The sequence below is a fragment of the Sphingopyxis terrae subsp. terrae NBRC 15098 genome (assembly GCF_001598815.1).
GTDB lineage: Bacteria > Pseudomonadota > Alphaproteobacteria > Sphingomonadales > Sphingomonadaceae > Sphingopyxis > Sphingopyxis terrae.
On sequence record NZ_BCZQ01000036.1, the window covers coordinates 1 to 47,494 of the forward strand.

Annotated in this window: 57 protein-coding genes and 1 tRNA gene; 35 read left to right on the forward strand and 23 right to left on the reverse strand. The window is 63.8% G+C overall.

The window, feature by feature from the left end; all coding sequences use genetic code 11:
* Positions 1 to 437: transposase (locus STE01S_RS17575; RefSeq protein WP_174531851.1), on the reverse strand; the 437-nt coding region annotated here is incomplete at its 3' end.
* Between the two features lie 306 nt (positions 438 to 743).
* Between STE01S_RS17575 and STE01S_RS17580 the strand changes: the two genes are divergently transcribed.
* Positions 744 to 1,409 carry an MBL fold metallo-hydrolase gene (locus tag STE01S_RS17580; RefSeq protein WP_062770135.1) on the forward strand — a complete coding sequence of 222 codons (666 nt, stop codon included), beginning with the start codon at positions 744 to 746 and terminating at the stop codon, positions 1,407 to 1,409.
* Between the two features lie 24 nt (positions 1,410 to 1,433).
* Here the strand turns inward: STE01S_RS17580 and STE01S_RS17585 are convergent, their stop codons facing one another.
* Positions 1,434 to 1,874 carry an MAPEG family protein gene (locus tag STE01S_RS17585; protein WP_062770138.1) on the reverse strand — a complete coding sequence of 147 codons (441 nt, stop codon included), beginning with the start codon at positions 1,872 to 1,874 and terminating at the stop codon, positions 1,434 to 1,436.
* Positions 1,875 to 2,218: 344 nt separating this feature from the next.
* Between STE01S_RS17585 and rpmF the strand changes: the two genes are divergently transcribed.
* The 5 genes from rpmF (at position 2,219) to STE01S_RS17610 (ending at position 5,286) form a co-directional block, all read left to right on the forward strand.
* Positions 2,219 to 2,398 carry a 50S ribosomal protein L32 gene (gene rpmF, locus STE01S_RS17590; protein WP_003047695.1) on the forward strand — a complete coding sequence of 60 codons (180 nt, stop codon included), beginning with the start codon at positions 2,219 to 2,221 and terminating at the stop codon, positions 2,396 to 2,398.
* A gap of 22 nt (positions 2,399 to 2,420) precedes the next feature.
* Entirely contained in the window at positions 2,421 to 3,455 is a 1,035-nt protein-coding gene (plsX, locus tag STE01S_RS17595; RefSeq protein ID WP_003047692.1) for a phosphate acyltransferase PlsX, read from the forward strand.
* Complete coding sequence (locus tag STE01S_RS17600) at positions 3,452 to 4,417, forward strand: beta-ketoacyl-ACP synthase III (protein WP_003047689.1); 966 nt, start codon at positions 3,452 to 3,454, stop codon at positions 4,415 to 4,417. The genes plsX and STE01S_RS17600 overlap by 4 nt, the downstream gene beginning before the upstream one ends.
* A 171-nt stretch (positions 4,418 to 4,588) precedes the next feature.
* Complete coding sequence (locus tag STE01S_RS17605; protein ID WP_003047685.1) at positions 4,589 to 4,882, forward strand: integration host factor subunit alpha; 294 nt, start codon at positions 4,589 to 4,591, stop codon at positions 4,880 to 4,882.
* A gap of 14 nt (positions 4,883 to 4,896) precedes the next feature.
* Entirely contained in the window at positions 4,897 to 5,286 is a 390-nt protein-coding gene (locus STE01S_RS17610; protein ID WP_003047681.1) for a MerR family transcriptional regulator, read from the forward strand.
* 36 nt (positions 5,287 to 5,322) lie between these two features.
* Here the strand turns inward: STE01S_RS17610 and STE01S_RS17615 are convergent, their stop codons facing one another.
* Entirely contained in the window at positions 5,323 to 6,855 is a 1,533-nt protein-coding gene (locus STE01S_RS17615; RefSeq protein ID WP_062770141.1) for a class I adenylate-forming enzyme family protein, read from the reverse strand.
* Between the two features lie 101 nt (positions 6,856 to 6,956).
* Between STE01S_RS17615 and STE01S_RS19850 the strand changes: the two genes are divergently transcribed.
* The gene (locus STE01S_RS19850) at positions 6,957 to 7,682 is read left to right on the forward strand and encodes a response regulator transcription factor (protein ID WP_082813409.1); all 726 of its coding nucleotides are present in this window, start codon (positions 6,957 to 6,959) and stop codon (positions 7,680 to 7,682) included.
* 95 nt (positions 7,683 to 7,777) lie between these two features.
* Positions 7,778 to 8,272: a hypothetical protein gene (locus STE01S_RS17625; protein WP_062770144.1), complete on the forward strand. Its 495-nt coding sequence runs from the start codon at positions 7,778 to 7,780 to the stop codon at positions 8,270 to 8,272.
* A 64-nt stretch (positions 8,273 to 8,336) separates the two neighbouring features.
* Here the strand turns inward: STE01S_RS17625 and STE01S_RS17630 are convergent, their stop codons facing one another.
* Both STE01S_RS17630 and STE01S_RS17635 read right to left on the reverse strand, forming a co-directional pair.
* Positions 8,337 to 8,888 (reverse strand): SixA phosphatase family protein, encoded by a 552-nt coding sequence (locus STE01S_RS17630; protein WP_062770147.1) that lies wholly within the window; start codon positions 8,886 to 8,888, stop codon positions 8,337 to 8,339.
* A 70-nt stretch (positions 8,889 to 8,958) separates the two neighbouring features.
* Positions 8,959 to 11,706 (reverse strand): ATP-dependent DNA helicase, encoded by a 2,748-nt coding sequence (locus tag STE01S_RS17635; protein WP_062770150.1) that lies wholly within the window; start codon positions 11,704 to 11,706, stop codon positions 8,959 to 8,961.
* 124 nt (positions 11,707 to 11,830) lie between these two features.
* Here STE01S_RS17635 and STE01S_RS17640 point away from each other — a divergent pair, with 124 nt between their 5' ends.
* Complete coding sequence (locus STE01S_RS17640) at positions 11,831 to 12,265, forward strand: hypothetical protein (RefSeq protein WP_062770153.1); 435 nt, start codon at positions 11,831 to 11,833, stop codon at positions 12,263 to 12,265.
* Between the two features lie 4 nt (positions 12,266 to 12,269).
* Here the strand turns inward: STE01S_RS17640 and STE01S_RS17645 are convergent, their stop codons facing one another.
* The gene (locus STE01S_RS17645) at positions 12,270 to 12,638 is read right to left on the reverse strand and encodes a PilZ domain-containing protein (protein ID WP_082813410.1); all 369 of its coding nucleotides are present in this window, start codon (positions 12,636 to 12,638) and stop codon (positions 12,270 to 12,272) included.
* A 118-nt stretch (positions 12,639 to 12,756) separates the two neighbouring features.
* On the opposite strand from STE01S_RS17645, the gene STE01S_RS17650 reads away from it, so the two are divergent.
* The 5 genes from STE01S_RS17650 to STE01S_RS17670 all read left to right on the forward strand — a co-directional run bounded on the left by STE01S_RS17650 (position 12,757) and on the right by STE01S_RS17670 (position 16,904).
* Positions 12,757 to 14,358 (forward strand): lysine--tRNA ligase, encoded by a 1,602-nt coding sequence (locus STE01S_RS17650; RefSeq protein WP_062770156.1) that lies wholly within the window; start codon positions 12,757 to 12,759, stop codon positions 14,356 to 14,358.
* Complete coding sequence (locus STE01S_RS17655) at positions 14,355 to 14,840, forward strand: asparaginase domain-containing protein (protein ID WP_062770159.1); 486 nt, start codon at positions 14,355 to 14,357, stop codon at positions 14,838 to 14,840. The genes STE01S_RS17650 and STE01S_RS17655 overlap by 4 nt, the downstream gene beginning before the upstream one ends.
* Before the next feature lie 86 nt (positions 14,841 to 14,926).
* Positions 14,927 to 15,211, forward strand: coding sequence for a BufA2 family periplasmic bufferin-type metallophore (gene bufA2 / locus STE01S_RS17660; RefSeq protein WP_003047653.1), 285 nt, complete (start codon positions 14,927 to 14,929; stop codon positions 15,209 to 15,211).
* A gap of 60 nt (positions 15,212 to 15,271) precedes the next feature.
* Positions 15,272 to 16,123 carry an MNIO family bufferin maturase gene (bufB, locus tag STE01S_RS17665; RefSeq protein WP_062770162.1) on the forward strand — a complete coding sequence of 284 codons (852 nt, stop codon included), beginning with the start codon at positions 15,272 to 15,274 and terminating at the stop codon, positions 16,121 to 16,123.
* Positions 16,116 to 16,904 carry an HvfC/BufC N-terminal domain-containing protein gene (locus STE01S_RS17670; RefSeq protein WP_003047649.1) on the forward strand — a complete coding sequence of 263 codons (789 nt, stop codon included), beginning with the start codon at positions 16,116 to 16,118 and terminating at the stop codon, positions 16,902 to 16,904. The genes bufB and STE01S_RS17670 overlap by 8 nt, the downstream gene beginning before the upstream one ends.
* Here STE01S_RS17670 and STE01S_RS17675 read toward each other — a convergent pair.
* On the reverse strand, positions 16,883 to 17,575 hold the full coding sequence (locus STE01S_RS17675) for a fatty acid desaturase (protein WP_255266014.1): 693 nt from the start codon (positions 17,573 to 17,575) through the stop codon (positions 16,883 to 16,885). The two genes, STE01S_RS17670 and STE01S_RS17675, sit on opposite strands and share 22 nt — an antisense overlap.
* On the opposite strand from STE01S_RS17675, the gene STE01S_RS17680 reads away from it, so the two are divergent.
* Positions 17,523 to 17,837 carry an RcnB family protein gene (locus STE01S_RS17680; RefSeq protein ID WP_062770168.1) on the forward strand — a complete coding sequence of 105 codons (315 nt, stop codon included), beginning with the start codon at positions 17,523 to 17,525 and terminating at the stop codon, positions 17,835 to 17,837. The genes STE01S_RS17675 and STE01S_RS17680 overlap by 53 nt on opposite strands.
* A gap of 124 nt (positions 17,838 to 17,961) precedes the next feature.
* Positions 17,962 to 19,239 carry a metal-dependent hydrolase family protein gene (locus tag STE01S_RS17685; protein WP_082813411.1) on the forward strand — a complete coding sequence of 426 codons (1,278 nt, stop codon included), beginning with the start codon at positions 17,962 to 17,964 and terminating at the stop codon, positions 19,237 to 19,239.
* 10 nt (positions 19,240 to 19,249) lie between these two features.
* Here STE01S_RS17685 and STE01S_RS17690 read toward each other — a convergent pair whose 3' ends face one another.
* Positions 19,250 to 21,907, reverse strand: a complete 2,658-nt coding sequence (locus STE01S_RS17690) for an EAL domain-containing protein (protein WP_255266012.1) — start codon at positions 21,905 to 21,907, stop codon at positions 19,250 to 19,252.
* 136 nt (positions 21,908 to 22,043) lie between these two features.
* Here STE01S_RS17690 and STE01S_RS17695 point away from each other — a divergent pair, with 136 nt between their 5' ends.
* Positions 22,044 to 22,397, forward strand: a complete 354-nt coding sequence (locus tag STE01S_RS17695) for a fatty acid desaturase (protein ID WP_255266013.1) — start codon at positions 22,044 to 22,046, stop codon at positions 22,395 to 22,397.
* Here STE01S_RS17695 and STE01S_RS17700 read toward each other — a convergent pair.
* The 3 genes from STE01S_RS17700 to STE01S_RS17710 form a co-directional block, all read right to left on the reverse strand.
* Positions 22,376 to 22,984 carry a hypothetical protein gene (locus STE01S_RS17700; protein WP_162928318.1) on the reverse strand — a complete coding sequence of 203 codons (609 nt, stop codon included), beginning with the start codon at positions 22,982 to 22,984 and terminating at the stop codon, positions 22,376 to 22,378. The genes STE01S_RS17695 and STE01S_RS17700 overlap by 22 nt on opposite strands.
* A gap of 112 nt (positions 22,985 to 23,096) precedes the next feature.
* Positions 23,097 to 23,642, reverse strand: a complete 546-nt coding sequence (locus STE01S_RS17705; protein ID WP_062770177.1) for a (2Fe-2S)-binding protein — start codon at positions 23,640 to 23,642, stop codon at positions 23,097 to 23,099.
* A 27-nt stretch (positions 23,643 to 23,669) separates the two neighbouring features.
* Positions 23,670 to 24,434, reverse strand: a complete 765-nt coding sequence (locus STE01S_RS17710; RefSeq protein ID WP_003047636.1) for a class II aldolase/adducin family protein — start codon at positions 24,432 to 24,434, stop codon at positions 23,670 to 23,672.
* 271 nt (positions 24,435 to 24,705) lie between these two features.
* Between STE01S_RS17710 and rpsU the strand changes: the two genes are divergently transcribed.
* Positions 24,706 to 24,912 carry a 30S ribosomal protein S21 gene (gene rpsU / locus STE01S_RS17715; protein ID WP_003047635.1) on the forward strand — a complete coding sequence of 69 codons (207 nt, stop codon included), beginning with the start codon at positions 24,706 to 24,708 and terminating at the stop codon, positions 24,910 to 24,912.
* 83 nt (positions 24,913 to 24,995) lie between these two features.
* Here rpsU and STE01S_RS17720 read toward each other — a convergent pair whose 3' ends face one another.
* Entirely contained in the window at positions 24,996 to 26,777 is a 1,782-nt protein-coding gene (locus STE01S_RS17720; protein ID WP_040590299.1) for an ABC-F family ATP-binding cassette domain-containing protein, read from the reverse strand.
* Between the two features lie 135 nt (positions 26,778 to 26,912).
* Between STE01S_RS17720 and STE01S_RS17725 the strand changes: the two genes are divergently transcribed.
* Positions 26,913 to 27,653 (forward strand): SIMPL domain-containing protein, encoded by a 741-nt coding sequence (locus tag STE01S_RS17725; protein WP_003047630.1) that lies wholly within the window; start codon positions 26,913 to 26,915, stop codon positions 27,651 to 27,653.
* Positions 27,654 to 27,699: 46 nt separating this feature from the next.
* Here STE01S_RS17725 and STE01S_RS17730 read toward each other — a convergent pair whose 3' ends face one another.
* A complete protein-coding gene (locus STE01S_RS17730) occupies positions 27,700 to 28,380 on the reverse strand; it encodes a prolyl hydroxylase family protein (protein WP_003047628.1) in 681 nt (226 codons plus the stop codon).
* Between the two features lie 101 nt (positions 28,381 to 28,481).
* Between STE01S_RS17730 and STE01S_RS17735 the strand changes: the two genes are divergently transcribed.
* The 3 genes from STE01S_RS17735 (at position 28,482) to STE01S_RS17745 (ending at position 30,130) form a co-directional block, all read left to right on the forward strand.
* Positions 28,482 to 28,558: transfer RNA gene (locus STE01S_RS17735), tRNA-His, on the forward strand.
* Positions 28,559 to 28,668: 110 nt separating this feature from the next.
* Complete coding sequence (locus STE01S_RS17740) at positions 28,669 to 29,718, forward strand: Glu/Leu/Phe/Val family dehydrogenase (protein WP_062770180.1); 1,050 nt, start codon at positions 28,669 to 28,671, stop codon at positions 29,716 to 29,718.
* 58 nt (positions 29,719 to 29,776) lie between these two features.
* Positions 29,777 to 30,130: a YbaN family protein gene (locus STE01S_RS17745; protein ID WP_058812693.1), complete on the forward strand. Its 354-nt coding sequence runs from the start codon at positions 29,777 to 29,779 to the stop codon at positions 30,128 to 30,130.
* A 37-nt stretch (positions 30,131 to 30,167) separates the two neighbouring features.
* Here the strand turns inward: STE01S_RS17745 and STE01S_RS17750 are convergent, their stop codons facing one another.
* Positions 30,168 to 32,801, reverse strand: a complete 2,634-nt coding sequence (locus STE01S_RS17750) for a TonB-dependent receptor plug domain-containing protein (protein WP_082813413.1) — start codon at positions 32,799 to 32,801, stop codon at positions 30,168 to 30,170.
* A gap of 261 nt (positions 32,802 to 33,062) precedes the next feature.
* Between STE01S_RS17750 and ccmC the strand changes: the two genes are divergently transcribed.
* The 11 genes from ccmC to STE01S_RS17800 all read left to right on the forward strand — a co-directional run bounded on the left by ccmC (position 33,063) and on the right by STE01S_RS17800 (position 41,310).
* A complete protein-coding gene (ccmC, locus tag STE01S_RS17755; protein WP_062770186.1) occupies positions 33,063 to 33,803 on the forward strand; it encodes a heme ABC transporter permease CcmC in 741 nt (246 codons plus the stop codon).
* A complete protein-coding gene (locus tag STE01S_RS20510) occupies positions 33,800 to 33,955 on the forward strand; it encodes a hypothetical protein (protein WP_162928317.1) in 156 nt (51 codons plus the stop codon). The genes ccmC and STE01S_RS20510 overlap by 4 nt, the downstream gene beginning before the upstream one ends.
* Positions 33,952 to 34,389, forward strand: coding sequence for a cytochrome c maturation protein CcmE (gene ccmE / locus STE01S_RS17760; protein WP_003047606.1), 438 nt, complete (start codon positions 33,952 to 33,954; stop codon positions 34,387 to 34,389). The genes STE01S_RS20510 and ccmE overlap by 4 nt, the downstream gene beginning before the upstream one ends.
* Positions 34,386 to 36,353, forward strand: coding sequence for a heme lyase CcmF/NrfE family subunit (locus tag STE01S_RS17765; RefSeq protein ID WP_062770189.1), 1,968 nt, complete (start codon positions 34,386 to 34,388; stop codon positions 36,351 to 36,353). The genes ccmE and STE01S_RS17765 overlap by 4 nt, the downstream gene beginning before the upstream one ends.
* A complete protein-coding gene (locus STE01S_RS17770; protein ID WP_003047600.1) occupies positions 36,350 to 36,880 on the forward strand; it encodes a DsbE family thiol:disulfide interchange protein in 531 nt (176 codons plus the stop codon). Before STE01S_RS17765 ends, STE01S_RS17770 begins: the two co-directional genes overlap by 4 nt.
* Entirely contained in the window at positions 36,877 to 37,308 is a 432-nt protein-coding gene (locus tag STE01S_RS17775) for a cytochrome c-type biogenesis protein (RefSeq protein WP_058812688.1), read from the forward strand. The genes STE01S_RS17770 and STE01S_RS17775 overlap by 4 nt, the downstream gene beginning before the upstream one ends.
* Positions 37,305 to 37,955, forward strand: a complete 651-nt coding sequence (locus tag STE01S_RS17780) for a tetratricopeptide repeat protein (protein ID WP_062770192.1) — start codon at positions 37,305 to 37,307, stop codon at positions 37,953 to 37,955. The genes STE01S_RS17775 and STE01S_RS17780 overlap by 4 nt, the downstream gene beginning before the upstream one ends.
* Positions 37,956 to 37,998: 43 nt before the next feature.
* The gene (locus STE01S_RS17785; RefSeq protein WP_003047592.1) at positions 37,999 to 39,960 is read left to right on the forward strand and encodes a potassium transporter Kup; all 1,962 of its coding nucleotides are present in this window, start codon (positions 37,999 to 38,001) and stop codon (positions 39,958 to 39,960) included.
* 80 nt (positions 39,961 to 40,040) lie between these two features.
* Positions 40,041 to 40,838, forward strand: a complete 798-nt coding sequence (locus STE01S_RS20515; protein WP_062770195.1) for a hypothetical protein — start codon at positions 40,041 to 40,043, stop codon at positions 40,836 to 40,838.
* Between the two features lie 92 nt (positions 40,839 to 40,930).
* Positions 40,931 to 41,080 (forward strand): hypothetical protein, encoded by a 150-nt coding sequence (locus STE01S_RS21055; RefSeq protein WP_409371999.1) that lies wholly within the window; start codon positions 40,931 to 40,933, stop codon positions 41,078 to 41,080.
* A complete protein-coding gene (locus STE01S_RS17800; RefSeq protein WP_162928320.1) occupies positions 41,077 to 41,310 on the forward strand; it encodes a hypothetical protein in 234 nt (77 codons plus the stop codon). The genes STE01S_RS21055 and STE01S_RS17800 overlap by 4 nt, the downstream gene beginning before the upstream one ends.
* Here STE01S_RS17800 and STE01S_RS17805 read toward each other — a convergent pair.
* Together STE01S_RS17805 and STE01S_RS17810 are read right to left on the reverse strand one after the other, a co-directional pair.
* Positions 41,307 to 42,284 carry an NAD(P)H-dependent flavin oxidoreductase gene (locus STE01S_RS17805; protein ID WP_062770204.1) on the reverse strand — a complete coding sequence of 326 codons (978 nt, stop codon included), beginning with the start codon at positions 42,282 to 42,284 and terminating at the stop codon, positions 41,307 to 41,309. The genes STE01S_RS17800 and STE01S_RS17805 overlap by 4 nt on opposite strands.
* Before the next feature lie 103 nt (positions 42,285 to 42,387).
* Complete coding sequence (locus STE01S_RS17810; protein ID WP_082813412.1) at positions 42,388 to 42,840, reverse strand: MarR family winged helix-turn-helix transcriptional regulator; 453 nt, start codon at positions 42,838 to 42,840, stop codon at positions 42,388 to 42,390.
* Positions 42,841 to 42,944: 104 nt separating this feature from the next.
* Between STE01S_RS17810 and STE01S_RS17815 the strand changes: the two genes are divergently transcribed.
* Entirely contained in the window at positions 42,945 to 43,376 is a 432-nt protein-coding gene (locus tag STE01S_RS17815; protein ID WP_062770207.1) for a nuclear transport factor 2 family protein, read from the forward strand.
* 38 nt (positions 43,377 to 43,414) lie between these two features.
* Here STE01S_RS17815 and STE01S_RS17820 read toward each other — a convergent pair whose 3' ends face one another.
* The 5 genes from STE01S_RS17820 to STE01S_RS20530 form a co-directional block, all read right to left on the reverse strand.
* Positions 43,415 to 43,636: a hypothetical protein gene (locus tag STE01S_RS17820; RefSeq protein WP_003047576.1), complete on the reverse strand. Its 222-nt coding sequence runs from the start codon at positions 43,634 to 43,636 to the stop codon at positions 43,415 to 43,417.
* Positions 43,637 to 43,673: 37 nt separating this feature from the next.
* Complete coding sequence (locus STE01S_RS20525; RefSeq protein ID WP_162928321.1) at positions 43,674 to 43,838, reverse strand: hypothetical protein; 165 nt, start codon at positions 43,836 to 43,838, stop codon at positions 43,674 to 43,676.
* Positions 43,839 to 43,921: 83 nt separating this feature from the next.
* The gene (gene infA, locus STE01S_RS17825) at positions 43,922 to 44,185 is read right to left on the reverse strand and encodes a translation initiation factor IF-1 (protein WP_040590296.1); all 264 of its coding nucleotides are present in this window, start codon (positions 44,183 to 44,185) and stop codon (positions 43,922 to 43,924) included.
* A 2-nt stretch (positions 44,186 to 44,187) separates the two neighbouring features.
* On the reverse strand, positions 44,188 to 44,394 hold the full coding sequence (locus tag STE01S_RS17830; protein WP_003047572.1) for a cold-shock protein: 207 nt from the start codon (positions 44,392 to 44,394) through the stop codon (positions 44,188 to 44,190).
* A gap of 304 nt (positions 44,395 to 44,698) precedes the next feature.
* The gene (locus STE01S_RS20530) at positions 44,699 to 45,694 is read right to left on the reverse strand and encodes a hypothetical protein (RefSeq protein WP_062770210.1); all 996 of its coding nucleotides are present in this window, start codon (positions 45,692 to 45,694) and stop codon (positions 44,699 to 44,701) included.
* A 170-nt stretch (positions 45,695 to 45,864) separates the two neighbouring features.
* Between STE01S_RS20530 and tcmP the strand changes: the two genes are divergently transcribed.
* Positions 45,865 to 46,818 carry a three-Cys-motif partner protein TcmP gene (gene tcmP / locus STE01S_RS17840; RefSeq protein ID WP_162928322.1) on the forward strand — a complete coding sequence of 318 codons (954 nt, stop codon included), beginning with the start codon at positions 45,865 to 45,867 and terminating at the stop codon, positions 46,816 to 46,818.
* Here tcmP and STE01S_RS19855 read toward each other — a convergent pair.
* Positions 46,745 to 47,182, reverse strand: coding sequence for a DUF5131 family protein (locus tag STE01S_RS19855; RefSeq protein WP_082813414.1), 438 nt, complete (start codon positions 47,180 to 47,182; stop codon positions 46,745 to 46,747). The two genes, tcmP and STE01S_RS19855, sit on opposite strands and share 74 nt — an antisense overlap.
* Positions 47,183 to 47,278: 96 nt before the next feature.
* A partial coding sequence (locus STE01S_RS17845) for a transposase (protein ID WP_174531814.1) occupies positions 47,279 to 47,494 on the reverse strand: 216 nt, incomplete at its 5' end.

Here is a 47,494-nt window from a genome sequence, read left to right on the forward strand (position 1 = left end):
AAGGCATGGACGCGCTCGTCAATGTCCTTGCAAAGCTTGGAGACGGTGGACTTGGAGATGCCGGTCATGCCCATGGCCTGGACGAGTTCATCGACCCGCCGGGTGCTGACCCCGCCGATCCACGCTTCCTGGATCACCGCAACCAGCGCTTTCTCGACCATCTTGCGGGGCTCAAGGAAGCCCGGAAAGTAGGACCCAGCACGCAGCTTGGGGATTTTCAGGTTCAGCGTGCCTACCCGGGTATCCAGCGAACGGTCGCGATAGCCGTTGCGCCAGGTCGCGCGCTCGCTGCTGCGTTCGTGGCGACCCGCGCCGATCAGGCCATCAACGTCGGCCTCCATGATCAGCTGCAGCACGTTCTCGGCGATGGTGCGCAAAAAATCCGGTTGGCCGCCCTTCGCAGCAAGCTCTTCGATCAGTAATCTGTCCTCGGTCATCGGGAACTCCTCTTCGTCACGGTTGAAGTGTGCAAACTCCACCATAACGATGAACCCGGTGGCCACCAGCGACGCCGCATTCCGGGGTGGGGCATGCCCCACCCCGGAATACACCATCGCCTACACCGGAAATTACACCACGAGCGCGGACGCTAACAACCTAAAACGTCGAGCTACGGCAGATTGTAGAGCTGCCAGCAGCCGAGAGAAATAGCATTTCTCGGTCGCAACCAGACGTTTCTTCATCCTTCGCTCCCCTCGCACCCCTGCTTGCCATATGCGCGGCATTTCCCCACATCTGCGAGCATGAACGCTCCCAACCCGCCGCTCAAGGCCGCCATCGTCCCGGTCACCGCCTTTCAGCAGAATTGCACCCTCCTTTGGTGCACCGAAACCAACAAGGCGGCGCTCGTCGATCCCGGCGGCGACCTGCCCAAGCTGCGCGAGGCGATCCGGCAGACGGGGGTGGAGGTCGAAAAGATCCTCGTCACCCACGGCCATATGGATCATTGCGGGCAGGCGGGGGTGCTCGCCCGGGAGTTGGGCGTGCCGGTCGAAGGGCCGCACGAGGACGATCGTTTCTGGATCGAGCGGCTGGGCGAGGATGGCGCGCGCTTCGGCATGACGGGCGAGGTGTTCGAGCCCGACCGCTGGCTGGTCGATGGCGACACGGTGACGGTCGGCAATCTGACGATCGACGTCATCCATTGCCCCGGTCACACGCCCGGCCACGTCGTCTTCTATCATGGCCCCTCGAAGCTCGCGATCGTCGGCGACGTGCTGTTCCAGGGGTCGATCGGCCGCACCGACTTCCCGCGCGGCAATCACCAGCAACTGATCGATTCGATCACCGGCAAGCTGTGGCCGCTCGGCGACGATACCATCTTCCTGCCCGGCCATGGTCCGCACAGCAGCTTTGCACAGGAACGGCGCACCAACCCCTATGTCGCCGACGGCGTTGTGGGCGGCTGAGGCGGCCGCCCCGCTTGCGCCATTCTATTGCGGCTGGATGGCGACGGTTTCGGTGACTTCGGTGCTGACGAATTTCGTCGGGGTCAGGTAGACCGAGAGCAGCGCGGTGATCGCAAGCCCGAGCAGGGTCAGCATGGTGATAACGGTGCCGACCATGCGGCCCCACATCATGCCGTCCATGCCGATCGCGTGCAGGATGCGCCCGACGAGATAGAGCGCGCCCACCGCCCACAGCCAGATCGACGAGCCGATCCCCAGTTCGACCAGCGCAAGCAGGATCAGGACGAAGGGCGTATTCTCGACATAATTGGCCTGCGCGCGCATGCGGCGAATCAGCCGGTCGTTGCCGCCGTCGCCGATCGAGACTTTTTCCTGTCCGCGCACGCGCCCGACGCGGGTCGCGAGCCAGAGGTTGAGCAGGGCGGCGCCCGCGGCGATGGTCAGGCTGATCGGCAACATGAACATGAAATTCCCCCTCTTGTTATCGGTCGGCGCTCGTGCTGGCGCGACCGGGTGCAGATGTGGCACCGGCGCGCGTCCACGGCAAGGGGCGACGGGGAAGGTGCATCAGCCCGGGTTCCCACGCGCGGCGAGGGGGTTGCCTTTGCGGGCAAAAACGCTATAGCCGCGCCCGATCCGGCACCCGACACCATCAGGCGTTGAGGCACCTTCCGGCGGAAGATTATACTGCAGTTCCAAGGCAGCTATGGTTTTCGGCGCGGCGGGCGGGCCAGTCATTCCCCGGCATCGGGGGGTGACAACACCGGGTTTGCCGATTCGTATAAACATTTGAGAATGCAGGATTTAAAATGGCCGTCCCCAAGCGAAAAACCTCGCCCTCGAAGCGCGGCATGCGTCGCAGCCACGACAGCCTGAAGGTCGAGGCCTATCAGGAATGCCCGAACTGCGGCGAACTGAAGCGTCCGCACAACCTTTGCAACGCCTGCGGCCATTATAACGGCCGCGAAGTGGTTTCGGCTGGCGCCTAAGCATTAGCCGGAGGGCGTTGGTATGAGCCTTACACCGCGAATCGCGATCGATGCGATGGGCGGTGACGTCGGCGTGCGCGTGATGCTCGCCGGCGCGGCCATGGCGCGCCACCGGCACGACGGCCTGCGGTTCCTGCTCGTCGGCGACGAGCAGCAGATCAAGGCTGCGCTCGACAACCACCCCAATCTGCGCGCCGCGTCGGACATCATCCACACCGACAAGGTCGTGTCCGGCGAGGACAAGCCCAGCCAGGCGCTGCGGAGCGGCCGCGGCAGCTCGATGGGGCTCGCCATCGATGCGGTGAAGCGCGGCGATGCCGGCGGCGCCGTTTCGGCGGGCAACACCGGCGCGCTGATGGCGATGTCGAAGCTGGCGCTGCGCACCATGCCCGGCATCGACCGGCCGGCGCTCGCGGCGCTGCTGCCGTCGCTCGGCGACAATGACGTCGTCATGCTCGATCTCGGCGCGAACACCGACTGCGACGCCAACAATCTCGTCCAGTTCGCGGTGATGGGCGCAGCCTATGCGCGCACCGCGATGGGGCTGGAGCGTCCGCGCGTCGCGCTGCTCAATATCGGCACCGAAGAGCTCAAGGGCACCGACGAAATTCGCGACGCCGCCGCGATCCTGCGCGATGCCACCGGGCTGCCGATGGAGTTCGCGGGTTTCATCGAGGGCGACAAGCTGTCGCGCGGCAATGTCGACGTCGTCGTCCACGACGGTTTTTCGGGCAATATCGCGCTCAAGACGATCGAGGGCACCGCGCGGTTCGTGACCGATCTGCTGCGGCGCGCCTTCACCTCGTCGGTGCGGTCGAAGATCGGTTTTCTGATCTCGCGGCCGGCGACCGAATTGCTGCGCCACCATCTCGACCCCAATAATCACAATGGCGCGGTGTTCCTCGGCCTCAACGGCGTGGTACTCAAGAGCCACGGCAGCGCCGATGCGAAGGGCGTCGCGAACGCCGTGCATCTGTGCGCCGAACTCGTCGAAAAGGACATTACACGCCAGGTGACCGAGGATCTTGCCAATTTCCGCAGCGACGCCGCGGCATGACCCGGCGCGCTGTCCTCGCCGGCACCGGCTCGGCGCTCCCGCGCACCCGCGTTTCCAACGCCGAACTCGCCGAACGCGTCGATACCAGCGACGAATGGATCGTCGAACGCACCGGCATCCGTTTTCGCCATATCGCCGAACCCGATGAAACGACCGCGACGCTGGGCGCCGATGCGGCGCGTGAGGCGCTGAAGGCGGCGGGTCTGTCGCCTGCGGACATCGGCCTGATCATCGTCGCGACCGCGACGCCCGACAACACCTTCCCCGCCACCGCCACCAAGGTCCAGGCGCTGCTCGGCGCGCCAGACTGCATCGCGTTCGACGTGGCGGCGGTCTGTTCCGGCTTTCTCTATGCCGTCTCGGTCGCCGATTCGATGCTGCGCACCGGTGCCGCCGAGCATGCGCTGGTGATCGGCAGCGAAACCTTCAGTCGCATCCTCGATTGGGAGGACCGCACGACCTGCGTCCTGTTCGGCGACGGTGCGGGGGCGGTGGTGTTGTCGGCAAAGGACGTTGCGGACGACCAGGGCATCCTCGCGACGCGGCTGCACGCCGAGGGGCAATATTGCGACATGCTCTACGTCGACGGCGGTCCCTCGACCACCGGCACCGTTGGCCATGTCCGGATGCAGGGCCGCGAAGTGTTCCGCCATGCCGTCACCAATCTTGCCAATGTGCTGGGCGAGGTGCTCGCCGACGTCGGGCTGAAGGCCGAGGATATCGACTGGGTCGTTCCGCATCAGGCGAACAAGCGCATCATCGACGCCACCGCGAAAAAACTGGGCCTGCCCGCCGACCATGTCGTGCTGACGGTCGATCAGCATGCGAATACGTCGGCGGCCTCGGTCCCCCTGGCGCTCGACCTTGCGGTGCGCGACGGGCGCATCAAGCGCGGCGATCTGGTCGTGCTGGAGGCGATGGGCGGCGGTTTTACCTGGGGTGCGGCGGTCCTGCGCGTCTAGTTTTTGCAGTCCACGAACGGGCTTTCGACGCTCGTCGCATCAACTCCACGCTCCATCCGTTTAAGTTTGGCGGATTAATTCGCTTTTGTTACATATAATCCCGGGACTCGCGACGGTGGGGGCTGTCTGGGTTCCTCTTGTGCATCCGCTTCAGGAGGGGAGGGGTCAATTATGACAGCAGGAACGCTTACCCGCGCCGACATTGCCGCGCGCATCAATCAGCAGGTCGGCCTGTCGCGAAACGAATCGGCGACGATCGTCGAATCGATTCTCGCGCATATGTCGGACGCGCTGGCCGCGGGCCAGAATGTGAAGATTTCGGGCTTCGGCACCTTTGTGCTGCGCGACAAGGCCGAACGCGTCGGCCGCAATCCCAAGACGGGGATCGAGGTTCCGATCCTGCCGCGCCGGGTGATGACCTTTCGCGCCAGCCAGGCGATGCGCGCCCGCGTTGCGGGCAAATAAGCCGGTCGTATCCGATGGGCGATCACGATAGCCGCAACGGGGACGGCAAGGCGGTCGGAGCGATGCTTGCCATTGGCGAGCTCGCAGACCGTATCGGGGTGCCGACCCACGTCCTGCGCTACTGGGAAACGCGCTTTCCCCAGCTTCGGCCGCTCCAGCGGTCGGGCCGCAGGCGCTATTACCGGCCCGACGATATCGCGCTGGCGGAACGCATCCATCACCTGCTTCACGTGAAGGGCTATACGGTCGATGGCGCCCGCAAGGCGTTGTCGTCGGAACCCGACGGCGCTGCCGCGATATCCCGCGACGTCCCGGTCGCGCGGGCGTCGCACAGTGAAGCGAAGGGTATTCCGGTCGCCGCGCTGGTGGCACTGCGCGAGCGGCTGGCCGCGGCGCTGCGCTGAGACAGCGGCGCCCCATCTGAACAATTCGCGCTCCGTCTACCGGGCGTAGGCGTCGCGCAATTCGCGTTTCAGCACCTTGCCGATCGGGCTGCGCGGCAGTTCGTCGACGGTGGTGATCGCGCTCAGCCGCTGGGTCTTGCCGACCTTGGCGTTGCAATCGGCGCGCACGCTTTCCGCATCGGCGCCGGGTTTCAGCACAACGAAAGCGACGGGGGTTTCGCCCCACTCCTCGCTCGGCATGCCGACCACCGCCGCTTCGACCACGCGGTCGTCGGCGAGCAGGATCGCCTCGAGGTCGCTCGGGAAGATGTTGAACCCGCCCGAAATGATCATGTCCTTGGCGCGGTCCATCAAGGTCAGGAAACCGTCCTCGTCAAAGCGGCCGATGTCGCCATGACGATAGAAGAGATTCCCTTCCGCATCGTGCCAGTGCATGGCCTTGGTCGCATCGGGGCGGTTGTTGTAGCCGGTCATCATCGCCGGGCTGCGACCGACGATTTCGCCGACCGACCCTTGCGGTAATTCCTGGCCCTCTTCGTCGATGACCTTAGCGATATGACCCGGTGCGGGCTTTCCGACGGTGTGCAGCTTGTCGGGGAATTGATGCGCCTCGAGGATGAAGGCCGCGCCGCCTTCGGTCATCCCATAGATTTCGACGAGGCCGCCCGGCCAGCGCTTCAGCACGTCGGCCTTGAGCTCGGCGGCGAAGGGCGCCGAGGTGCAATATTTCATCACGAAGCTGGACAGGTCGAAACGCTCGAAATCGTCGAGCGCCATGATGCGGCGGTACTGGACGGGAACGAGCATCGTGTTGGTGGCGCGTTCGCGCTCCGCCAGCTCCAGAAAGCCGCGCGCATCGAATTTCTTCATCAGCACGACCTGCCCGCCCGAACCGACCGTGGGCAGAAAGCTTGCCATCGTCGTGTTCGAATAAAGGGGCGTCGACAGGATCGTCACCGCGTCGGGGCCATAGGCCGGAACGCCGCGCTGGATGTGTTGCCAGCGCATCGCGTGGCTGTGGACGATCCCTTTCGGCGTTCCTGTCGTCCCCGACGAATAGATGATGTTGAAGCCGTCGAGCGGATCGATCGTGACCGCCGCAGGCGTGGTGCCTGCGGGCGCCATCCATTCGTCCAGCGCGACGCCGACGTCGCTGCCGTCCATTGCGATGCGATCGCTGGCGGTGACGGTCTGGCCTTCGAGGCCTGCGGACGCGGCGCTGTCGAGGAACAGGTGACGCGCCCCGGTATCGGCGATCATCGCCGCCATCTGCTCGCCCGTTGCGCTGTTGGTGATCAGCCCGGCAACGCCGCCGGCGCGCAGCGTGCCGAGAATGACCGCCATCTGTTCGACGCTGTTCAGGCCCGCAATCGCCGTCCGGTCGCCCTTCGCCAGTCCGTCCTGCTGCAGCCGCGCGGCGATTCGGTCGACCATCTGATCCAGTTCGGACCAGCTCAATCGCCGCGCCGGGTCTGCGGCCGCTACGGCATCGGGACGTTCGGCGGCGTGGGCGCGAACGAGGTCGGGCAGGGTGGCGAAGGCGCTGTCAAGCAATTCGATACTGGTCATGGCTACCGGTTAGCACAGCAGGGGGGCGGTGCAATGCCGGTGGGGCGGCGGCGCGACAAGAAGTTGCGTCACGGCAGGGGCGAACGATGCATCCATCGGGGATGGCGGCAGAAGGCGACACGAAGTTGCTCGTCGCCCTCTATCATCCGGAGCCTGCCGTTGCGGCACGGATCGCCGCGACGGTGGTCGCGGCGGGCTGTGCGGTCGACATTCTGCCCGACCCCGACGCGGGGCTGCGCCCCTGGCTCAGCCAGTGTTTCGATCTGTTGCTCCTGGGCTCATCGGCTGGCGCCGCGGCGGCCGATGCGCTTGCGGCCGTCCGTCTCGCGCGCTCGGTCGCGGGGCGCCGGCCGCTTTTCGTTTTGACCGATCGCGATTCGCCCGCCGCCCGGCTGACCGCGCTTGCCGGCGGCGCCGACGACGCGCTCGGCTGGCGCGGCAACCTGCCCGAGGTGGCGGCGCGGATCGCCGCCTTGCTCCGGCGCAGCCAATTGGCCGCCGGGCAGCTTGGTGCGGGCGATCTGCGCATCGACCTGATCGACCGCCGCGTCGAGCGCGCCGGAAAGCTGATCCGCATGCCGCAGCGCGAATTCGACCTGCTCGCCCATCTCGCCCGCGTTCCCGGCCGCCCGATGTCGCGCGCCGCGCTGCTCAAGGCGGTGTGGCGGATCGACTTCGATCCCGGCACCAACCGCGTCGAAGTTCATGTCGCGCGGCTGCGCGCCAAGATCGACCGCGGCTTCGACTGGCCAATGCTGCACACGATCAAGGGCGAAGGCTATGCGCTGCGCCCGCATCGGGGCGTGCCCGGTCTCACGACGTGTTAGCCTAAGCTGGCATCGGGAAATTTGGGCGGCTGGGAACGATCGCGGCCGTTCCTAGCAATTGGACTTGCTTCACCAGAAGATGCAATGCTTGTCAGATGCAAGCGCTCGAACCAACAAACAGGATTGAACAGCTGTTCATTCCGGCGGCGGCAATTTTTCTTCCCGCCCGGGAAGTTGAGATCATTCGCCTGAACAACGGTGCGTTGAGGTACTCTTGGCAGTCGCCCTGCAGTGCATTGGAGCGTCTGAACGCGCATATCCTAGAGAGCGAGATCATGCTTTCGACGAAAATCAGTCACACCCATATTGAGGGTTGGCGATTTGGGCAGGGCGAGTTGAATCAAGACCAGCGTGCCGTTCGTATTGCCGTTGGCGCGATCAAAGAGATACTGGAGATAATGGACGGCGATCTGGTTTTTACAAAAGACTATGATTCGGCGGGCAACGAATTGACGTCATCAGGCATGTCACCGAGGACCGTCTGGTTGTATCCACCTTCCGACATGTCCAGCCACAAGTCGCATACCGCGAACGGTGTCACTGAACGTGCATGGGATTGGTTCGGTGAGGTGACACGCCCGAAGGCCTGAAAGGGTTGATACTGGAGGTTGGGTCAAAAATTACCGCTTCCCACCTCGAAGCCGCCAAATCCCCTCAGTCGTCGTCCATCGCGGGGGACAGTGATGCGTCGAGGTCGCGGGGTCGGATGAAAGCAACGAAACGCGCGCTCTTTGTATCGAGGTCGCGCCAGTCGGCGATGTCGAGTTCGAGGCGGGCGAGCGCCGATGTCGGTAGCTTTTCCTCGACCTTGGCGCGCAGTTCGTCATCGGGCGATTCGGGGACGAGTTCGAGGATCAGGTCCTCCAGCCCCGGATTATGCCCGGCGATCAGCAAATTCTGCGAGTCCTTGCCGATGTCGCGGATTACATCGATCAGCGTCGCCGACGAGGCAAGATAGATGCGGCGGTCCCAATCGGGTTCGATTGCGTCGATTCCGGCGGCGGGTTGAAACAGATCGAGCGTTTCGGTCACGCGCACCGCGGGCGAGGCGATGATGCGGTCGATCGCCATCGCCTGCCGCCGTGCATATTGGCCCACGAGTTCGGCGCCGCGACGGCCGCGCGCGTTGATCGGGCGGTCGAAGTCGCGTTCGACGGTCGCGTCCCAGCCCGATTTCGCATGACGCAGGATAGTCAAAGTCTTCAAAATCTCTCCCCGCGCCGCTGCGCCAGCCCCCGGGCCCCAAAGCCCTGCTGCGCTGCCTTCTGCCGGAAACTCATGACGGTGAAAAGGCAGCAAACGCTCTTTTTCGCTGTTCGCCGTTCGCCGCCGCAACATGGTTCACGACCTCGTCGAGCGGCAGGCGGCGGATCGGCGTCCCGGCGGGAAAAGCGCTGAGCAGCCGCGACGGAAAGCTGGGCGACAGCATGACGAACTGTCCGAAATCGTCGGCGCGGCGGATCAGGCGGCCGAACGCCTGCCCGATGCGCGCCCGGATGACGGCGTCGTCATAGGCGCCGCCGCCCTGCGCCGCGCGCCGCGCCGCATGGAGGATGGTGGGGCGCGGCCACGGCACCCCCTCCATGACCACGAGCCGCAACGATTCACCCGGCACATCGACTCCGTCGCGCAGCGCGTCGGTGCCGAGCAGCGAGGCGTGCGGATCGGCGCGGAAGATGTCGACAAGGGTGCCGGTGTCCAGCGGGTCGACATGCTGGGCATAGAGCGGCAGCCCGGCGCGTGCGAGGCGGTCGGCGATGCGGGCGTGGACGATGCGCAGCCGGCGGATCGCGCTGAACAGGCCGAGCGCGCCGCCACCCGATGCTTCGATCAGGCGGCTGTAGGCGCCGGCGAGGGCGGGGAGGTCGCCGCGCGCAATATCGGTGACGATCAGCACTTCGGCCTGCCGCGCATAGTCGAAGGGGCTCGGCACCGCGAAATGCCGGACGCCGCCGTCGATGTGCCGCGCGCCGGTGCGGATGTCGGCGTCGGACCAGCCGCTGCCTGCGTCGTCGCCCGCCTGCGCGCCGCTGCGCAATGTCGCAGAGGTGACGAGCACGCCCTGCGCCGGCGCATAGACGATATCGGCGACGGGGCGCGCCGGATCGAGCCAGTGGCGGTGCAGGCCGATATCATATTCGCGCCCGTCGAAACGGTCGACCGCGAGCCAGTCGACGAAGTCGGGGTCGGCCGGGCCGCCGACGCGCCCGAGCAGCGACAGCCACGCGCCGAGCGTGTCGATGCGCGTGCCGAGGCTGGCGCGGGCGCCGTCGACACGGGCGCGGGCCTGCCCGTCGAGCCAGTCGGGCGGATCGTCGACCAACGCGTCGAGCCGCTTGCCGAGCGCCATCAGCGGCCGCAGCAGCGCCTCGATCGCATCGCTCGCGTCGGCGGCAGCCGCCACCAGATCGGGGCCGGGATCGGCAAGTTCGGTCTCGAGACCATAGCCGCTGTCGGCATTTTTCGGATCGGCGCCGCGTGCATAGACTTGCCCGCGCGCCGCGACGAGCAGCCGCTCGATCGCGCCCCAAGGGTCGTTCTCGGCAATGCGCGCGAGCCACCCGTCGCCGGGAAGCTGGCCCGCCGCCTCGATTGCCGCCTGAATCGCCTTGTCGCCGGCCTCGTCATAGCTCGCGACATCGGCAAGGCGCGCGGCGAGACCGCGGCGGCGGCCGCGCGACTTGCCCTCCGGCCCCAACACCCAGCGGCGGATCTCGATCGCTTCCTGCCCGGTGAGCGCGGCGGCGAACATGCTGTCGGCGGCATCCCACAGATGGTGGCCCTCGTCGAAGATCAGCCGCGTTGCGGGGGCGCCGCCGTCACGCGGCCGGGCGGCCTGCACCATCGTCAGCGCATGGTTCGCAATGACGATGTCGGCCTGCGCTGCCGAGCGGGTCGAGCGTTCGATGAAACATTTGCGGAAATGCGGGCAGCCCGCATAGATGCACTCGCCGCGCCGATCGGTCAGCGCGGTCGTGCCGTTGCGGCGGAACAGCGCGGGCAGCCAGCCGGGCAGATCGCCGCCAACCATGTCGCCGTCGCGCGTATACGCCGCCCAGCGCGCGACGAGCTGCGCCAGAACGGCCGCGCGGCCCGAAAAGCCGCCTTGCAGCGCATCCTCCAGATTGAGCAGGCAGAGATAATTTTCGCGTCCCTTGCGCACCACCACCTTTTCGCGGTGCGTCCGGGCATCGGGGTACAGCCGCTCGGTCTCGCGCGCCAGCTGGCGTTGCAGCGCCTTGGTATAGGTCGACACGCAGACGCTGCCGCCCGACTGATCGATCCATTGCTTGGCGGGGGCGAGATAGCCCAGCGTCTTGCCGATCCCCGTGCCCGCCTCGGCGACCAGCATCTGCGGCCGGTCGCGGCGTTCGCGCGGTTCGAAGATCGCGGTGGCGGCGCGGGCATAGTCGCGCTGCCCCGCACGGCGTTCGGCGCCATCACCGGTGAGCCGGTCGAGCCGGGCGGTCACATCGTCGGGATTGACCGTTACCTGGCGCGGCTGCGGGCGCGGGGCAGCTTCCTCCCATTCGGGCAGCCGCGCGAACAGCCAGCGCTCGCTGCGTTCGGGCGCGCCGATGCGCGGCTGCAGCAGCGGCGCCCACGGCCAGCGCTGGCGCGACAGCGCCTGCAGGCCGTGCCACGCGCCCTCGCGCTCGGGCCACGCGGCATCGCCCGCGCGATCGAGCATCGCTGCGGCGGCGCGCGGCAGGAACGCCGCAACATCGGCTTCGCTATCGGGCGGGGCGATGCCCATCGCGGCGGCGATCCCCGCCGGTGTCGGTACCGCGAAGCGCGCGGGAAAGAGGAAGGCGAAGAGTTCGAGCAGATCGAGCCCCGACAGCTCGGGATAGCCCAGCCGGTCGCCCGTCAGCGTCGCGCCGAGCAGGACATGCGGGGTTGCGGCGACCGCCGCGATCGCTTCGCCGCGTCCGACGCGCTGGACGCGGCCCGATGCGTCGGCGATCCAGATGCCGACATGGCTCGCGTGGATCGCGGGGAGGGAGAGCGGATCGGGCGCCATTGCCCCACGCTAGGCACAAAAGGCGAACGCGGCAAGGCGGGTAATCGATGCGACACGCTTTCGGGTTGCAGCGGCGTGAAAAGCGACCATCTTTCGGCGGGAGATTGATGAGAGGGGCGACACAATGGGTGAAGAGGCTGCGATCGGCGCGGTGGTCGACGAAATGTATGCGATGATTTCTGGCCCGAAAGGGCCGCGCGACTGGTCGCGCCAGGATAATTGCTTCCATCCCGAGGCCCGTCAGATCCGAACGGGCGTCGATGCCGATGGCCGCGCGATATTTCGTAGCATGGGCCTCGCTGACTATGCTCGCGATACGACGCCCTTCTTTGCCGAGAATGATTTCTTCGAGCTCGAAATTGCCCGGCGGATCGACGTACTCGGCAACATGGCGCACGTATGGAGCGCTTATGAAGCGCGTTCGGCGCTCGACGACCCACTGCCAGAGAGGCGCGGCATCAATTCGATCCAGCTATTCAAAGACCCCGAACGCGGGTGGCGTATCATGGCGATGATCTGGGACAATGAGCGCGACGGCGTCACCATCACGCCCTTCTGATCGCTCAGCTCAGCCCGCGCCGTCCGAAACCTGGGCTGCGGTTTGACAGAAATATCTGCGCAGGATGTGCGCTGGCGGCGCCGCGCGCGCGTTCGAGCGCGTTAAACAGCGGTCCGTGCGACAGCTCGTAGGGAAAGCGCACGCCCATGCGGTCGAATTCGGACCACATGACGATCGCGTAGACGACCTGGCCACCGTAGTGGATTTCGCAGCGGGATCGCGCCGGCATGCTCGCGCCGTCGATGCGGGCGCCGCCTTCCGAAAGGTCGCAGATGCGCCCTTCGATCTGGTTGAGCACGCCGTTGACGATCACCTCGATGGCGACCGGGGTACGCTTGTGAGCGCGGGTGATGGGAGTGTGGGGACTCGTCATGGCCCGAGGCTAGGACGGACGTGGTTAATTTGGCGTAACCATGTCTGGCGCCGTTCCGTTGCGGCGGGCGGACAATTTTGCCTTTCGATTCGGGGGCGCTTGCCGCTATGGGCGCCCCATGACCGATTTGCACCTTCATCCTTCGCTGCGCGAGCCCGCGCAAACGTCCAAGGCCTGGCCGTTCGAGGAAGCGCGCAAGCTGATCAAACGCTATCCCGACGGCAAGCCCGGCGGCGCGCCGGTGCTGTTCGAAACCGGCTATGGCCCCTCGGGCCTGCCGCATATCGGCACCTTCAATGAAGTGCTGCGCACAACGATGGTGCGGCGCGCTTATGAAACGCTGACGGGCGGCCTGCCGACGCGCCTCGTGGCGTTCAGCGACGATATGGACGGGCTGCGTAAGGTTCCCGACAATGTGCCGAACGGCGACATGCTGCGCGAGCATCTGGGTCGGCCGCTCACCGCGATTCCCGATCCGTTCGGCAAGTATGAGAGTTTTGCGCATCACAACAATGCGATGCTGCGCGAATTTCTCGACCGCTTCGGCTTCGAGTATGAATTCGTCAGCTCGACCGAACGCTATCGCTCGGGCGCGTTCGACGAAGCGCTGAAGAATGTCCTGCGGCACAATCAGGATATTCTCGACATCATGCTGCCGACGCTGCGCGCCGAGCGCGCCGCGACCTATTCGCCAATTCTGCCGGTGAGCCCCAAGTCGGGGATCGTGCTGCAGGTGCCGGTGACGGTGGTTGATGCTGATGCGGGGCTCGTATCGTTCGAGGATGAGGGCGAGACGATCACCCACAGCATCCTGTCGGGCGGTGCCAAGCTGCAGTGGAAGGTCGACTGGGCGATGCGCTGGGTCGCGCTCGGCGTCGATTACGAGATGTACGGCAAGGATCTGACCGACAGCGGCATCCAGTCGGGCAAGATCGCCAAGGCGCTGGGCGGACGCAAGCCCGAGGGGCTGATCTACGAAATGTTCCTCGACGAAAAGGGCGAGAAGATTTCGAAGTCGAAAGGCAATGGCCTGTCGATTGAACAATGGCTGAGCTATGGCAGCGAAGAGAGCCTGGCTTTCTACGCCTATCGCGAACCCAAGGCGGCGAAGCAACTTCATATCGGCGTCATCCCGAAGGCGGTCGACGAATATCTGCAGATGCGCGGAAGCTATCCGGCGCAGGAACCCGACAAGAAGCTGGGGAACCCCGTGCATCACGTCCATGTCGCGCGCGGCGAAGATGTGCCCGACGCGGTGCTGCCGGTGACCTTCGGGCTGCTGCTCAACCTTGTCGCCGTGATGGGCGCCGATGCGGCGAAGGACCAGATCTGGCGCTACCTCGGCCAATATGTCGCGGGCGCCGACGCAGCGACCTGGCCCGAGCTCGACCGGTTGATCGACAATGCGATGGCGTACAACCGCGACTATGTCGCCCCGACGCTGAAGCGCCGCAAGCCTGTGGGCGGTGAGGGCGCTGCGCTCAAGGAACTCGACGACCGGCTTGCCGCGCTTTCCGCCGATGCGTCGGCCGACGACATCCAGAACATCGTCTATGAGATCGGCAAGAGCGAAGCCTATGGCTTTGAAAATCTGCGCGATTGGTTCAAGGCGCTTTATGAAACGCTGCTCGGGTCGAGCGCAGGTCCGCGCATGGGCAGCTTCATCGCGCTGTTCGGGATCGACAACACGCGGCGCCTGATTGCGGAAGCTTTGGCATGATCGACATCTTCACCACCGGCGGGACGATCGACAAAGTCTATTTCGACGCGCTGTCGGAGTTCCAGATCGGGCCGGCGGCGATTCCCGACATGCTGCGAGAGAATAATGTTCATGTGCCGCACCGCGTCACCCAGTTGATGCGCAAGGACAGCCTGGAACTCACCGACGCCGACCGCGAGGCGATCCGCGCGGCAGTCGCCGCGAGCGATTCGGCGCATGTTCTCGTCACGCATGGCACCGACACGATGGTCGTTACCGGCCGTACGCTGGCGGGAATTGAAGGCAAGACGATCGTGCTGACCGGCGCGATGCAGCCCGCATCGGTGCGGGCTAGCGACGCCGAGTTCAATGTGGGCTTTGCGCTGGCGGCGGTGCAGACGCTGCCGCCCGGTGTCTATGTCGCGATGAACGGCATGATCTTCGATCCCGAGACCACGGTAAAGGATCGCGCGGGCGGCCGTTTCGTCGCGGCGGGCGAATAGCGCCGACTGTAACCTCGCGCGCGCGCCTCCGAATATAGGAGCATGGACGGACATATTGTCCCTCCATCCCGTCTTCGGAGGATAGCATGACCAACACGAAATTCGCCGCTGCCATTGCCGCTTCGGCCACTGCCCTCGCACTCGCCGGCGCCGCTCTGGCCGCTCCGGCGCCTGCCGGCAGTTCGGGCGCCGCGGTCGGTGCCAAGGACACCGTGCATTGCTATGGCGTCAACAGCTGCAAGGGTACGGCCGACTGCAAGACCTCGGCCAACGAATGCAAGGGTCAGAACGAATGCAAGGGTCATGGCTTCAAGGCCATGACCGCCGCCAAGTGTCTGACCGGCGGCGGCGTCATCGGCGACCTCGGCTGATGCCATTCCCTCCCGCACGGCGCTCCGGCTCCGTGCGGGAGGAATTAATCGAGTCCAATCATGCCTCAAGATCAGCGGATCGCGATCCCGTCGCCCGGCTTCGGTTTGGGACTGCGCCCCGTCCATTATCCCGATTTCCTGGCGCGGCCCCAACCGGTCGAGTGGCTGGAGATCATATCGGAAAATTATATGGTGCCCGGCGGACGCCCGATGGCGACGCTCGACCGGATTCGCGCCGATTATCCGATCGTCATGCACGGTGTGTCGCTGTCGATCGGGTCTGACGAGCCGCTCGACCGCACCTATCTGTCGGCGCTGAAGGCGCTCGCCGATCGGGTCGATCCGCTTTGGATTTCGGATCATCTGTGCTGGACCGGGATCAACGCGCATAACAGCCATGATCTGCTTCCGCTGCCCTATGATGCACCGACATTGCAGTGCGTCGTCGACAATATCGGCCGCGTGCAGGATTATCTGGGGCGGCGGATCCTGATCGAAAATCCGTCGAGCTATGTCAGCTTTCGCGCCTCCGATCGCAGCGAATGGGATTTTCTGGCTGAAATGGCGGAACGCGCCGACTGCCTGCTGCTGCTCGACGTCAACAACATCTACGTCAGCGCGCGTAACCATGGCTTCGATCCGCTGGACTATCTGAGCGGCTTGCCCGCCGGGCGTATCCAGCAAATCCATCTCGCGGGCCACAGCGACATGGGCGATTATGTCATCGACACGCACGATGCAGCGGTATGCGATGCGGTATGGGATCTTTACGCCCGCGCCATTGCGATGGTCGGCCCCGTCGCGACGATGATCGAACGCGATGACGACATTCCGCCGCTGGCGGCGCTGTTGTCCGAACTCGAACGGGCCCGCAAGCTGGCGCAGGCGGCGCTGGAGCCGGTCGGTGGCTGACGCACTGTACGCCATCCAGCAACGCTTTCTCGCCGCGATCATGGGCGAGGATGCGGATGCCGAAGCCCTGATTGTCGATGACGCGCGCGTCGGCGCGGCCCGCCGGATCGGCATCTATCGCAACAATTACCGCGCCAGCCTGACCGGCGTTCTCGCCGATCATTTCGAGCGGCTGCATGCCTATCTGGGCGATGCGCAATTCGGCCATATCGCCGATGCCTATGTAAAGGCGCACCCGTCGACGACCCGCAATCTGCGCTATTACGGCGCCGCGCTGCCCGGCTTTATCGCGCATCATTTTCCGGAAGACGGCGAATTGGCCGAACTTGCCCGGCTGGACTGGGCGCTGCGCCACGCCTTCGACGCGCTCGACGCATCGCCGCTCGATGCCGGTGCGATCGGCATGCTCGGCGAGCAATGGGTCGGCGCCAGCCTCGCGCTGCATCCTTCGGCGCGGCTGCTCACCATGCACCATAATAGCGCGGCCCTGTGGAGCGCGCTCGACGCCGGCGAAGCCCCTCCGGCGGTGGCGGTTCTTGCCGCGCCCGTGGATGTGTTGGTGTGGCGCAGCGGACTCCAGCCGCATTTTCGCAGTCTGGCCGCGGTCGAGGCGGCTACGCTGGTGCGGATCGGGCGCGGCGCCAGTTTCGCGGATATCAGCGCGCATTTAGTGAACGAAGTTGAGGAAGCGACCGCGATGGAAACGCTGGCCGCGCTGCTCGCCCGGTGGCTGGCCGACGGCGTGCTGATATTGGCCGATCAGGCCGCAGCGGTAACTTGACGCAGCACCGCAGCGTAATTCGGCGCGATGGTCATCGCATCATGCTTGCCGGCGCGGCCGAGCGCGGCATGGACTTGGGGCAGGCGATAGCAGGGCACGCCCATGAAGAGGTGATGCTCGGCATGATAATTCACCCAATATGGCGCAACCGTCGCGCGCGCGAGCCAGCCGGCATGCGTCGTGCGCGCGTGGCTGAAGGGATCGTCGCTCCCTGTCGCGGTGCAGGCGTGTTCGGCGATGTTACGGATGCGCAGATAGAGCTGAAAGGTCGTCGCCAGTCCGGCAAACCAGAGCAGATAGGGCGTCCAGCCGTAGAGCAGCAGCGACGCCGCGAGCAATATGGCCTGAACGAGTAGAAAGCGGCCGACAGACCGTGTAACCGTCATCGCGCCGGCAACATCGATCGTGGGCGATGTGACGCCATCGTCGGATTGCTTGTTGAAAGGCGTTCCCGCCTTGGTGCTCGCCCTTCTTTTCTCCGCCCGTTCGCCGCGAAGCATCGCCCTCAATCCCACGAAGGCGAAGCGGAACTGGGCGACGCGTTGTTTGAAAAATGTCTGTCCGGTCAGGTCGCGGACGATCTTGCGCATTAGGCTGGCGCGGGTGGTCGGGAATGGCTTGGATAATGCAAGGTCCGGGTCTTCGGCCTGCTGCGTATATTTGTGGTGCAGCTATCGCGACCACAACCGGAGCTATTACCGGATGCCGCGCTATTACAACCCGTACCGGGGCCGCAATTACACGCGCTTCAGCATCGGTTTTTCGCTGGGTTCGCTCTTCTACAGCCAGCGGTACTGGATCAACGATCCAGGCTATTATCGCCTGCCGCCCGCTTACGGCCCCTATCGTTGGGTGCGCTATTATGACGATGCGCTGCTCGTGAACACCTATACGGGTCAGGTCGTTGACGTGATCTACGACTTCTTCTGGTAATATTCCTTTCGGTTATCAGAAGCCAAACTGAAGGGCCGGTTCGTCCGGCCCTTCTTTTATGCACCCTCCCCCTTGCCCTCACGCTCTGGCCGCGCCACGGTGGGCGAAAGACAGGGGAGACATCATGCTGAAGAAAAGCCTGCTCGCCGCCGTGGCGGTTGCCGCCATGCTGGGCGGCGTTGCCGCCGAAGCGAAGACGACGCTCGTCTATGCCGCGCGCGTCATCACCGATCCCGATAAGCCCGCGCTTGGCCCATCGACCGTGACCGTCACCGATGGCCGGATCATGACGATCGAGCCGGGCCGCGCCGCCGCTCCGGCGGGTGCCGACGTCATCGATCTCGGCGACAAGACGCTGCTTCCCGGCCTGATCGACCTCCACGTTCATCTAACCGGCGATCCGGGCGGTGATTTCCGCAACGAAGCGGTCGATCCCGACGAATGGGGCGTTGTCGTCGGCGTCAAAAATGCCGCGATCACGCTGCGCGCCGGCTTCACCACGGTGCGTGAGGCGGGGTCGGCGCAATATACCGCCTTCTCGCTGCGCCGCGGCACCGCCGAAGGCTTGATCGAAGGACCGCGGATCATCGCCGCCGGTGTGCCCTTGTCGATCATCGGCGGCCATGGCGACGTCACGGGCTTCCGCGAAGATGTCCACGCTATACTCGATCAGGGCTATACCTGCACGGGTGCCGTGGAATGCGCCGAAAAGGTGCGCAAGGCATCGCGCGCCGGCGCCGATGTCATCAAGATCACCGCGACCGGTGGCGTCCTGTCGCAGCAGGGCCGCGGCCTCGGTGCGCATTTCTCGAATGATGAACTCCTCAGCATCGCCGATACCGCCCACTCGCTGGGCCTCAAGGTCATGGCGCATGCGCATGGCGAGCGCGGCATCGAAGCGGCCGCCGCCGCCGGGATCGACAGCATCGAACATGGCACCTTCGCCGATGATGCCGCGCTGAAGGTCATGAAGGCCAAGGGCACCTATCTCGTCCCGACCCTGATGGCGTTCGAGGGCGTGCGCGAACGACTCGGCAAGGGCATCTACACCCCCACAGTCGAGGAAAAGGTCCGCATGACGCTTGGCCGCGTGGGTCAGGCCGTGACGCGGGCAAAGGCGCTGGGCGTGCCGATCGCCTTCGGCACCGATGCCGGTGTGTTCGAACATGGCCGCAACGCGGGCGAGTTCGCGCTGCTCGTCAAGGCGGGGCTGACCCCGCGTGAGGCATTGGCGAGCGCGACGACCACCGCCGCCCGGTTGCTGTCGATGGAAAACGAGATCGGCCGCATCGCACCGGGTATGTCGGCCGACATGATCGCGGTCGATGGCGATCCGCTCGGCGATGTGACGACCCTCGAACATGTGCGCTGGGTGATGGCGCGCGGGCGTATCGCCGACTGACGACAGGAGATCAGGCGGCGCGGTCGATCCGCCCGCCTGTCCGGCGTTCCTTCGCCCCGGCGCCGCCAACCAGCGCGCCGATGTCGACCACTTGTGCAAAACGGACGCCGACGCGGTTCCCGTCGGACCAGCGCGCTTCGGCGTCCATCACCACATCAGCGCCAAATTCGATCAACAGCGACGTTCCTTCGGGGACATTCCACAAACCTTCGATCAGCGCACCGCGCGACGACAGATTACGCACAATCGCTTCATAGCGATAGCCGCCGCTCGCGATCTGGATCGTCCGGAAGGTCCGCATCCGCGCTTCGCGCGCACTCTTGTAACCCTGCGCGACCGCCTTGCCATTGCCGTCTGCGAGCAAAGCCAGCACTTCCTCGACGGTCATCGGCTTGCCGTAGATATAGCCTTGGACATGGCTGCAGCCGAGGCCGCGGATCAGCGCTAGGTCGTCGTGCGTTTCGACCCCCTCGGCGGTGGTTTCCATCTTGAGTGCCGTCGCCAATCCGACGATCGACGAAATGATTGCGGCATTCATGCTGCTGGGATCGGCCGCGCCGAGAACGAAGCTCTGGTCGATCTTGATCTTGTCGAACGGCGCCTTCTTCAGATAGCCGAGCGCCGAATAGCCGGTGCCGAAATCGTCGAGGGCTAGCCGTACCCCGGTGCGCTTCAACCGTTGGAACATCTCCAGATTTTCGGGACTTTCGTCGAGGAAGACGCCTTCGGTAATTTCCAGCTCAAGCTGATCGGGACGGATGCCCGCGGCGGCGACCGCGCTCAGGATCGTCGCGGGCAGTTTTTCATTGGCAAACTGTCGCGGCGACACATTGACGGCAACGCGATACTCCTGCCCCAATCGCGCAATCGTCGCGCAGGCGGTGCGGATGATCCATTCGCCGATCGGAACGATCAGGTTCGATTCTTCGGCGATCGGGATGAATTTCGAGGGGCTGATGACCGCATCGCCGCCCTGTTGCCAGCGGATCAGCGCCTCGAAGCCGCTGATGCGTTCGCTGCCGACATTCACGATCGGCTGGTACAGCAGCTTCAGTTCGTCCTTTGCCAGCGCATCGCGCAGCGCGTCTTCGATCGCCTTGCGCTCGCTTGCCTGGTTATGCATCGCGTCGGCATAGAAGCGATAGACGCCGCGCCCGGCGTCCTTCGCCGCATAGAGCGCAAGGTCGGCATTACGCACCAGCGCCAACGAGCCGATCCCGTCGCTTTCCGAAATGGCGATACCGATCGAAGATCCGATGCGGATGCGCTCGCCCTCTATCAGAAAGGGCTTGGCAAGGCTCAGGATGATCGCGTTGGCGATCCCTGCCAGCTTTTCGACCTGGGTGATCTGCGGCAGCACGATCTGGAACTCGTCGCCGCCCAGTCGTCCCACCTGCCCTTTGTCGCCGACGACCTGCGTCAGCCGCGCCGCGACCTGTTGCAGCAATTGGTCGCCGACCGGATGCCCCATCGTGTCGTTGACCGCCTTGAACCGGTCGAGGTCCATCAGCAGCAGCGCGCAGGGCTGCGCCTGCCCGAGATGATTCTTGAGCGCACGCTCGAGCAGATCGGTGATGTGCAGGCGGTTCGCGAGGCCGGTCAGCGTGTCGTACCGCGCGAGCTGATTGATCTGCTGTTCGGACTTGCGCTTTTCGGTGAGGTCGGTGCCGCTGCCGCGAAAGCCCTGAAAATTGCCGAGCGCGTTCGAAATCGGATGGCCTGAAATCGACCACCAGCGCTCCTCGCCCGCGACCGCCGCCTGGACCGTCAGGTCGTTGAACGGCGTCCGCGACGACAGGCTGAAGCCCAGCGTGCGCTCCTCGCTCTCGTCGGCGCCGCCGCGCTTGCGGATCATGTCGGTAAAGGGGCGCCCGAGCAGGTCTTCGGCCGGCCGATCGAGCTTCGCCGCGACGGTCGGCGAAATATAGACGAGGTCGCCGTTGCGGTCGGTTTCCCAGAACCAGCCGCGTCCGGCGCGCTCGAAATCGCGCATCAGTCCAAGCGCCCGCTGCTGCTCGCTTCCCGACTGGCGGCGCACCCGCGTCGCGCGCCGCTGATGCCGGATATCCTCGCGCATCATCACGACGAGCATGCCGAGGAAGATGATACCCGCAATCCCGAACGGCCAAGATGCGATACCGATCGCGCCGCCGATCGCGGTGCCGCCGGCGAAGGCAAAGAAGGCCGGACGCACAATCGCCGCCGCGGCCGCGGCTACGAGAACGGTACCCAGCCGGATTGCCGAAAAGGCATCGAGGTGGGACAGCGCGTCAGGCGTCCCGAGCGCTGCGAAGGTGCCGATTGAAACGAAGAATGTTCCTGCGCCGACCAGCGCCAGCGAGGCGGCGGCAAGCGTCGGCAGCCATTCGATCCGATGCGCCCAGCGCAAGCGAGAGCATTGGCCGATAACGGTAAGCGCGACATCGCACAGCAGTCCAGCAACCAATGTGGCCCATTGCAGCGGATGCGATAGGAAACCCGACAGGCCGGGGACGAAAGCAAAAGCGAAGAAGGCCACGGTCCGGCCGATCAGCACATAGTGCCACAGCTGCGCGACGCGCATCATGCGCCCCACGAATTCGGGTGTCTGCAACAGCGATTCGTCGTCGGACGACCCGCCGCTTGCGCCCCGGCTGATGCTGTGCCTGACCCCCAATGTGTTCGCCAATCCCGCTATCTGGTCCCGCCCACCGCTCTGTCGCCGGCGGGGTTTCCAAATCCTTACCGCGGGCGGATCGTTAACCCCATTGCTGTGCCAAAATGGAAGGGGTTGGGTTTCGCTTCGCAACGGGTTACACCGGGGCATGCCCGCCGTCCGCCTCTTGCCGCCCGATCGCTTTTTCGACCGCCAGCAGTGGGTCGCGATCACCAAGCCCTCCGCCTGGTACGGTATCTGGCTCGTCGCACACGGCTGGATCGTCAGCGTCGCTGCCATCGGCCTCGCGGCGTGGAGCGGCAATCCCTTGGCCTGGCTGGTCGCAGTCCTGATCGTCGGCGGACGCCAGCTCGGCTTTGCGATCCTGATGCACGACGCCGCGCACGGCGCGCTGCACCCCAATCGCAAGGTCAACAATTTCCTGGGACAGTGGCTCACCGGAGCGGCGGTCGGATCGGATCTGATCGCCTATCGCACCTATCATCTCCAGCGCCAGTCGTAGCGACGGTCGCTGCGCCAGCCGCGGTTCCAGTTGTTGCTGCGCCGATTGTCGTAACGACGGTCGTTATCATAGCGCCGGTTGTTATCGTACCGGCGGTGGTCGTTCCGGTCATAGCGCCGATTATCGTCGCGATCGTAACGCCGGTCGTTCCGGTCATTATCCTGACGATAGAAACGGCGGTCGGGCTGGCCGCTGCGATCGCGGCTGCGGTCATTCGTGCTACCGCGCTGGCCTTGCCATTGCTGGCGCTGGCTGTCGCCGCGCTGACCCTGCCATTGCTGCGGGCGCTGCGTATCGCTGCGCTGTCCCTGACTCGGCTGCCCCTGCGGCGCGCGCCGGTCGGTGCGGTAATTGCGCTGCTGCGGCTGGGCCTGCGGTTGCGGTGCGGGCTGGGCGGTCCGGTTCTGGCCGCGATTGCCGCCGTTCCAGTCGCCACGGCGGCCATCGGTCCCGCGCGAGCCGCGGTGGTCGCCGCGATCGCCACGCTGGGCAATCTGAATCCGCTCGCCATTCGCCTGAGCGGCGGCGGGCGCGATGGGGGTGAGGATCGTCGCTGCGATCAGCAATCCTCCGAATGTCTTCTTCATTTCGGCACACTCCAGATCCATGTCCCATGCGGCACCCGGCCGATCGGGATGATGAATCGGAAATTACCGCCGGTCAGATGAGTGAGCGCTGAACCGGACTGTTGCCTGTCGTTCAGTTTCCCTCCGCCGGGCGCAGCGCCGGGACGGCGCGTGCGGCATCGTCGGGACGGATGCCCGGCGGCGGTGCAGCGGCGATGCGCTCCTCGCCCCGGATTACCCGGCCGGCGCGGCGGATCGCTTCGCGCATCCGGGGGTAAGTGCCGCAGCGGCAAATGCCCGTCATCGCGGCGTCGATTTCGGCGTCGCTGGGATTGCTGTTCTTGCGCAGCAACGCGGCGGCCGTCATGATCATGCCAGACTGGCAAAAGCCGCATTGCGGCACCTGTTCGGCGACCCAGCTTTGCTGGACTGGATGACTGCGGTCGCGTGACAATCCCTCGATCGTGGTGACGAAACGGCCCTCGCATTCGGCAATGGTCACAAGGCAACTGCGGATCGCCTCGCCGTCGATATCGACGGTGCAAGCACCGCACTCGCCGGTGCCACAACCATATTTGGTCCCGGTCAGGTTCGACGCATCGCGCAGCGCCCAGAGCAGGGGCGTTTCGGGATCCATGCGATATTCGACCGGGCGGTCGTTGACCGAGAATTTCGTCATGCCGCCCGTCTTAGCGAAACGCGGTGATTAGTCACGCCAGCTCGTATCGATCTTGTCGACCTTGCGCACCATCGCGTCGAATTCGGCCTTGCCCGACTGGCCGGGAATCGCCGCCATATAAAGGTCGCGCTGATGGACCTTGATCACGTCTTCGGGGACGGTGATCGGCTTGCCCATGCTCATCGTTGCGAGCTGGATTTCGCAGGCGCGCTGGAGCGCCCAATATTTGATGAAGGCGTCGGTCAGCGTCTTGCCCATCACGACGGGACCGTGATTCTTCAGCATCAGGATGCGCTTGTCGCCCAGATTTTCGACGAGACGTTCGCCCTCTTCCTCGCGCACCGTCACACCCTCGAAATCATGATAGCCAAGCTGGCCCATGAAATTGCAGGCATAGAAGTTCACAGGCTGGAGCCCACCCTCGAGCGAACAGACCGCCGTTGTCGCGGTGGTGTGAGTGTGGATGATCGCATGGGCGTCGGGCAGCACGCGGTGGAACAGGCTGTGCTGGACGAAGCCCGCCTTGTTGACGTGCCAAGGATTGTCGGCGTCGACCTTGTTGCCGTCGATGTCGATCTTGATCAGACTCGACGCAGTCACTTCGCTGAAGTGCATGCCATAGGGGTTGATGAGGTAGCTGCCGTCCTCGTCCGGCACCTTCACCGTGATGTGGTTGAAGATCATTTCGTCCCAGCCCATCATCGCGAAAATTCGGTAGCAGGCGGCGAGTTCTAGCCGCGCCGTCCATTCGGCTTCGCTATATTTGCTGTTGCGCTTGAGCTGGGTTGCCATCGGGCGATCCTCTTCCTGTCGGTTTCGTCTTGCTACCTATGCCACAGGCGAGCGGGCGCGCGCAATGGCGGCGGCGGGCATCTGCGCGCGGAAGAGCGACGCTTTGCCGCGTGGGGGCTTGCATTTTGGCGCGAATCTCTCTAGTGGCCGCCCCAACGGAACGTCGCGCCTTTGCGACGCTCTTTTTATTGCCCGAATATCGGCGACCTATGGCAACCCGGATTTCCGCCGGAAGCCTCGGCCGTCTGACGAACAGGAGACGACACGGCGTATGCAGATCATCGTTCGCGACAATAATGTCGACCAGGCCCTCCGCGCGCTCAAGAAGAAGCTGCAGCGGGAAGGCGTGTATCGCGAAATGAAGCTGCGCCGTCACTACGAAAAGCCGAGCGAAAAGCGTGCGCGTGAACGCGCCGCCGCCGTCCGCCGCGCCCGCAAGATGGAGCGCAAGCGGATGGAACGCGACGGTATCAAGTAAGACCGTCTTCGATACGAAATCCTGTTTCGTAAAAGGGCGCTGCGGCAACGCAGCGCCCTTTTTCTTTGCCGGTGGCGCGGGGCTTATCCCAGCGCTTCGACTTCTTCGGCCAGCGCCAGCCAGCGATCCTCGGCTGCGGCCTTTTCCGCGCGCAACGCGTCGAGCTTTGCCGTCAGGGCACTGAAACGCGCATTATCGCGCGTGAACAGACTGCCGTCGGACAATTCGGTTTCGATGCCCGCCATCTCCTTCTCGATCTCCTCGATACGGCCCGGAAGCAGGTCGTAGTCGCGCTGGTCCTTGTAGGAGAGTTTCCGGCGTGCCTGCGGCGGTGGGGGCGGCGCGGTATCGGCGCCGGCCGCCTTGGCTTTCGCCGACGCGGGCTTGCTGCGCTTGGCTTCCCAGTCGGCATAGCCGCCCGCGACGATATCGACCTTGCCCGAGCCGTCGAGGCCGAGGGTGACCGTTACGGTGCGATCGAGGAAGTCGCGATCGTGGCTGACCAACAGCACGGTTCCCGCATAGTCGGCGATGACCTCTTGCAAAAGGTCGAGCGTTTCGAGATCCAGATCGTTGGTCGGTTCGTCGAGGACGAGCAGGTTCGATTCGCGCGCGAATTCGCGGGCGAGCAGAAGCCGGGAGCGTTCACCGCCCGAAAGCGCGGCGACGCTAGCCTCGGCAACCGAAGGATCGAAGAGGAAGTCCTTGAGGTAACCCTGGACATGCTTCTTGACGCCGCGCACCTCGACCCAGTCGCCGCCGTCGGCGAGGATGTCGCGTACGGTCTTTTCGGGCGACAGCAGGCTGCGCTGCTGATCGATGACGATGCCGTCGAGCGTGGGGGCGAGGGTGACCTTGCCCTCGTCGGGTTCGATTTCGCCAGTGAGCAGCTTGAGCAGCGTCGATTTGCCCGCGCCATTGGCGCCGACGATCCCGATGCGATCGCCGCGCTGGACGCGAAAGTCGAAGTCCTTGATGATCGTGCGGTCGCCGAAGCGCTTGCTGATGTGGTCGGCGACGATCACCGATTTCGAGCGGACGTCGTCGTTGGCCAGGCCGAGCTTGGCGACGCCGGGACCGCCGATCATCGCCGCGCGCGTGGCCCGCATCTCCATCAGCTTTTCGAGCCGGCCCTGGTTGCGGCGGCGGCGCGCCGTCACGCCGCGCTGGAGCCAGTGTGCTTCCAGCTTCAGCTTCGCATCGAGCTTTTCCGCGGCGCGCGTTTCTTCGGCATAGATGGCCTCCATCCACGCATCGAAGCCGCCGAAGCCGATTTCCTTGCGCCGGATGCCGCCGCGGTCGAGCCAAAGGGTCTGGCGGGTCAGGCGCGTCAGAAAGGTGCGGTCGTGGCTGATGGCGACGAAGGCGCCGGAGAAGCGCGAGAGCCAGCCCTCGAGCCAGTCGATTGCGGCGAGGTCGAGGTGGTTGGTCGGTTCGTCGAGCAACAACACGTCGGGGTTCTGCGCCAGCGCGCGCGCGATGGCGGCGCGGCGACGCTCGCCCCCCGATGCGCTCGCCGCTTCGCGTGCCATGTCGATGCCAAGCTGGTCGGCGATCGCCGCCACCTCATGCTCGGCGGGCGGGTTCGCGCCGCCGATCGCATAGTCCATCAGCGTCGCATAGCCCGTGAAATCGGGTTCCTGTTCCAGCAGTACGACGTGGGTACCGGGGACGATCGTCCGCTTGCCCTTGTCGGGCTCGATGCGTCCGGCGAGCAACTTGAGCAGCGTCGTCTTGCCCGCGCCGTTGCGGCCGATCAGTGCGAGCCGATCGCGCGCGCCGACATAGATGTCGAGATCCTGAAACAGCCAGCCGGTGCCCTGCACCAGGGCCAGGCCTTCGTAAGAGAGAATGGGAGCTGCCATGATGAACGGCTCGCTACATAGGCGTTCAGCGTCATGCAAGCGCCGAGCGCCCAAAGGCGGGAACGGGCCCGCTCCGTCCTGCGTATGGGGTAGGTATCCACGATCGGCCGGGGGTCCGGCCTACAGGAGTTTGACATGACCAAGCATATGTTCACCGCCATGGCGACCGGCATCGCGCTGCTGGCTGCGACGCCGGCCATTGCACAGCAGGGAGGTTCGACGGTGACGACAGCGACAACGGAAGGCCCGATCCTGAGCTTTAGCGTGAGCGAGGAAGTGCGTTCGCGGCCCGATCAGGCGACGGTGGGCGCCGGCGTGACGACGACCGCGCCGACCGCAGTCGAAGCGATGCGGCTCAATGCCACCGCGATGGACAAGCTGATCGCCGCTGCCAAGGCGCGCGGGATCAAGGCCGAGGATATTCAGACGAGCGGCATCAGCCTGTCGCCGCAATATGACTATAATAATCGTAGCGACGGTCAGCCGCCGCGCTTCCTGGGCTATCAGGTCAGCAACAGCGTGCGGGCGACGACGCCGAAGATCGACGATATCGGGCCGCTGCTCGATGCGCTCGTCGCGGCGGGCGGGACCAATATCGATGGCCCCTGGTTCGCGATGAAAGACCCCGATGCGCAGCTTGTCGGCGTTCGCGGCGCGGCGATCAAGGCCGCCGAAGCGAAGGCGGCGGACTATGCCAAGCTGGCCGGCTATCGCGCCGCCGAACTGGTTTCGATCAGCGAAGGCGGCGCGGTCGGTGGACCGGTGCCCATGCCGCGCGTGCAGATGATGGCCGCAGAGGCCAAATCGACGCCGGTCGAGCCGGGTCAGGTCGGCAACACGTTGACGCTGAGTTTCCAGTATCGACTGGTACGCTAAAGGCTTGGGCCGTGTCTCGGTAGGCGCCGGGGCACGGTCGGCCGGATCAGCCTAGCTCGCCCTCGGCCCATGGCCAGGCGCGTTCGCGGAACCATTTGGTGATGATATATTTGCGGCCCTTGCGCACCTTCATCCCGTGATGGAGCGTCTCTGGGTTCGGCTTTCCGTCCGCGCGGACATTGTTCCACGCGACGAGTTTGCCCGTTTCGGGCTGGTGCATCTTGCCCGTGGCGAGAAAGCGCGTCGCACCGCCAGCCTCGGGCTGGTTTAAATAGACCATCAATGTCCAGGTGCGCTGTCCGGGAATCGCGCAATAGGTCTCCCAGTCGGCGCCTTGCGGGTCGAAATAGTCGGTATGCGCCTTGAATTCCTGCCCCACATCATAGCGCTGCCCCTGTAGCGGCTCGCCATGATCCAGCGGTATTCCGGTGATGTCGTGCAGCCGAGCGTTGACCGTCCGCACCAGCGGATCGCGGTGATCGAGGTCGCAGGTCGTGCTGGTCCGGAACGCTTCGTCGCCATTGGGATCGGCAATCGTCGAAGGGCGCACGTCGCGGTCGATCTGCGCCATCAGCCCGGCGCATGTTGCGGGATCGAGAAAACCCGCCAGCATGAATTGTTGCAGCTTGGAAGTCGGCGCGCGTCGGATGCCGGGAAGCAGCGCGAGCCGCTCGGCGGTGCGGTCGGCGCCCGATGGCGCCATATCGACATGCTCGTTTCCGGACATGGCCTCTTTTAGGCGGCGTTGGCCATGCGAACAATGCTTGACGAAAGGGGTAGCCGCGCCTATCGCCGCGCGCTGTCGCAGGCGGTCTCGCCCGGCATATGGCGATCGTAGCTCAGTTGGTTAGAGCACCGGTTTGTGGTACCGGGGGTCGCGGGTTCAAGTCCCGTCGATCGCCCCATTTTCAAAGCTTTTCGTTGATCGGAAAACCGGCGATCCCTTTGGGGGTGACTCGCGCGGGCTATTTCATTATTACGTCCCTACGTAATTTTTTAACGCGAGGGTGACGCCATGTCCGCAGTCTGGGATTTCGCCGATTTCGACGATCATGAACATGTTCACATGTTCCGCGATCGCGACAGCGGACTGACGGCGGTCATCGCCGTGCATTCGACCCACCTCGGCCCCGGCGCGGGCGGGGTGCGCTTCTGGCACTATCCGCAGCGGTCGGCCGCGATCGTCGATGCGCTACGCCTCTCGCGCGGCATGAGCTATAAGAATGCGATGGCGGGGCTGCCGATGGGCGGCGGCAAGGGCGTAATCCTGGCCGACGAAGCGGGCACCAAGACTCCCGAACTGCTTGCCGCCTTCGGCCGGGCAGTCGAATCGCTGGGCGGCGCCTATGTGACCGCGGAAGATGTCGGCATCACCGACGCCGACATGGTCCAGATCGCAAAGCAGACCAAACATGTCAGCGGCCTTCCGGTCGCGAGCGGCGAGGCGGGGGGCGACCCCGGCCCCTATACCGCGCTCGGCGTCTATCTGGGCATCAAGGCGGCGATCCGCGAAGGGCTGGGTACTGACAGCGCCGCGGGCGTGCGGATCGCGATCCAGGGGGTCGGCAGCGTCGGTGGCGGTGTTGCGCGGCGGCTTGCGGCCGAAGGCGCGAAGCTGACCCTTGCCGACGTCAATCTGGCGCGCGCGAAGGCGCTGGCAGAGGAATTGGGTGCCGATCTCGCCGACTCGGCCGCGATCATGGAAATCGAAGCCGATGTGCTCAGCCCCAATGCGCTGGGGGCGATCCTGACCGAACGCAGCATCGAAAAATTGCGCGTGCCGATCGTCGCGGGCGGCGCGAACAATCAGCTTGCGACTGCCGCCGACGGCCAGCGCATCCACGATCGCGGCATCGTCTATGCACCCGATTATGTGATCAACGCCGGCGGCATCATCAACGTGGCGCTCGAATATCTGGGGCAGGGCAGTCAGGAAGAGGTCGAAAGCCGCATCCACCTGATCCCGGGTCGCCTCGCCGAGATCTGGGCCGAGAGCAAGGCAAGCGGCACGCCGGCATCGACGGTGGCGGATCATATGGCGCAAAAGCTGATCGGGCGGCGCTGACGATCGGCCGGTTGCAACATGGGATGGCGTGCGCGCGAAAACGCGCTAAGCCGCTCCCATGAAGCGGCATTTCTATCTGGTTTCGGGATGGGCCTCATTGGGGCTCGGCGCGCTCGGCGCGTTTCTGCCGCTGCTGCCGACCGTGCCTTTCGTGATCCTTGCCGCCTTCTGTTTCGCGCGCTCGTCACCGCGCCTTGAGGCCTGGCTGCTCACGCATCCGACCTTCGGACACCATATTGTTGCCTGGCGCGAGAAGGGAGCGATCAGCCGCCGGGGCAAGCTTGCCGCAAGTGCCGCCTTTGTTTTCAGCATTGCGCTGGCGCTGCTCTTCGCCCCGTGGCCGTGGATGATGGCGCCGATCATCGCGGCCGTCGTAACGGGAAGCTGGATATGGACAAGGCCGGAGGCATAGCCCCCGGCCTTGACCCTTTCAGCAATGTCGTCCGAGCTTAGAAGTCGACCGACACACGCCCATAGACGAAGCGACCGCTGAAGCCGAACGGCGACTGCGACGAATAGGGCAGGAAGCTGTTGTTCAGGCCATAGTTAACGCCGTCAACCGTTCCGAATGGCAGGCGATCCGGATAAACGTCGAAAATATTGTTCGCGCCGACCGCGATCTGGACGCTTTCGATCGGTTTGATCCGCAATTCCATGTCAGTGACCCATTTCGGCGACAGAAAGATGTCGCCGGGTACCTCGCCCGGCGCAAGGTCAATGTTATTGTTGTTCGCTGACGTCGAATAGCTGCTGGGAAGAAATACCTTGCCGTACCGGTTCGTGCGAAGCGTGAGGCCCACTTTGTCATAATCCCAATCGAGACTGACATTCAGCTTGTCCTTGGGCTGCCCTTCGGTGAGCCGATAGCTTTCCTGGCGAGCGAATAACCGCTGAGCTGTAAAACCAGAGAAGGTCCGGCGGTCGGTTATCTTCGTGTCGTTGAGGTTGAACCCTGCGCTGAGTCGGACGGTTCCTGCGCCAAAGTCGGGTAGGCGGTACGATGCCACGATGTCGAGACCTTGCGTCCGTGTGTCGATGCCGTTGATGAAGAAGCGGGCCGAACTTACGCCGGTAATTCCTGCTGCCGTCAACGTGCTGACAATATCGGCGCCTTGCAGATTTTCCGTCAGCGTGATGCGATCGTTGATCTTGATGTTGTAGTAATCAGCCGTGATGCTGAGGCCGCCGATCATGGTGAAGCTTACGCCTCCACCGATATTGACCGATTTTTCCGGCTTGAGTGGTTGTGCGCCCAGCGCGATGGCGACCGCGGATGTTACGGGGAAAGTCCCGATCTCGATCAACTGACCGCCGACATTGTTCGTCGATGTGGTCTGGAACGATTGTTGGGCGAGGCTAGGAGCGCGAAATCCGGTGGAGATCGATCCGCGGAAGGCCAGCCCGCTGATCGGTTCAAATCGCGCAGCGGCCTTGCCGTTGACCGTGTCGCCGAAATCGCTGAAATGTTCGTAACGTCCGGCCAACTGAAGCGTGAAACTGTCGGTTATGTCAGAGTCGAGCTCGACATATCCTGCAAAGCTATCCCGTGAGACGTCCGTTGCATTCGACGGACGAAAGCCCGGAAATACTTGCGATCCCCCTGCAGCTCCGTAGGGAGCGGCAGAGAAGGGTCCGTTGATCCAGCTTTGTTCTTCCCCAGGCACGATCTTGTAATTTTCGTTGCGCCATTCGCCGCCGAATGCAAACGAAACACTCTTTCCGATGCCGATGTCGAGTTCGCGCTGGACATCAAGGTTCAGCGAAGTCTGGCCGGACCGCAAGCCGCCAGCATTGAATTTGCGCAAGCTGTTGGCGCCGCCAAGTGACGTGTTGACGCTGTTCGATACACCATAGTCCAGTCGGTTCGACCCATAGACAAGCGACAAATCGTAGTTCCAGGCACCCAAATCACCGCGGATGCCTGCTGCAGCAGAAATGTCGACGATCTGACTTTCAATCAGGGGCAGAAAACCATCGGCGTAGATTGGGACGAAGCTAGTCGTCGATGCCGACCAATCCTGATTGCGGATGTCCAGCGAACGACGGTAAAAGCCTGCACCATTGCCGTCGCGCACGCCGTAGCTGCCGAATGTATAGAATTCGACCGCTTCCGAAAGATCAACGCCCGCATTGACAAAGAAATTCATGTCTTTCGATTCACCGTCTCCATAGCGATGCCAGTATCGGTCGATCGTCGTTTCGCGAGGGTCGCCGGCAGCAAAGTAATTGCGACGAATGTCAGGGCCCGAGCGGTTGGTAGGCGACCGATCCTTATACTCAGCCGTAAAATTTAGGTAGCCGTTGTCTCCAACCGGAAGACCGATGTTGGTTGCCATCGTATATGTGTCGCCGTCGTTCCGCTTCCGGTCTTTCCCGGTATAGCTGATAACGGGATTGTCGCCGCCGCTGACTGAATAGAATCCATTGGTGCCAATGGCGAAGGTTGGGCTGGTCAGCGTGGGATCAACAGTATCGACTTGATCGACCCCATCCATCTGCGTGATATATTTTCCGAATGATATTTGCGCCTTGCCGCCTACGCTGCGCTTGAGCTGAATATTGATCACGCCGGCAATGGCATCCGATCCGTAAAGCGACGAAGCTCCGTCGCGAAGCACTTCGATACGTTCAATTGCAAGCGGCGGTATAGTGTTCATATCAACCGCAGTTGAGCCGCGACCGACAGATCCATTGAGATTGATCAACGAGGATTGATGCCTGCGTTTGCCGTTGACGAGCACGAGAACCTGATCCGGTGACAAGCCGCGCAATGTGGCCGGCCGTAGCGAATCGGTGCCGTCCGTCAACGACGGCTGGGGGAAATTGAAAGAGGGAACAAGCTGGTTGAGAAGCTTGTTGGTTTCGGTGGTTCCGCTGTTTTGAAGCGCATCGCCGGAGATCACATCGATCGGAACTGTGCTGTCCGCAACCGTGCGGTCGGTGCGGCGCGTGCCGATGACGACGATGGCTGCTGCTGGGTCCGCGTCGTTGGCGCCTTGCTGTGCGAAAGCCGGTGCAGTCCACCCGCTTGCGACAAGAGCGGTGGCGAGCGCGAGGCTCGATAATTGGGTCGTGTTTTTCATGGTCATCTTTCCCTGTTGATTGCCCCTAGAGACGACCTGCACAGGTTTGATGAGAAATGCCGACGCTTCCACCCCTCACGCGGTCGAACGAGGCGCTATTATTTCGTTTTGGTGACATCTGTGGCAATTGAGCCACACAATCTCCGCACGCTAAGTAATTTTATGTCTCCTAAGCATTGCTATCGATATCATTCGTGCGCACTGCCGATGGCGTCAATTGTCTAGACCGCGGGCGTGCGCTCGCCTAAGGCTCGGCGCGCGATGCACGCCTATGCGAATCCGACCCGTTTTCTGGCCATTGCGCGTCCGCTGACGCCGTGGCTGCTGTGGCTGGGACTGGCGTTCCTGCTCGCCGGGGCCTGGGCCGGGCTGACGGTGGTGCCGGGTGAAGCCAAGCAGGGCGAAACGGCACGCATTCTCTATGTTCATGTTCCTGCCGCCTGGCTCGGCATGGGTGGTTGGACGTCGCTCGCTCTTGCAGGGCTGGTGCAGCTCGTGTGGCGTCACCCGCTGGCCGGGATTGCCGCGCGTGCGATCGCGGTGCCCGGCATGCTGTTCACCGCGCTTTGCCTTGCGACTGGGTCGATCTGGGGAAAGCCGACCTGGGGAACCTGGTGGGAATGGGACGGCCGCATGACGTCGATGCTCGTGCTGCTCTTTCTCTATGCCGGTTTCGTCGCGTTGACGACGGGCGACGAAAGCGAGCGGCAGGGTGGAACGCTTTCGCGCGGTGCCGCGATTTATGCGCTGGTCGGCGCGATCAACATCCCGATCATCAATCGCAGCGTTGTGTGGTGGAACAGCCTGCATCAAGGGCCGAGCATTACCATGCGCGGATCGAGCATCGACGGCAGCCTGTTGTGGCCGCTGGGCTTGACCTTGGCCGGATTTTCGCTGCTATTCGGGGCGATCGTGCTGATGCGCATGCGGCGGATCATAGCCGACAATCGCGTCGCGGCGCGCCTGCGCCGGTTGGCGGACGATGAGGGGACCGAATTTTGACCGGCGTCATAACCGGAAACGGCCAATGGGCCTATGTCGCGGCTGCCTATATGCTGACCGCGCTCCTGACCGGCGCGGTGGTCTGGCATAGCTGGCGGGCGATGACGAAGGCTGAAAAGCGCAGCGCTGCGCTGCGCAGGGACCGGACATGAAGGCGAAGCATCAACGACTGATCCTGGCGGCGGTGGCGCTGTGCGGCGTCGGCGGTGCGGGGGTTCTCGCGGCAAGCGCGCTGCGCGACGAGGCGGCCTATTTCCGCACGCCCGCCGAAGTTCAGGCCGGCAAAACCGAAGTGGGCGAGGCGATGCGACTGGGCGGAATGGTCGCGGCCGGCAGCATCAGGCATCAGCCCGACGGCGTGACGATCCGCTTCGTCGCCACCGACGGCAAGGCGTCGATCCCCGTCGAATATAAGGGCATCGTCCCCGATCTGTTTGCCGAAAATTCGGGAATGGTCGCCGACGGCCGGATGCGGGCCGACGGTATTTTCGTGGCCGACCGTATCCTCGCCAAGCATGACGAACGCTATATGCCGCCGCAAATGGGCGATATGCCCAAGGCCATGAAAGCGGCGCCGAAAGCATGATCGCCGAACTGGGTCTCGCGCTGTTGTGGATGGCGGCGGCGCTCGCCTGCCTGTCGCTGGTCGCCGGCAGCCTCTATCTGCGGAACGGGAAGAGCGATCTTGCGGCCCTCGTCCGGCCCGCGAGTGTCGCGCAGGGCGTTTTGACCGCCGCGGCCTTCGCGATGCTGATCGCGCTTTTCGTGCGATCCGACATGTCGGTCGAACTGGTGGCGCGCAACAGCCACAGTTTGAAGCCGATGCTGTTCAAGGTCGCGGGCGCCTGGGGCAATCATGAAGGGTCGATGCTCCTGTGGCTCACGATCCTCGGCCTGTCGGGCGCGCTCGTTGCGATCTTCGAAAAGCGGCTGCGCGAGGATACGCTGGTCGCCACGCTTGCGGCGCAGGCAGCACTGAGCCTTGGCTTTTTTGCGTTTCTGCTTTTTTCGTCCAACCCCTTCAAGCGGCTGCCGATCGCGCCGCCGGACGGACAGGGGCTGAACCCCCTGTTGCAGGATCCCGGGCTCGCCTTTCACCCGCCGACGCTTTACGTCGGCTATGTCGGTTTGTCGGTCGCCTTCAGCTTTGCGGTCGGCGCGCTGATCACGCGCGAGATCGGCCCGGCCTTTGCGCGCGCCATGCGGCCGTGGGTGTTGGGAAGCTGGATTTTCCTGACCCTGGGGATCACCGCCGGCAGCTATTGGGCCTATTATGAACTCGGCTGGGGTGGCTGGTGGTTCTGGGACCCGGTCGAAAATGTTTCGCTCATCCCTTGGCTCGCAGGCGCGGCGCTGCTCCATTCGGTGAGCGTGACCGCGACGCGCAACGCGTTGCGCGCATGGACGGTGATGCTCGCGGTTGTCGCTTTCTCCATGTCGATGGTCGGCACGTTCATCGTGCGGTCGGGCCTGCTGACCAGCGTGCACAGCTTTGCCGTCGACCCCGAACGCGGAACCTTTCTGCTCGCGCTGATGGCGATCTACATCGGCGGCGCATTGACGCTGTTCGCGTTGCGCGCCAGCAGCGTCGCCGAAGGCAAGAAATTCGCGCTGCTCAGTCGCGAGGGATCGCTCGTCATCAACAATCTGTTGCTGACGACGATCCTTGCGCTCGTGCTGCTCGGTACGCTCTATCCGATCGTGGCTGAGGCCATGGGCGAAAAGATTTCGGTCGGACCGCCCTATTATAACAAGGTTGCGGGCCCGCTTGCGCTGATCCTGTGTCTGGTCATGGTGGCCGGTCCGTTACTCGCTTGGCGCAAGGACGACGGGCGCAAGCTGTGGTCGCGACTTCCTGCCGCGATTCTTGCCGGGTCGGCGGTGCTGTTCGGCCTGATCCTGTTCGGCGGCAAGGTCGGCGTGCTGCCGCTGCTTGGCATGACGGTCGCCGGGATCGTGGCGGTCGCCAGCCTGGCGCCGCTGTGGGGTCGCAACCTGCGCCGGACGCCGCTGCCGACATGGGGCATGGTGATCGCGCACTTCGGCGTCGCAGTCGCGCTTGCCGGGATGGCCGCCGAAAGCGCATTCATCAAGGAACGGCTGGTGGCCGCCGCGCCGGGCGAGACCGTCACCGTCGATGATTTCACGGTGAAGTTCGTCGGCGTCCGCCCGATCGCTGGCCCCAATTACACCGCGGTCGAAGGAACGCTGATCGCGACAACGCCTTCCGGACACAGCTTCACCCTGCGGCCCGAGGCGCGAACTTTTCCCGGGCTGATGGGCGGCGCGCCAACCGAAACCAATGAGGCTGCACTGCTGACGCGGCCGGGCGGGCAGCTTTATGCTGTGCTCGGCCAGCCCGTCACCGGCGCCGATGGCCGAGCCGCTCGCTATCAGCTTCGCCTGTGGTGGAAGCCGCTGGTCTGGTGGATCTGGCTGGGCGGGGCATTGATCGCGATCGGTGCGGCCCTGTCGCTGCTCGGCCGCGCGCAATTGCTGACCCTGTGGCGCAGTCACCGCGCGCGCAAGGCCGAAGGGCGCTACGCATGAAGACCCGCTGGATCCTGTTCATGCCGTTGGCGATTACCGCGCTGCTATTCGGGGCCTTCATCTATCGCCTGACGACTCCGCCCGAAACGCTGATCCAGTCGCAGTGGATCAACAAGCCGATGCCGTTGTTCGACCTGCCGCCCGCAACTGCCGGCGTCGAAGGCCTGAAAAGCAGCGACCTTGCCGACGGGCGGCCGCGCCTCGTCAACGTCTTTGCCAGCTGGTGCATCCCGTGCCGCGCCGAGGCGCCGCAGCTTGAGGCGCTGAAGGCCGCGGGCGTGCCGATCGACGGAATCGCGATCCGCGACCGGCCCGACGATGTGGCGCAATTCCTGCGGGAAAATGGCAATCCCTTCGACCGCATCGGGTCGGATGTGCAAAGCAGCGTCCAGATCGCGCTCGGCTCGTCGGGCGTCCCCGAAACCTTTCTGATCGACGGAAAGGGGATCATCCGCGAACAGATACAGGGCGTAATCCTTCAAGAGCAGGTGCCGGAAATCGTCGCCAAGCTGGAGAAGATGAAGTGAGGGGCTGGACCATCCTGCTCGCCTCGCTTGTTCTGGCCGCTGCGCCTGCGGCCGCGCAGGATCGCCTGCCGCCGGCGCCCTATGCCTATCAGCAGCTTCCTGATCCCGCGCAGGAGGAAAAAGCGAAGGCACTCATGGAAACGCTGCGCTGCCTCGTCTGCCAGGGGCAGTCGATCGCCGACAGCGATGCGCCGCTCGCCGGCGACATGCGGCATGAGGTGCGCACCAAGATTGCCGCGGGAGAAAGCCCCGAGGCGATCCGCAAATGGCTGGTCGCGCGCTATGGCAATTGGGTCAGCTATGATCCGCCGTTCGATGCGGCCACCGCCCTGCTGTGGCTCGGCCCGCTCGCTTTTCTTTTGCTCGGGGGATGGCTGGCCTTCGGACGCTTCCGCCGCGACGCGGGCGATGCGGAGAACGCTCCATGATCTGGATGTGGATATTGCTTGTCGCCTTGATCACGCTGGGCGCCATCTTCTTGTTCGGCAAGCTGCCGGCAGCGGCTCGGCCGCTCGCTGTCGCTGCGGTCATGGTGGGCGTCGCCGGTTATGCGTTGCAGGGTAGCCCATCCTTGCCCGGCAAGCCTATCGTAGCGCCCGAACAGCTTGAAGGTTTCGGCGAGGCGATCACCGATCGTCAGCAGGGTATGGCCGACCGTTTTGGACCGGCCGCACAGTGGATCGCGATGTCAGATGGCTTTGCGCGAACCGGCAAGACGGCGCTCGCTGCGCAAACGCTCGAAAAGGGGCTGGAGCGTTATCCCGACAATGTCGATCTTTGGGTGGGCTTGGGCAATGCGCTTGTTGCGCATGGCGGCGGCGTGATGTCGCCCGCCGCCGCGCTCGCGTTCGATGAGGCCGCAAAGCGCGATCCGAACCATCCCGCGCCGCCTTTCTTTGCGGGCCTTGCGATGGCGCAGAGCGGCGATCTGAAGGGTGCGGACGCGGTATGGAGCCAGCTTCTGGCGCGCACCCCGCCCGATGCGCCGTGGCGCGCGGACCTCGAGATGCGGCTGGCCCAATTGCGACAGGCGATGGGGCCGGACCTGTCCCCCAATGCGCCGACCGGGCCTTGATTCAATGCTATTCCTGTCTCTCCCGCTGGTCTAAGGCGCGCCAATGACTGTCGAGTCGCAACAGGGTCAGGCAAGCGCCGAAAGCGCCGCGCCCACCGGAATCGAAATGGGCCAAACGGGTCACGGCCATCACGGTGACGGCACGCTGAAGCTGGCGGTCGGCGCCGTCGGCGTCGTTTTCGGCGATATCGGCACCAGCCCGCTCTACGCTTTCCGCGAAACCTTCGCCGGCCATCATTCGATCGAAGCCGACCAGCTGCACATCTATGGTGTGCTCAGCCTCGTCTTCTGGTCGATGATGCTGGTCGTCACTTTCAAATATGTGATGACGATCATGAAAGCCGACAACAAGGGCGAGGGGGGCAGTCTGGCGCTGCTCGCGCTGATCAGTCGCTCTTCGGGCGGTGCTCGCTGGACCTGGCCGATCGTTTTGCTCGGCGTTTTTGCCACCGCGCTCTTTTACGGCGACAGCATGATCACTCCGGCGATGTCGGTGTTGTCGGCCACCGAAGGCCTGCAATATGTCAGCCGTGGTTTCGAACCCTACATCGTCCCGATCGCGCTGGCGATCCTGATCGGTCTCTTTGCGATCCAGTCGCGCGGAACCGCGAAGGTCGGGATGCTTTTCGGGCCGATCATGCTCGGCTACTTCCTGATGCTCGCGGTATTGGGGGTCATGCATATCGTCGATCATCCGACGATCGTCATGCACACGCTGAACCCCATCAACGCGATGCGCTTTTTCTATTATGACGGCTTCACAGCCTTCATCGCGCTTGGCGCCGTCGTCCTCGCGGTAACGGGGGCGGAGGCGCTCTATGCCGACATGGGCCATTTCGGCCGAGCGCCGATCGGGCTGAGCTGGTTGTGTTTCGTGCTACCCGCGCTGATGCTCAATTATATGGGGCAGGGCGCGATGGTGCTTGCCGGACAGGTCGCGCCCACGGCGCAATTGATTCAGGACCCCTTCTTCCTGATGATGCCCGACGCGTGGCGCGTCCCCGTCGTGCTGCTCGCGCTGCTGGCGACGATCATTGCCAGTCAGGCCGTCATTTCGGGCGCCTTTTCGCTGACTCAGCAGGCCATCCAGCTCGGTTTCGTACCGCGCCTGCGGGTCGAACATACCAGTGCGTCGGCGCAGGGGCAGATTTACATTCCCGTCGTCAATTGGGGCCTGATGGTCATGGTCATCCTGCTCGTGCTGTTCTTCGGCTCGTCGAGCAATCTGGCCGCGGCTTATGGTATCGCCGTGACCGGCGCGATGTTCATCGACACCTGTCTGATGAGCGTGGTGCTGTTCAGCCTGTGGCGCTGGCCGGCGTGGAAAGCGCTGCCCGTTCTGGCGGTATTCTTCATCGTCGATGTCGCCTATTTCGGCGCCAATCTGATCAAGGTACCCGATGGCGGCTGGGTGCCGTTGGCGATCGGTCTGACGATCTTCACCATGCTGACGACCTGGTCGCGCGGTCGCAAGCTGATGCAGCAGGAAATGGCAGAAAGCGCGATGCCGATCCCGGTGTTCGTGAAGTCCGCGGCGAACAGCGCAACGCGCGTGCCGGGCACCGCCGTCTTCATGACGTCGACCTCCGATGGGGTGCCGCACGCTTTGCTTCACAATCTGAAGCACAACAAGGTGCTGCACGAACGTATCATCCTGTTGACGATCAAGATTGCCGACGTGCCGTTCGTGCCGGAAACGAAGCTCTGCCAGCTTGACGATCTGGGGCAGGGATTCCATCGCCTGATCCTGCACTATGGTTTCATGCAGCCAGTGGACGTGCCCGATGCGCTGAAACGCACGACCGCGTGCGGCGGCGAATTCAAGATGATCGAAACGAGCTTCTTCCTCTCGCGTCAGACGCTGATTGCCGCCAAGAAACCCGGCATGCCGATCTGGCGCGAAAAGCTGTTCGCATGGATGCTGCGCAATTCGGAAAGCGCGATGGAGTATTTCCGTCTCCCAACCAACCGCGTTGTCGAACTGGGAAGTCAGGTTGCCATCTGATCGTCCGCACCGGACCAATAAGCATTTGAACATCGGCGTGTGCTTTGCGATGCTGGCGCGAACCCATCGGGACGCCCGACATGCAAGCAGGGATTAGCTCCGCGTCATTACTGCCCGCCGCGCCGGCGCCCTTCGCGCTGATTGCGGGAAATGACTTTTCGACCCTGCCGGCGGACGCCGAAGTCGCGCTGCGTCATATGGGCCTTCGCCCGGAGCGGCTGGATGTGTCCGGAACATCTGGCGAAGGCGCTGCCTTTCGCTTGCGCCTTGGCGACTTGTATCTCACGGCAGCGCCAGCAGGCGATCGTGCGGTTGCGCGTATCGATCCGGCGCATCCGTCGACGAGTTCGCTTGCCGCCAGCCTTCCCGCCGATTGGCGGACCGGAGGGCGATGCTGGTTTTTCGAGCCCGCACCGATCGGGAGCGAAGACGAAGAGAAGCCCTCAATGCGCGATTTCTTCATGATGGCTTCGCTGCTGATCGATCTCTTCGACGCAAGTCACTTCTTCTGGGGGCCAGCGCGGCTGTGGTCCGACGCAAAGCAGTTCCGGGCATCGACTGCGGAGATGCTCGCGAGCGGGATGCCTCCGGTGCTCCACCTCATCGCTTTCCGGCAGCACGACACAGGCGACGCGGAGATTATCCGGACGCGTGGCCTTGCGCATTTCGGAGGACAAGAGATGGAGGCCGCGCGTCCGATCGGTTGGACCGTTGCCGATCTGGTGCGTCGCCTTGCGCGGCTGTCGCTCGACATCATCATCAATGGCCCGGTTCGAGGGGCGCGTCGCTTGCCCGGCCTCGTTCCGGGCGAGTGGATATCGATGGCACCGCGCGGATCGTCCGAAGCGCTTTTGGTCGAGTTTGGCCGCAATCCTTGATGGCAGGGAGGCGGTGGTATGGCGCCCCGCCGCCGCGACGTGGATTTCAGCGCCATCACCTGATCCCACTCGCGCTTCTCGCCCAGCCGCAGATGGCGACGATGTTCGGAGCGCTGAAAAGTGAAGGGTTTTACCTCAGTGACTTTCCGCGCAATGGATTGAGCCTGCCGGCGTGCGAGCGGCTGGCGCTGTCGTGCGGCCATGCCCTCCACCGCGGCCCCATCATGGTTCTAATGATGTGATGACGGCGCGGGTCGATATGATCCGGATATGTTTCGAGCGGCAGATCAATCGCGACGCCCGCGCGGCACGGCGCGCGGCCGCGATGCGTCTGACGTTGCTGCAGGATACCATGCGCCGCGCGCTCACCGACCGCCATGGCGCGGGCTTTTGGCTCAACCGGCGCGATCCGATGCGCTTGTTCGCGGATCGCCCATATCTTGACGAAGCGATCACGCGGCTGTTCGGTTAACCTTGGAGCCGTACCTTGCCCTGCAATTCGGCCCATGCGTCCCGATATTGCGCTTCGAGTTCGGCGACGAATTCGGCAACCGGGCGCACGCCGCGGACCGAGGCGATCCCCTGACCCGAGCCCCAGATGTCCTTCCACGCCTTCGCCTTGGTGTTGCCGCCGGACCCGAAGTTCATCGTCTTGAGGTCGCCTTCGGGCAGATTGTCGGGATCCATCCCCGCGGCCACGATCGACTGGCGCAGATAATTGCCGTGTACGCCGGTGAAGAGGTTCGAATAGACAATGTCGGCCGCGCGCCCTTCGACGATGCCGTTCTTGTAGCCGTCGTCGGCATTGGCTTCGGCAGCGGCGATGAAAGCGCTGCCCATATAGGCCAGGTCGGCGCCGCATGCCTGGGCGGCGAGGATCGAGCGACCGTGCGCAATAGCGCCCGAAAGCGCCACCGGGCCATCGAACCATTCGCGGATTTCCTGCACCAGCGCAAAGGGCGACTGGGTACCGGCATGGCCGCCGGCGCCCGCGGCAACGGGTATCAGTCCGTCGGCGCCCTTTTCGATCGCCTTGCGCGCGAAGCGGTCGTCGATGACGTCGTGCAAGGAGATGCCCCCCCACCCGTGGACCGCCTGGTTCAATTCTTCCCGGGCGCCCAATGAGGTGATGGTGATCGGCACCTTCCATTTTTCGCAGGTTGCGATATCCGCCCCGAGCCGATCGTTCGAGCGGTGAACGATCTGGTTGACGGCAAAGGGGGCGGACAACCGGTCAGGGTTGGCTCGGTCCCACGCCGCCAATTCCTCGGTGATGCGGTGGAGCCACTCGTCGAGCAGCGATTGCGGCCGGGCGTTGAGGGCAGGGAAGCTGCCTACGATCCCCGCCTTGCACTGCGCGATGACCAGATCGGGCCCCGAAACGATAAACAGCGGCGAGCCGATGACGGGCAGGCGCAGGCGGTCGAAAATCGGGGGAAGGGCCATGAATCAGTCTCTCCAAGATGGTCTTGAGCTTACCCTAACGTAAACGGAAGGTTGCGCAAGTAGTGCTATTGGCCTCGGCCCCTGTCCCTGCTCCGGCAGTGCATCAGTCGAGCACCGCGACCAACTGGCGCATCGTCGTGTGAAGCCGCATCATTTCCGTTTCGCCCAGCGTTATCGCCAGCTCGGCGTCGGCCTCGCGGCTTAGTCGGGCAAGGGTGTCGACCGCGGCTTTGCCCCGTTCGGTAAGCACAATCCGTTTCGCTCGCCCGTCGTCGGGATCGGGGCCGACGGCGACATAGCCGAGTTTGGCCAGGCTGTCGGTCAGATAGGCCATGCTCTGTTTCGTCATGCCGGCCCGCTCGGCGAGGTCGACGACCCGCGACCCGGCGGGGTCGATGTTGCGCAGCAGGCTGGAGTGAGCGGGGCGGAGGTCGGCGAAGCCGGCGTCGCGGGCCTGGCCGTAGATGCGGGTGCGGAGCCGGTCGTAGGCAAGGTGGAAGAGCTGGGCGAGGCGTTGGCCGTCGCCGGATGGCGGGGGAGGAAGATTGTCGGTCATCGCAGCCTCTTGACACAAGACAGATGATCTGTCTATTGCGCCATTAGACAGAATAACTGCCTATATCGGCGATCCGCCGGAGGCTGTGATAGAAGGTGACGGCAATGGAGCAGGTGGTGGAGGTGATGGACCGCGGCGACGAGATGGTGGCCCGCAATCTGGCGGTGGCGGCGGAGCATATCGAGAATGAGGCGCGCGATCCTGCGTCGGTGATGGACCTTTATACCGATGACATCGTCCTGGAAGTGCCGGGACGGGGGCTGTATCTGGACAGCAAGGCGGCGATCGAGGCCAATTACCGCCGCATGTTCGCCTCGCTGGCCGAGGTCGAACTGGAACCGCTCGACCGTTTTGCCACCGAAACCCGCGTCGTCGACGACATGAAGGTGCGCTTTCGCCTGACGGGTGACGGGATGGTCAATGCGCCGGTGGCGATCGGGGCGCGGGTCGAGTTGCGGCTGGTGCATGTCTTCCACATGCGCGGCGGGCGGATTGCCCGCGAAATCGTGCATGAGGAGTGGCGCACCATCGACTGAGCCGCGCGTGAGCCGCGCGCCCCCGTGCGGCGCACCCGTCAGGGCGCGGGCGCCGCGGTCGTTCCGGTTTCAGCCGCTTCCACGACCCGCGCTTCCTTTTCGGCGCGCAGGCGTTCGGAGTGGAGCAGCTTGTCGGCCATCGCCTGCCACGCCGCGGCGGCGCGCAAATTGCGGTCGCGCACCTGCGTCAACGACGATGCGTCGGCATCGGTGCGGCACTTGTCCGCCTGGGCGATGTAGAATTCGGTGGTGGCCGACATTGCTGCGCTTCCTTGTGCGGTTATCCGTTACGGTCGATCAATCGACCATATCGGCGATCAGGCGCCGAAGCTCGCGGCGCGACAGCGTCGGGCGGCGGCGCGGCGCGCGGGCCGGAGAAATCCGGGCCGTCTGCGCCCGGCCGGCCAGCGACAGCGCGGGCAGAGCGGGAAAAATCGAAGGGTTGTTATAGAAGTTCGTCATCATCTTTATCTTTGCTTTGGATGTTGTGGTTTTTGGAGACCGGCGCCACTGCGCCGATCCCGTATCGTTTGACCCCTGAAGGATCAGAGCCCGCGCCGTTTGCGCTGGCTGGGCGGAACCGGCCCGCCGCCGCGTTCGCGGTAGACAAGGCGGCCCTTGCTGAGGTCATAGGGCGTCACTTCGACGCGCACGGCGTCGCCGACGACCGACCGGATGCGGAAACGCCGCATCCGGCCCGCCGTGTAGACGATCAGCCGATGACCGTTTTCGAGCGTGACGCCGAAGCGCCCGTCGGGCAGGATCTCGTTGATCTGCCCCTCGAAGGTCATGACTTCCTCTTTGGCCAAGATCAGGCCGACTGGAGGTTGACTGCCGACGTCTTGCCGTTCTTGCCGGTTTCGAGTTCGAACTGGACGCGCTGGTCCTTGTCCAACGTCGTCATGCCGGCGTTCTGGACGGCGGTGATGTGGACGAATGCGTCGCCCGAGCCATCTTCATTTTCGATGAAGCCATAGCCCTTGTCCTGGCTGAAGAATTTTACGGTGCCGATCGGCATAGGGTGTTTCCTTTCACGAGAAACGGGAATCCCCCGGCAAAAGCACCGGAGGAGCTGGTAGCGTGTGAAGGGAAGAGTCTGCCCCAAAGAGGCCGTCAAATTCCGTCGCAGGCGACGTTAGCGAGGCCGATATGGAGGATTGTTCCCGAAAAGTCAAGGTGCCGCGCAAATGGCGGTAAAATTGCGCGCCGCAAAGGCCGCCGATTTCAAGTCACACCGAACCGGCGAAATATAGGCGAAACGCGCCATTCTATTGTCCACGATCGCCGCAATATTCGTCCTTATTCAGCCGCGCGGCGCCGTTTTACGTGCCCTGCGCCGCGCGTCCGGCGGCGGAGGCAGGACAGGCCGCGCGGTCGTTCGCGGGGGCGGGCAGGCAAAAGAAGGCGCGGCGCGCGGCCTCTCCGGCGAGGCGCAGCGGCGCGGTCTCGGCATCGCGGAGCACTTCGTAGCGTTCGAGTTCGTCGTCGTCGAGCGCGCGGGCATAGGCGGGATCGTCGAACTGGCCTTCTTCTTCGCCGTAAAAATCGTCGGGCGGCGGAAAGTCGGTGCGCCAATCGTCGGCATGATCGTCGAACCAGACGGTCATCGCGGCGGCCGCCTCTTCGGGCGTTTCGGCGCTTTCGGGCTCTTCGCCAAAATCGGCGGAAATCTGCGCAACTTCATTCGCGATTTCGCTGCCGCGCCACAGCGCGGCTAGCGGATTGGTATTGTTGTCGCGGCCCGCGAGCCAGAGCGCGAGCGCGGCGGCGAGGCCGGCGGGGACGTCGGTGGCGGAGGTTTCGGCGGCGGGCGTTTCGCTGTCGGGAGCGGTTTCGGCGGCGCGCGCGGCTTCGGCGGCGTCGAACAGCATCAGAAAGCCCGGCCAGTCGCCGGCGACGATCTGTGCCAGCATCTCCTCGCCCGCGCGCGCCCGCGTTTCGACCATGCGGTCGAGCCGCGCGAGCATCGCGAGGCCAAGGCGGCTGTCGATGCGGCGGCGCTTGACGAAGCTGCGACCGTCCTCGCGTTGCAGTTCGGTGGTCTCGTCATGCCCCCAGATCGCGCGGTCGAGCAGTTCGTCGGCGAGCCGCGTCCGCGCGATCAGCACCGCCGCCGCGCAGCCGATCCGAAACGCCGCCCCCTCGGGCCGCTGTTTCAATTGATAGACGGCGGACGGCGACATGCCGACCTTCGCCGCCGAAATCTTCACCGACCCGTTGGTGGCGAACGCCTCCAGAAACTCGCGCTGGAGACGGGGTGTCCAATGGTAGCTGGCGGGGGCGGGGAAATGCGCGGGATCGTAAAGGGAGTCGTCCATCGATTCGTCCTTTCGGTTGGGTGAAACCGACAGAATGAACCATATGGGTGAATTGTAGGAAAGATGATTGTCGTTTAAGTCCAATTCGGTTGCAGCGCCAATTTGCCGTTAAATACAAACATCGATCGTGGTAAGGCATGTGTGACCTAAAGCGGGGGGGGCTACAGCTTATGAGCGATAGCAGGCACGAATTTGGTGGAGACTGGACAGAATTAAAACTGGAGGCCATCAGTGCCTATAGCAAGTTTTTTACCGGCGCCATCGGTGGAAAATTTGATGTCTGGTACGTTGATCCTTTTGCCGGCACAGGAGAGAGGACAGCTAAAGAAGAGATTGGGGGCATTTTTGATGATGCACCTATATCCACTATCGAGAAGCAGTATCCTGGCAGTGCTGCGAGGGCGTTGGCGCTCACTCCCCCATTTCACCATCTTCGATTTGGGGATGCTAAAAAGAGGCATGTGAAAGCCCTGCAAGCATTGGTGGAGTTGTACCCGGATCGAGACGCGCAGGTTCTGGCTGGCGACGCAAACGAGTTTATTCAAAACCTATTTTCTCAGCCTGAATGGCGCGAGCGAGATCGAAGCGGTGTGAGGCGCCGGGCGCTTGTTTTCCTCGACCCGTATGGGATGGAAGTTAAATGGAAGACGTTGCAAGTTCTGGCTGCTTCCCAGAAGGCCGACGTCTGGTTTCTGGCCAACTTGAAGGCTGCTGTTCAGCAGCTTTGTCACAAGCATGAAAAGCTATCGGAAGAAAAGCGGAACGCTCTTACGGAGTATTTTGGGACAAATCAGTGGGAAGAGAGATTTTACGACATAAAACAAGATGAAGAAGACATGTTCGGCAGCTTGTTTAATCGTTCGCAAAGGCAAGCTAATAAGCAAGATATCGCAGAATTTCATCGTGAGTGCTTGGCAGGTCTATTTTGCTACGTTTCTAGCCCCCTGCCGATCGCCGTGGGATCGACGGAAGACTATTTTCTTCTATACTGCATGAGCAATAATCCGACGCCCGCGGCTACACGATTGATCGACAGGGGAGCGAGTTGGGTTATCCAGCGATATAAGCAGGCATCTCGTCATAGGTCTGCCCTCCAAGAAGGCGTCCAGTCGCCTTCTTGTTGACCCCGCCCCATTGTTTGAAGAAGAACGCTGTGTCGTGGCGGCGGCAGAGACGTTCGATTTGCCAAACCCATTCTTCAGCCATCGGCCGGGCTGCTGGCCCTGATTCTCCTCCCACTATCGCCCATGCAATTCCATCGAGATTAGCTTCGCCGACCGGGCCAATAAGTGGTTCGAAAGAGACAAATCTGACTGCGGCTCTGGTGTGCCTTAGCTCCTCAATTCGGTAGGCCACCTCGGCGCTTTCTACGCTGGTTCCCAGCCACGCATTGGGCAAAATATCAAAGCCGGGCTTCGATAGTAGTTCTCGCATGCGTTCTGGCCGTTTGGTGAGGAGCTGATAGTCGTGATGTGGCGTGTCTTTCATTACCTCCCACACTTGACGAATAAAGTCCTCCGGCACATCGGCGTGGGGTCGCGTCCGTCAAGGTGGTGTAATTTCGGCTGTGGCCGTGGGCCATCGTCAGGCGGCTTTGGCGGTGATGTGTAGGGGCTGATTTTCCTCCTCGATCATGGGTTGGTTGAGTTCGGCCATGCCTTCGATCTGCATGTATCGGTGCTGGAGCTGCCACTCGTCGTTCTGCTCCATCAGCACAGCCCCGACGAGGCGGATGATGCTGTCTTCGTTCGGGAAGATTCCGACGACGTCGGCGCGGCGCTTGACCTCCTTGTTGAGCCG

Coding starts and splice junctions, on each gene's coding strand:
- STE01S_RS17810 (WP_082813412.1), bottom strand. CDS start 42,840: ATGACCGACAATCTTCCTCCCCCGCCATCCGGCGACGGCCAACGCCTC.
- STE01S_RS17770 (WP_003047600.1), top strand. CDS start 36,350: ATGAAGACCCGCTGGATCCTGTTCATGCCGTTGGCGATTACCGCGCTG.
- ccmE (WP_003047606.1), top strand. CDS start 33,952: ATGAAGGCGAAGCATCAACGACTGATCCTGGCGGCGGTGGCGCTGTGC.
- bufB (WP_062770162.1), top strand. CDS start 15,272: ATGCCTCAAGATCAGCGGATCGCGATCCCGTCGCCCGGCTTCGGTTTG.
- STE01S_RS17750 (WP_082813413.1), bottom strand. CDS start 32,801: ATGAAAAACACGACCCAATTATCGAGCCTCGCGCTCGCCACCGCTCTT.
- STE01S_RS17725 (WP_003047630.1), top strand. CDS start 26,913: ATGACCAAGCATATGTTCACCGCCATGGCGACCGGCATCGCGCTGCTG.
- STE01S_RS20530 (WP_062770210.1), bottom strand. CDS start 45,694: ATGGACGACTCCCTTTACGATCCCGCGCATTTCCCCGCCCCCGCCAGC.
- STE01S_RS17585 (WP_062770138.1), bottom strand. CDS start 1,874: ATGTTCATGTTGCCGATCAGCCTGACCATCGCCGCGGGCGCCGCCCTG.
- STE01S_RS17625 (WP_062770144.1), top strand. CDS start 7,778: ATGCAAGCGCTCGAACCAACAAACAGGATTGAACAGCTGTTCATTCCG.
- tcmP (WP_162928322.1), top strand. CDS start 45,865: ATGAGCGATAGCAGGCACGAATTTGGTGGAGACTGGACAGAATTAAAA.
- STE01S_RS17600 (WP_003047689.1), top strand. CDS start 3,452: ATGACCCGGCGCGCTGTCCTCGCCGGCACCGGCTCGGCGCTCCCGCGC.
- STE01S_RS17820 (WP_003047576.1), bottom strand. CDS start 43,636: ATGTCGGCCACCACCGAATTCTACATCGCCCAGGCGGACAAGTGCCGC.
- STE01S_RS17695 (WP_255266013.1), top strand. CDS start 22,044: ATGCCCGCCGTCCGCCTCTTGCCGCCCGATCGCTTTTTCGACCGCCAG.
- STE01S_RS17615 (WP_062770141.1), bottom strand. CDS start 6,855: ATGACCAGTATCGAATTGCTTGACAGCGCCTTCGCCACCCTGCCCGAC.
- rpsU (WP_003047635.1), top strand. CDS start 24,706: ATGCAGATCATCGTTCGCGACAATAATGTCGACCAGGCCCTCCGCGCG.
- STE01S_RS17830 (WP_003047572.1), bottom strand. CDS start 44,394: ATGCCGATCGGCACCGTAAAATTCTTCAGCCAGGACAAGGGCTATGGC.
- plsX (WP_003047692.1), top strand. CDS start 2,421: ATGAGCCTTACACCGCGAATCGCGATCGATGCGATGGGCGGTGACGTC.
- STE01S_RS19850 (WP_082813409.1), top strand. CDS start 6,957: ATGGCGGCAGAAGGCGACACGAAGTTGCTCGTCGCCCTCTATCATCCG.
- STE01S_RS17765 (WP_062770189.1), top strand. CDS start 34,386: ATGATCGCCGAACTGGGTCTCGCGCTGTTGTGGATGGCGGCGGCGCTC.
- STE01S_RS17655 (WP_062770159.1), top strand. CDS start 14,355: ATGATCGACATCTTCACCACCGGCGGGACGATCGACAAAGTCTATTTC.
- STE01S_RS17780 (WP_062770192.1), top strand. CDS start 37,305: ATGATCTGGATGTGGATATTGCTTGTCGCCTTGATCACGCTGGGCGCC.
- STE01S_RS21055 (WP_409371999.1), top strand. CDS start 40,931: ATGGCGACGATGTTCGGAGCGCTGAAAAGTGAAGGGTTTTACCTCAGT.
- STE01S_RS17785 (WP_003047592.1), top strand. CDS start 37,999: ATGACTGTCGAGTCGCAACAGGGTCAGGCAAGCGCCGAAAGCGCCGCG.
- STE01S_RS17635 (WP_062770150.1), bottom strand. CDS start 11,706: ATGGCGCCCGATCCGCTCTCCCTCCCCGCGATCCACGCGAGCCATGTC.
- STE01S_RS17805 (WP_062770204.1), bottom strand. CDS start 42,284: ATGGCCCTTCCCCCGATTTTCGACCGCCTGCGCCTGCCCGTCATCGGC.
- STE01S_RS17710 (WP_003047636.1), bottom strand. CDS start 24,434: ATGGCAACCCAGCTCAAGCGCAACAGCAAATATAGCGAAGCCGAATGG.
- STE01S_RS17740 (WP_062770180.1), top strand. CDS start 28,669: ATGTCCGCAGTCTGGGATTTCGCCGATTTCGACGATCATGAACATGTT.
- STE01S_RS17605 (WP_003047685.1), top strand. CDS start 4,589: ATGACAGCAGGAACGCTTACCCGCGCCGACATTGCCGCGCGCATCAAT.
- bufA2 (WP_003047653.1), top strand. CDS start 14,927: ATGACCAACACGAAATTCGCCGCTGCCATTGCCGCTTCGGCCACTGCC.
- STE01S_RS17700 (WP_162928318.1), bottom strand. CDS start 22,984: ATGAAGAAGACATTCGGAGGATTGCTGATCGCAGCGACGATCCTCACC.
- STE01S_RS19855 (WP_082813414.1), bottom strand. CDS start 47,182: ATGAAAGACACGCCACATCACGACTATCAGCTCCTCACCAAACGGCCA.
- STE01S_RS17685 (WP_082813411.1), top strand. CDS start 17,962: ATGCTGAAGAAAAGCCTGCTCGCCGCCGTGGCGGTTGCCGCCATGCTG.
- STE01S_RS17745 (WP_058812693.1), top strand. CDS start 29,777: ATGAAGCGGCATTTCTATCTGGTTTCGGGATGGGCCTCATTGGGGCTC.
- STE01S_RS17720 (WP_040590299.1), bottom strand. CDS start 26,777: ATGGCAGCTCCCATTCTCTCTTACGAAGGCCTGGCCCTGGTGCAGGGC.
- ccmC (WP_062770186.1), top strand. CDS start 33,063: ATGCACGCCTATGCGAATCCGACCCGTTTTCTGGCCATTGCGCGTCCG.
- STE01S_RS17640 (WP_062770153.1), top strand. CDS start 11,831: ATGGGTGAAGAGGCTGCGATCGGCGCGGTGGTCGACGAAATGTATGCG.
- STE01S_RS17815 (WP_062770207.1), top strand. CDS start 42,945: ATGGAGCAGGTGGTGGAGGTGATGGACCGCGGCGACGAGATGGTGGCC.
- rpmF (WP_003047695.1), top strand. CDS start 2,219: ATGGCCGTCCCCAAGCGAAAAACCTCGCCCTCGAAGCGCGGCATGCGT.
- STE01S_RS17645 (WP_082813410.1), bottom strand. CDS start 12,638: ATGACGAGTCCCCACACTCCCATCACCCGCGCTCACAAGCGTACCCCG.
- STE01S_RS20515 (WP_062770195.1), top strand. CDS start 40,041: ATGCAAGCAGGGATTAGCTCCGCGTCATTACTGCCCGCCGCGCCGGCG.
- STE01S_RS20525 (WP_162928321.1), bottom strand. CDS start 43,838: ATGACGAACTTCTATAACAACCCTTCGATTTTTCCCGCTCTGCCCGCG.
- STE01S_RS17650 (WP_062770156.1), top strand. CDS start 12,757: ATGACCGATTTGCACCTTCATCCTTCGCTGCGCGAGCCCGCGCAAACG.
- STE01S_RS17705 (WP_062770177.1), bottom strand. CDS start 23,642: ATGACGAAATTCTCGGTCAACGACCGCCCGGTCGAATATCGCATGGAT.
- STE01S_RS17580 (WP_062770135.1), top strand. CDS start 744: ATGAACGCTCCCAACCCGCCGCTCAAGGCCGCCATCGTCCCGGTCACC.
- STE01S_RS17730 (WP_003047628.1), bottom strand. CDS start 28,380: ATGTCCGGAAACGAGCATGTCGATATGGCGCCATCGGGCGCCGACCGC.
- STE01S_RS17610 (WP_003047681.1), top strand. CDS start 4,897: ATGGGCGATCACGATAGCCGCAACGGGGACGGCAAGGCGGTCGGAGCG.